Raw genomic sequence first — 57,173 nt, 5'->3', positions numbered from 1 at the left:
GGTGGTCTCCCGCACGGTACCCGACGACCTCATCGAACGCGCCGCCCGCAGCGTCCCGCTGGTCCTGGTCGCGGGCGAGATCCGCGGCGCCACCGATTCGGTGCGGGTCGACAACCGCGGCGGGATGTCCGCCCTGACACGGCACATCCTCACGGTGAAGCCGCCCGGCCCCGTGGTCTATCTCGCCGGCCCGCCCAACTCCCCCGACGCCACGGCCCGCGAACTCGGCTTCCGCGACGCGGTGGCTTCCCATGACGGCCCGTGGCACCGCGTCCTGGCCGACTTCTCCTGGCAGGGCGGGTACGACGCGCTCGGCGAGCAGCTGCGCAGCGGGGCCCCCGGGGCCGTGATCGGGGCCAACGACCAGAGCGCCCTGGGCGCCCTGGCCGCGCTCCAGGAGGCGGGGATCCGGGTGCCCGAGCAGTGCGTGGTCACCGGTTTCGACGGGATCGACGAGGCCCGCTACAGCCGGCCGCGCCTGACCACGGTGCGCCAGCCCATGACCGACCTCGGCATCCGCGCCGTCGAGGCCCTGCTGCGGCGCATCGCCGATCCCGACGCCGAGCCCCTCGACCTGCAGCTGCCCGTCGATGTGCTCCTGCGCGACAGCAGCGGCAGAGCCGCGCCCGCCACCTGAGCCCGGGCAGGCTCCCGCTGCACCGCCCACGCCCGCGACCGCCACGGCCACCGCGCCCTCCCGGCGGCGAACGGCACCGCGAGATCCGTGACCCTGTTGCTTCACGGCATGAATACCAACGCGCTCACGGATCCCGGCGGGGCCCGGGTCCGATGTGTCCGGCGGGCCCCGGGTCCGATGCGCCCAGCCGGCCCGCCGGGGCCGCGTGCAACCCCGCCGCGCCCCCGGGGTTGCACGAGCGGCATGTAAGCGCATACAGTCACACCGTTCCGTACGACGGAGCGCCGATGCCGGTGATGGAGGAGGCGCCCCGGTCCGCACGGACACCGGCAGGCAGGTTCCTCCCGCGACGCGGCGGGCACCGGCCCCTGCACCTCCGCTCCCGGAGGCGTCTCCACTGCTGGAGGCACCTCGGCCCTCGGAGCGGAATCGTTCACAACGACGGCGTGAGGACGTGACGACGTGGCATCTGCACCACACCTGAACCTGGGCCGGCGCACCCTCCTGGCCGGCGGCGCGCTCGGCATCACCGGGCTCGTCGCCTCGGGATGCTCCCTGCAGATCACGAGCCGGCCCGATCCCACCATCGGCGACGACACCATGCTCATCGCCGGGGACAAGGGCACGCCCACGTTCACCGCGAACTTCAACCCGTACCAGTCCAATGCCCGCACGGCGGCGACGATCATCTACGAGCCGCTGATCTGGATCAATCCGCTGGACGGGGAACTGGAGCCATGGCTCGCCGAGAGCTGGGAGCAGCCGGACCCGCAGCAGATCGTGATGACTCTGCGCCAGGGCGTCACCTGGCACGACGGCACCGAGCTGACCAGCGACGACGTGGCCTACACGTTCCGGATGCTCCAGGAGTTCCCGGCCAATGACACCGCGGGCGTGTGGGGCCGGCTCGAGTCGATCGAGACCGACGGGGCCACCATCACCTTCACCCTGCTGGCCCCCGACACCCCCGCCCTGCCCGTGATCGGCAAGACGATCATCGTCCCCCGGCACCTGTGGGAAGGGGTCGAGGACCCCTCGACCTGGCGCAACGAGGAGCCCGTCGGCTCCGGGCCGTTCGCACTGGGCAACTTCACCTCGCTGCAGTACACGCTCGACAGGTACGAGGACTACTGGCAGGCCGAGTCGATCGATATCTCCCACCTCGTCTACCCCGCGGCCAGCGAGCAGCTCGACCTGGTCACCAAGGGTTACGACTGGGCGTACTCGTACATGAGCGATGTCGAGAACACGTGGATGGCGGCGAACGAGCACAACAAGTACTGGTTCCCGCCCGGCGGGATCATCGGCCTGCATCCGAATCACGACGTGGCCCCCTTCGACAGCGCCGACGTCCGTCGCGGTCTCGCCCTGGCGATCGACGGCGAGAAGATCGCCTCGGCCGCCGTCGAGGGATACACCGGCCCGGCCAGCCAGTCCGGGATGCTGCTGCCCAACCAGGAGGACCTGCTGAACCCGGAGCTCCCGGACCGCGGCTTCCTGCAGCAGGACACCGACGCCGCCATCGAGGCGTTCGAAGCGGCCGGGTTCACGTACGACGGCACCACGATGCTCACCCCGGAGGGTGAGCCGTTCACCTTCGCGCTCTCCACCCCGAACGGGTACACCGACTGGCTGCGGGCCGTGCAGGCCGTCCAGAGCCAGCTGGGGGCGATCGGCATCGAGGTCACCATCGACGCGCCGCAGGCGGCCGCCTACGAGGCGAACCTGACCAGCGGCGACTATCAGGTCGCCTGCGGCTCGTCGAACGGCTCCGACGCCTTCCAGGGCTTCACGAACCTGCTCTCGGGCGAGTACTACGCCCCCATCGGCGAGGAGACGCAGAACAACCGCATCCGGTACCAGAACCCCGAGGTCGACGACCTGATCGCGCGATACCGCGCTTCGGTCGCGACCGAGGAGCAGACCGAGATCCTGCACGAGCTGCAACGGATCTTCTACCAGGATCTCCCTGTCATCGCCATGTACTACGGCGGGCTGTGGGGCCTGTACAACGACGGCCGCTTCACCGGCTGGCCCACCGCCGAGGACCCCTACGCACCGCTGCAGACGTACGGGTCCTCACCGCTGATGGTGCTGACCAGAGTGCGCCGCGCCGGCCAGGAAGGCGAGTGATCCCCCGATGAGATACGCCCTGCAACGCCTGGGATGGTTCCTGCTGACCCTGTGGGCCGCCATCACCATCAACTTCCTGCTCCCCCGGATGATGCCCGGCTCCCCCGCCGACGCCGCCATCGCCAAGCTCTCCCAGAACGGGCCCGTCACCGAGGCGACGCGGCGCGCGGTCGAGGCCCAGCTCGGGGTGCCCGACGGCAACATCCTCCAGCAGTACGTCGACTATCTGGGCCAGATCTTCTCCCTGGACTTCGGTGTCTCCTACGCCTTCTACCCCGAGCCCGTCAGCGGTCTGGTCTCCCAGGCATTGCCGTACACGCTGATCCTCGTGGGCCTCGTGACCGTCGCGGCCTTCGTCATCGGCACCCTGATCGGTGTGCTCTCGGCGTGGAAGCGCGGCACCTGGCTGGATGCCCTGCCCACCGTCGGCGGCAGCTTCATCAACACCTTCCCCTACTTCTGGACCGCGCTGCTGCTGCTGTTCCTGCTGGGATACGTGCTGCACCTGTTCCCGACCTTCGGGGCGTACTCCGCCACCACCGTGCCGGGACTCTCCCTCGAGTTCGTGCTCGATGCGATCTACCACGCGGCCCTGCCTGCCTTCACGATGCTGATCACGTCGCTGGGCGCCTGGATCATCGGCATGCGCAACGCCATGATCACCACCCTCGGCGAGGACCACGTGACCTTCGCGGAGGCCAACGGCATCCCCGGGCGCACGGTGGCGCTGAAGTACGCGGCGCGCAACGCGATCCTGCCGAACCTGACCGGCTTCGGCATGGCCCTGGGCGGGGTCGTGGGCGGCTCGATCCTCGTCGAGCAGGTCTTCGGCTACCCGGGGATCGGGTTCCTCCTATTCAACGCGGTGACCGGCCAGGACTACCCGCTGATGCAGGCGATCTTCCTGATGATCACGGTCAGCGTCCTGGTGGCGAACCTGCTCGTGGACATCCTGTACGGCATTCTCGACCCGAGGACGAGGCGATGAACGCACCCACCGACCGCACCCCATCGAATCCCGGGGGCGAGGACGCTCCTGGGACGGCCGGCCCCGTCGGGGCGAGCAGTCCCGCAGGAACCAGCCCCGCCGGCCGTTCCGGACCCGACGGGAGCCCGAGCCCCGTCGGCCGCCCCGGACCAGCCGGCGACCACGGGCCCACCGGCGACCACGGGGCTCCCGGCGACCGCGGATCCGCCGCTGCGGCCGACGCCACCGCGCAGCGCCACCCCGCCCTGGCGGCCCTCGCCGGCGGACTGCGCACCATCTGGGGCAACCGCAAGGCCCGCATCGGCCTGATCATCCTGGGCATCTTCGTGGTGCTGGCCGTGCTGGCGCCGCTGCTGGCCCCCTACGACCCCAAGGACAACACCTTCGAGCGCAACCTCGACGCCTCCGCCCAGCACTGGCTGGGCACCACGGCCGCCGGGGAGGACGTGCTCAGTCAGGTCATCTACGGCGCCCGGATCTCCCTCGTGGTGGGCTTCGGGGCCGGCGGCATCTCCACGGTGATCTCCGTGATCATCGGCCTCACCTGGGGGTACATGCGCGGGATCCTGGCCGACGTCGTCAACTTCATCGTCAACCTGTTCCTCGTCATCCCCGGCCTGCCGCTGATGATCGTCGTCGCCACCTATCTCAGCAACGGCGGCATCTCCGTGATCATCGTGGTCATCGCCGTCACCGGCTGGGCGTGGGGAGCCCGCGTGCTGCGCAGCCAGACACGCACCCTGCGCAGCCGCGACTTCGTAGAATCTGCCCGGTTCTCCGGCGAGCGGGCGCCGCGGATCATCTTCCGGGAGATCCTCCCGAACATGACCTCCATCATCGCCGGCGGCTTCTTCGGCTCCGCCACCGTCGCGATCCTCGCCGAGGCCGGGCTCGAGTACCTCGGGCTGGGCGATTCCACGGTGGTCAGCTGGGGCACGATGATCTATTGGGCCCAGAACTCCAACGCCATGCTGACCGGTCAGTGGGCGCTGCTGTTCGCCCCGGGCCTGTGCATCGCCCTGCTGGCCACCTCCCTAACCCTCATCAACTTCGGCATCGACGGGATCAGCAATCCCCGTCTGCGGGAAGGGAGCACCGGGCGATGAGCACCGCTCCGATCACGACGCAGCACACCACGGCAGAAGTCGAACCCCTGCTCAGCGTCCAGAACCTCTCCGTCGTCTACGAACCGGTGGGGGCACGCCCCACCCATGCGGTCAAGGACGTCTCGTTCGACGTCGGCCGCGGGGAGTTCATCGGCCTGGTGGGGGAATCCGGCTCCGGCAAGTCCACCCTGGGCTTCGCGCTGACGGCACTGGCCAAGCCGCCTGCCCGCATCGAGGGCGGCCGGGTGATGTTCGGCGAGGTCGACATCGCCCACATGAGCCAGGAGGCCCTGCGCACACAGCGCCAGGGCGGCTTCGCGATGGTGCTGCAGGCCGGGATGAACACGTTGAACCCGGTGCGCACCATCCGCAAGCACTTCCACGACATCTTCGCCGCCCACGGACATGTCGCGAGCGGCCGCCGCGACCAGCGGGCCGAGGAGCTCGTGGGCCGGGTGTCCCTGGGCCCGGAGGTGCTGGACCGGTACCCCTTCGAGCTCTCCGGCGGCATGCGCCAGCGCATCACCATCGCGCTCGCCCTCTCGCTGGAGCCGCAGCTGATGGTCTTCGACGAGCCCACGACCGCGCTGGACGTCCTGGTCCAGCACGCGGTGATGGACACCATCCGGGCGCTGCAGGCCGAGGAGGGCTTCACCGCCATCCTCATCAGCCATGACTTGGGGGTGGTGCTCGAGTCAGCGCACCGCGTGCTGGTCATGCACGACGGCCGCATCGTCGAGGACGCCCCCAGCGCCGAGATCCTCCACCGGCCGCAGCACGAGTACACCCAGATGCTGCTGAGCCACTTCGCCGATCCCCGCGCCGAGCACGTCTCGCTGCCCGGGCTCGAGGCGCCCGAGCTGCGCGCCACCTCCCCGCACGGTGAGGCGCCGCCGGCCGGGAATGGCCCGTCGGCCGAGCACCATCCGTCGGCCGAGCACCATCCGCCGGCCGAGCACCCCCCGTCGGCCCCGCCGCCGCATCCCGGATCGACGGCCGACGGGCCGGCACCGGGCGTCGCCGGCTCCGCACGCCGTTCGGGCCCGGCCGTCCCTGACGGCCCCGAGCTCCGCGTCCAGGGCGTGACCAAGCGCTACGCCCCGCCCCGGCGCCGCGCCGCGCCCGTGCTCGCGGTCGACGACGTCAGCTTCACGCTCGCCCCGGGCGGGGCCACGGCGCTGGTCGGGCAGTCCGGCAGCGGGAAGTCGACGCTGGCGAGGATGATCACCGGGGTCGAGAAGCCCACCGAGGGCAGCATCCAGCTGGGACCGGTCGACGTCGGTGCGCTGCGCCGGGGCGGGCTGCGGGATCTGCGGCGCACCGTGCAGATGGTGTTCCAGGATCCGTATTCGGCCCTGAACCCGCTGAACACGGTCGAGTACACCCTCAGCAGGGCGATCGCCAACCTCACCGACGTCCATCGCGACGGCGCCCGCCGGCGCGTGTTCGAGCTGCTGGAGACCGTCGGCCTCACGCCGGTCGAGCAGTACGCCAAGAAGCTCCCCCATCAGCTCTCGGGCGGGCAGCGCCAGCGTGTGGTGATCGCCCGGGCGCTGGCCGCGGACCCGCAGGTGATCATCGCCGACGAGCCCGTCTCGATGCTCGACGTCTCCCTGCGGGCCGGTGTGCTCGCGCTGCTGCGCGACCTGCGCGAGCGCACCGGCATGTCGCTGCTGTACATCACGCACGACCTGCTCAGCGCCCGTCTGATCACCGACGACATCCTCGTGCTGCACGAGGGCCGGGTGGTCGAGCAGGGCCCCACCGCGCAGGTGATGCGGCAGCCGCGCGACGAGTACACGATCCGCCTGCTCGACGCGATCCCCAACCCCGGGCGCGTCCACGGCGCCTGACCGACCCCGACACCCACGACAGGAGACCCATGTCCACGCTCCGCTTCCCCGACGGCTTCCTCTGGGGCGCCGCCACCGCCGCTCACCAGATCGAGGGCAACAACATCAATTCGAACTGGTGGGAGATGGAGCACCGCCCGGACACCCACGTCGTCGAGCCCAGCGGTGACGCGGCCGACAGCTACCACCGGTTCGAGGAGGACATCCGCATCCTCGCCGAGCTGGGGCTGAACTCCTACCGCTTCAGCATCGAATGGGCGCGCATCGAGCCCGAGCGCGGCGTCGTCTCCAAGGCGGAGCTGGCCCACTACCGCCGCATGATCGACACCTGCCTCGAGCACGGCGTCGAGCCGATCGTGACCCTGCTGCACTTCACGGTGCCGCGGTGGTTCGACCGCGACGGGTTCTGGCGGGCCGACGACGCCCCCGAGCTGTTCGCCCACTACACCGAGACGGTGCTGCCGATCCTGGACGACGTGCGCTACGTGTGCACGATCAACGAGCCCAACATCGCCGCGATGCTCGCCGGCGGCGAGAAGGCCGAGAACCTCGTCGCCCACGGCCTCGCCTTCCCCGACCTCCACGTCGCCGACCAGTTGTTGGCCTCCCACCGGGCATCCCGCGAGGTGCTCTCGGGCCGCGGCGACATCCTCTCGGGCTGGACCGTGGCCACCCAGGCCTTCCATGCCACGGGCGAGGAGGGCAGCCAGGAGAAGCTCCAGGAGTACGGCTACCCGCGCGACTTCTGGTACCTCGAGAACTCCGCCGGGGACGACTTCCTGGGCGTGCAGGCCTATACCCGCACCTTCATCGGACCCGACGGCCCGATCCCGGTGGCCGAGGGCGTCGAGACCACGCTGACCGGTTGGGAGTTCTTCCCGCCCGCCTCGGAGCTGGGAATCCGCAGCGCCTGGGAGCTCAGCGGCAACGTGCCGATCATGATCACGGAGAACGGCATCGCCACCGCCGACGACACGCGCCGCCGCGCCTACGTCCAGGGTGCCCTGGAGGGCATCCACCGCACGATCGAGGACGGCATCGACGTGCGCGGCTACCAGTACTGGTCGCTGCTGGACAACTACGAGTGGGCCAGCGGGTTCCGCCCCACCTTCGGTCTGCTCAGCTGGGATCCCGACACCTTCGAACGCGAGATCAAGCCCAGCGCCCGCTGGTACGGCGAGGTCGCGCGCGCCGGCGAGCTGAGCGTCGAGGACTCCTGACCCGACCGTCCCCCGATCCCGATTCCGATCCGGAGAGTCGCCATGACACCCGCAGCAGATCCGCATCCCGCGCCCTCGTCGGCCGCGCCCTCCCGGTCGGCCGCGCCCTCCCCGTCGGCCGCGCCCGCACCCGCCCGCCGTCCCAACATCCTCATGGTCCTCACCGACGACCATGCCGCCCACGCCATCGGTGCCTACGGGTCCGTCGTCAATCGCACCCCGCACCTGGATGAGCTCGCCGAGCGCGGCTGGGTGATGGAGGACTGCTTCTGCACCAACTCCATCTGCACCCCGAGCCGCGCCTCGATCCTCACCGGGACCCACAGCCACGTCAACGGCGTGACCACGCTGTCCACGCCGATGGATTCCTCGCTGCCCACCTTCGTCTCGCGCCTGCACGAGGAGGGGTACCGCACCGGGATCGTCGGCAAGTGGCATCTGGGCGAGGGCCCCGAGCATGCCCCGCGCGCCTTCGACCGCTGGGAGATCCTCCACGACCAGGGCGAGTACTTCGATCCCGTCTTCCGCACCGCCGACGGGGATATCCAGCGCACCGGGTACACGACCGACGTCATCACCGATCTGGCGCTGGAGTGGATCGGGGACTGGGAGGCCGAGGCGCCGAACGAGCCCTGGTGCCTGCTCGTCCACCACAAGGCCCCGCACCGGCCCTGGGAGCCCGACGAGGCCCATCGCGGCCTGTACGCCGACCCGATCCCCCTGCCGTCGACCTTCCACGACGACTACGCCACCCGCGGGGAGGCCGCCCACCGCGCGGCCATGCGCATCGCCGACCACCTCACCCTCGAGGACGTCAAGCAGTACCCGCCCGAGGGGCTCGACCACGAGCAGCTCGCCGTATGGAAGTACCAGCGGTACATGCAGGACTACCTCGAGTGCGTCGCCTCGATCGATGACAACGTCGGCCGGCTCACCGCTGCGCTCGACGAGCGCGGCCTGTTCGACGACACCCTGTACGCGTACGCGTCCGACCAGGGGTTCTTCCTCGGCGACCACGGCTGGTTCGATAAGCGCTTCATGTATGACGAGTCCATCCGGATGCCGCTGATCCTCAGCTATCCGCGGCAGCTGGCCGCCGGCCGGCGCAGCCAGGAGATCGTCACCAACGTGGACTACGCCCGCACCTTCCTCGCCGCCGCCGGCGTGGAGCCGGACCCCGGGATGCAGGGCACCAGCTTCTTCGAGGCGCTGCGCGACGAGCTGCCCCCGCAGGAGGATCCCGCCTTCTACTACCGCTACTGGGAGAACGACGACGGAATCCACGGGGCTCTGGCGCACTACGGGATCCGCACCCGGCGGTACAAGCTGATCCGGTTCTACAACGACGGGCTCGGGCTGCCCGGCACCCGCCGCAACCTGTTCCCGCCGTACTGGGAGCTGTACGACCTGCAGGAGGATCCCGAGGAGCTGCGCAACGTGGCCGAGGACCCGGCGTACTCGACCGTGCGCGCCCAGCTGGAGGAGCGACTGCGGGTGGAGCAGGCCGCGGTCGGCGACGTGCCCTACGAGCCCGAGGTCGACGCCGATGGCAGGCCCGCGCGGCTGGTCTCGCCGCCCCGGCCGCGGGGCTGAGTCGAGAGGCCGGCGAGCAGGCCGGGGCGCCGCCGCTCAGGCGTCCCCGGGCACCTCGCGCTCGATCTCGGCGAGCCAGGCCTTCGCAGTGACGTCCGAGGGCATCCGCCAGTCGCCGCGCGGGGACAGGGAGCCGCCGGCGAGGACCTTCGGCGCGTTGGGCACGGCGGAGCGCTTGAACTGGTTGGCGAAGAAGCGGCGCGTGAACACGGTCAGCCAGTGCTTGATCTCGTCGCGGGAGTAGGCGCGCTTGTCCGCCTCGGCGTATCCGGCGGGCCACTCGCCGGCCTCGGCGTCACCCCACATCTGATGGGCGAGGTAGGCGATCTTCGCCGGCCCATAGCCGCGGCGCAGCAGGTGGTAGAGCGCGAAGTCGTGCAGCGCGTAGGGCCCGATCGAGCCCTCGGTGGTCTGCGCCTCCTCCCCTTCGCGGGTGGGGATCAGCTCCGGGGTGATCTCGGTGTCCAGGACCGCCTGCAGGAGGTCCGCGGTCGACTGGTCGAACAGTCCCTCGGAGATCACCCAGCGGATCAGGTGCTGGATCAGCGTCTTGGGCACGCCGGCGTTGACGCCGTAGTGGGACATCTGGTCGCCCACACCGTAGGTCGCCCAGCCCAGCGCCAGCTCGGAGAGGTCGCCGGTGCCGACGACGATGCCGCCGTGATGGTTGGCCAGGCGGAAGAGATAGTCGTAGCGCATGCCGGCCTGGACGTTCTCGAAGGTGACGTCGTAGACCTCCTCGCCCCGGCCGAAGGGATGGCCCATGTCCTGCAGCATCTGGGTGCAGGCCGGCCGGATGTCGATGGTCTCGAAGCTCGCGCCGATCGCCTTCGAGAGCAGCTCGGCGTTGGAGCGTGTCGTCTCTCCGGTGGCGAAGCCGGGCATCGTGTACGCCAGGATCTCGGAGCGGTCGCGGCCCAGGCGGTCCATGGCCTGCGCGCACACGATCAGCGCGTGCGTGGAATCCAGGCCACCGGAGACCCCGATGACAGGACGCGTGCCGCCGGGCTTGTCCCCGCCGATCGCGCTGAGCCGACGCACCAGCCCCGCGACCTGGATGTTGTAGGCCTCGTAGCAGTCCTGGGCCAGGCGGGCCGGGTCGTCGGGCACGAAGGGGAAACGCCGGTGCGGCCGACGCAGAGGGCCGGTCGCGGGGGACGCAGCGGGCGATGGCGAGCCCGCCCCGTCGGCCGGAGCGCCCCCGAAGAGGTACGTCTCCGGCCCGTAGGTGTAGTGGTCGATGGGCTCGGCGAGGTTGCGGCGGTTGTCGTCGAAGGTGTTCTGGCGCCGGCGCTCGGCGACGATGTGCTCGAGGTCGACGTCGACGACGGTGGCGCGCGGGCCCTGCGGGAACCGCTGGGACTCCCCCAGCAGGTCACCGCACTCGTACACGAACGTCTGCCCGTCCCAGGCCAGATCCGTGGTCGACTCGCCCTCGCCGGCGGCGGCGTAGATGTACGCGGCCTGGCAGCGGTCGGAGGCGGAGCGGGCCAGGAGCTTGCGCTCGTCGGCCCGTCCGATGGTGATGGGGGAGCTGGAGAGGTTCACCAGCACCGTGGCGCCGGCGAGCGCAGCCTCGGCCGACGGCGGGATCGGCACCCACATGTCCTCGCAGATCTCCACGAACAGGTTCAGCCCCGGCACGTCGGGCACCGGGATGATCTGGCCCTGCAAGATCACCGCGTCGTGACCCCCGATCCGCAGCATCCCGCCGGGCACGTCATCGCCCGCCGCGTACCAGCGGCGCTCGTAGAACTCGCGGTAGGTGGGCAGGTACTGCTTGGCGGTGACGCCGAGGATCTCCCCCCGGTGGATGGTGATCGCGGCGTTGAAGACCCGACTGCGGTGGGGCAGCCGCAGCGGGGCGCCGACGACGATGATCGGCAGCAGCTCACGGCTGGCCTCGACCAGGGTGGCGACCGCGGCCTCGACGGCATCGAGCAGCGGCTCCTGCATCACCAGGTCGTCGAGGGAGTAGCCGCTCAGAGAGAGCTCGGGGAACACGGCCAGACCGACCTGCTGGTCGTGCAGATCGCGGAGCACCTCGAGGTGCCGCTCGGCGTTGGTCGCGGGATCGGCGAGCGCGACGGGCAGGGTCACGGCGGCCACACGCACGAAGCCGTGGTCGTAGATCGAGGCGTGCGGGTCGCGACCCTGGTCAGTGATGCCGTGTTCGGTGCTGCCCTGTTCAACGCTGCCCGGAACGCCGTGCCGCTGGTCAATCCCGCCCTGGTCGGCGCCGCTGGAGGCCTCGGTGTCCGTCGCTGAGCTCATGGGGGAAGCCTAATCGAGGGCCGCGCCGGGGATCAGGCCGCGGACCTCGGTGTCAGAGGCGCATCATGGCGAGCGCGCCGACACGGCGGGGCGTGCCAGCACGGCGGGCGCGTGCCAGCACGGCGGGCGCGTGCCAGCACCAGGACGAGCGTGCCGACACGGCTCCCATTCCCCCGGAACGTGTCAGCGCTGCAACGTTCCGGGGGAACGGGCGCGGCGACACCGCGCGTCGAACCGTCGGGGGCGCTCGAGACTGCCCCTCCCCACCGCCGAGGCCAGCTGTAATAAGTTGTCCCGGTGATCGTGGACAACACAGCTTCTCGCGAGGGGGCTCGGTGAACGCTCGTCGGCCCCTGCTGGGGTGGCTGCTGATCGCGCCGAGCCTGATCGGCGTGACCGCCTTCCTGATCCTGCCCGTCGTCCTGGCCTTCGTGGTCTCCCTGTTCCGCTGGGATCTGCTGGGCACCCGGGACTTCGTCGGCCTTCAGAACTACTCGACGCTGCTCAGCAGCGGCGCCCTGGCCAACTCCCTCATCGTCACGGCACTGTTCACGCTGATCTCCGTGCCGGTCTCGATGGCGCTGGGCTTGGCGCTGGCCTCGCAGCTGGTCAGAGCCGTGCCGGGGTCGGCGGTGGTGCGGGTGATCGTGGTGATCCCCTGGGTGTGCGCGCCGCTGGCCCTGGGCGTGGTGTGGAAATGGATCTTCCAGCCCTCCGTCGGTGCCGCGAACCAGATCCTGGGCATGCGCATCGAGTGGCTGACGGACCCGAGCCTGGCCCTGCCCGCGGTGGCGTTCGTGGCGATCTGGCAGAACGTCGGCTACATCTCGCTGTTCTTCCAGGCCGGGCTCTCGCGCATCCCCACCTCGATCTACGAGGCCGCCCGGCTCGACGGCGCCGGTCCTTGGGCCTCGATGTGGCACATGACGATCCCGCTGCTGCGGCCGACGACGTTCTTCCTGGCCGTGACCCAGGTCGTCGCCAGCTTCCAGGTGTTCGACATGGTCTTCGCCCTCACCGGCGGCGGGCCCCAGCACCGCACCGAGGTGATCGCCTCGCTGGTGTACAACGAGGGCTTCGGCGCCTCCCGGCTGGGCCGGGCCAGTGCGGTCGCCGTGATCCTGTTCGTGCTGCTGGTGATCATCACCCTCATCCAGCAGCGCTACTTCGCCCGCCGCATCACCTACGACATGAGCTGAGGGGAGGAGACCATGCACGCACGACGCGCCCTGAGCTACGCGGGCACCTACCTGGTGCTCGCCCTCGCGGCCGCCGTCACCCTCGGCCCGTTCCTGGTCTCGGTGATGACGGCCTTCACCTCCTCCCAGCAGTTCGCCCAGCAGGGGCCGCTGAGCATCCCGGCCCCGCCGACGCTGGAGAACTTCGTGGGCCTGTTCACCTCCTCCGACGGGTTCGTGACCCCCGTGGTGGTCACGGTGCAGATGGTCGCGGTGATCCTGGCCGGGCAGATGGTGTTCTCGGTGCTGGCCGCCTACGCCTTCGCGCTGCTGCGCTTTCCCGGCCGTGACCTGCTGTTCTGGGTGTACGTGGCCACGCTGATGGTGCCGCAGGTGGTCGTGGTGGTGCCGCTGTACCTGATGATGAGCGAGGCCGGGCTGCGCAACACGTTCTGGGCGCTGGTGCTGCCGTTCGTGCTCGGCTCCCCGTACGCGATCTTCCTGCTGCGGGAGAACTTCCGCGGCGTCCCGACCGAGCTGATGGACGCCATGCGCATCGACGGCGCCGGCACCCTGCGCCTGCTGTGGCACCTGGTGGTCCCGCTGAATCGGCCGATCATCGTGACCCTGATCCTCATCACCGTGGTCACCCACTGGAACAACTTCATGTGGCCGATGGTGATCACCTCCGGCCCCGAGTGGCGCACCATCACCGTGGCGACCTCCGCGCTGCAGTCGCAGTACAACAACAACTGGACCCTGGTGATGGCCGGGACGACCCTGGCGATGCTCCCGCTGGTGATCCTCATGGTCGTGTTCCAGAAGCAGATCACCCGCTCGGTCGGCGAGACCACCCTGCGCTGAGGGCCGGCTGGGGTGGCCGGAGTGGTCCGCGGGCGGCGGGCGGGCTGGGGTAGCCGGGTGGCGTTGGCACGAACCTGTAGTAGAGGAGCATCTGCCCTCCGTATACGGGGGTCGCGTGCCGCTGAGCTACATGTTCGTGCCACCCCTCCCCGGACCCGGCATCCTCGCGTCAACCCTCCCCAGACCCCGCGACATACACCGCCACAGATCCGACCGCCCCGCTGTCCCCGCGCGATAATGGGGACTGCTCCGCGCTGTTCCCAGGCCCCGGAAGGACCTTCCCCATGCTGACCCGCCGCACCCTGCTCTCGACCTTCACCGCCGCCGGCCTGCTCGGGACCGCGGCCGCCTGCTCCCCCTCGAGTGACGACGGGGGCAGCGGCGATGGCGGCGGCAATGGCACGCTGACCTTCCGGTTGTGGGACGAGAACGCCGCCGCGGCCTACGAGGAGTCGTTCCAGGCCTTCACCGAGCAGGAGGGCTGGAACGTCGAGATCGACATCGTCCCCTGGGACGACTACTGGACCCGCCTGCCCCTCGACGTGGCCAGCGGCGATGCGGCCGACGTGTACTGGATGAACTCCGCGAACTACATCCAGTACAAGGACTCCGAGGACCTGCTGGATATCAACGAGGTCGTGCCCGACGGGGCCGAGCAGTGGGAGCCGAGCGTCGTGGACCTCTACAGCCGCGACGGCGGGCTCTGGGGCGTCCCGCAGATCTGGGACTCGATCGCGCTGTTCTACAACAAGGGTCTGGTCGAGGCCGCGGGCGTGGACCCCGCGAATCTGAGCTTCGACCCGTCGGCCGAGAGCGATCCCCTGCGCGATGCCGGCAAGGCCCTCACCGTCGACGGCGAGGGGCGCCATCCCGGGGACGAGGGTTTCGACGTCGACTCCCGCGCGCAGTTCGGTTTCAACTCCCAGGCCGACCGGCAGGCGATCATCGGCCCGATGCTGGCCTCCAACGGCGCGCAGTGGCAGAAGGACGACAAGTACACCTTCGCCTCCCCCGAGGGCATCGAGGCCTTCCAGTACATGGCCGACCTCATCAACGTCGACCAGATCGCCCCGAGCGCCGCCGACACCAACGAGAACGGCGACTTCACCCGCGATCTGTTCACTCAGGGCAAGCTCGGCCTGTTCCAGTCCGGCCCCTACAACCTCACCAACATCGCCGACGGGGTCGGTGACTCCTTCGAGTGGGCCCTGGCCGCACCGGTCGCCGGCCCCGCCGGCGCGAAGTCCCTGGTCCACGGCGTGGTCGCGGTGGGCAACGCCAAGGCCGACGACGACCAGCAGGAGGGCATCGCGAAGCTCCTGACCTGGCTGGGAAGCGTCGACGGGCAGATGCCGCTGGCCGAGAAGGGCGTCTCCTTCCCCGGCCACGTCGACGCGCAGGACGCCTTCATCTCGTTCTGGAAGGACAAGGGCGTGGACGTCAGCGTCTTCGTCGAGGCCGCCAAGAACCCGGCCGAGGCCGATACCGGCACCCGTGCCAACGCCGGCCTCGAGGCCGCGATGCCGACGTTCCAGGAGGTCTTCATCGGCCGCCTGACCGCCGAGGAGGGCATCCCCCAGGCCCAGGAGGAGGGCAACGCCGCGATGGCGGAGTAGGGCAACGCCGCGATGGCGGAATGAGGCCCCGATCCGCGATCGTGGCCGGCGGCCCGCCCCCGACTGAGCCGCTCGTCGGCTCACGTCCCTGTTCATAGGCTCTTCACGATCCTTCTACGGGTTGTGTCCACAACGTGCTCTCCACGGAGCTGGTCGGCGCGCCGCTGCATGCGACGCTGTGCTCATGACGGAGAACACGTCCCCGCTGACCGGGGGAACCGCGCCCGGCCCATCCGGCGTTCCGGAGGTGCCCAGCGGCCCGGGCATCGTCGCCGAGCACGTCAGCCGGGCCTTCGGCAGCGTGCAGGCCGTGCACGACCTGTCCTTCACGGCGCCGCGCGGGGCGGTGACGGCGCTCGTCGGCCCCAACGGCTGCGGCAAGTCGACGCTGATGTTGATGCTCGCCTCGCTGCTGTCCCCGGATGCCGGGCGCGTGCTGGTCGACGGCGTCGACCCGTCGGCCGACTCCCCCGCCGTGCGTGAGCGCGTGGGCTGGATGCCCGATCAGTTCGGCGCCTGGGATTCGCTGCGCGTGGGCGAGGTGCTCGAGGTGATGGGGCGGGCGTACTTCCTGCCCACCGAGCGGCTGCGCCGGCGGGTCGACGAGCTGCTGCGGCTGCTGGATCTCGCGTCCCTGGCCAGCCAGCCCGCGCACGTCCTCTCCCGCGGGCAGAAGCAGCGCCTGGGCCTGGCCCGGGCCCTGGTCCACGAACCGAGCGTCCTGATCCTCGACGAACCGGCCTCCGGCCTGGATCCCGCCTCCCGGCGCCGGCTGCTGCGCGTGGTGCGGTCCCTCGCGGCCGACGGTGCGACGGTGCTCGTCTCCAGTCACATCCTCACCGAGCTCGAGGAGATGGCCGACCACGTCGTCTTCATGGACTCCGGTCGCGTGATCGACGCCAGCAGCGTGCGGGACCTGGCCGACCGGCCACGCCCGTGGCGCGTCTGTTCCCTCGACCAGCGCGCCCTGGAGCACGCACTGCGCCGGCTCGGCGTGCGCCACGGCGAGATCGTCGGCCCCGACCGCAGCTCCTCGGGGCACGCCGAGGTGATCGTCCAGCTGCCCGACGACGCGACGGCCGCGCGCCTGCTGGCCGATCTCACCGGTGCCCGTGCGCAGGTGCTGTCCTTCGGGCCGGCCACCGGGCGCCTCGAGGCCGCCTACCTCGCCTCGGACGCCGCCCAGCGCGAAGGAGCCCTGTGATGACCCGACCGCTCAACGGCACGCTGTCGCTGCGCCCGCGCGGCCTGTGGCTGGTGACCTCGCTCGAGCTGCGTCAGCGGATCCGCTCCGTGCGCTGGTACGTCGCGCTCGGCGTGTGGACTCTGGCGCTCATCGGCATCGGCGTGCTCGCCCTGGCGCCGACGATGTACTCCTCGCAGTGGAGTTCCATCGAACCGATCGCCGCGGTCGTCTTCAGCCTGCAGATCATGCTGGTGATGTTCGCGATGCTGCTGGTGGTCCCCGCACTGTCAGCCGGTTCCATCAACGGCGACCGCACCGCCGGGACCCTTGCGACGCTGCAGGCCAGCCTGCTGAGCCCGCTGGAGATCGTCCTGGGCAAGCTGCTGGCGGGCTGGCTGACGGGCCTGGCGTTCCTGGTCCTGGCGCTGCCGTCGGTGGTGCCGATGGCGCTGCTGGGCGGGGTGGGCCCGCTGTACATGCTGCGCCTCGTGATCGTGATCGCGGGGCTGACGCTGTGCGTGACCGCGCTGGGGCTGGGACTCTCGGCGCTGACGAACCGGCAGCTGGGCTCGGTCGTGCTCGCCTACGTGATCGTGTTCGGCGTGACCGCCGTGCTGCCGATCGCGTGGGGCGTCTCCGCCATCTTCCTGGTCCAGGAGCGGGAGGTCACGACGTACCACATGGACTACCAGTACAGCGCCGGCGAGAGCACCGGCGAACCGGTCTGCGTCCGCGAGCAGGACACCCAGGACATCGTCCGACTCGACCTCACCCAGCCGCTGATGTGGGGCAACCCGGTGGTGCTGCTGGCGGAGGCATCGCCCAGGGTGAATCCGGACGAGGCCTGGAGATCCGATGAGGACGTCGACGCCCTGCAGCTGATCAAGACAGGGATGCGGACCTCGGCGACCCCGACCCACCCGGCGAACCACAATCACTGTGACCCCTCCGCCGAGGGCTACCCCACCGATCTGGGCGAGCCGCCGAACCGTCCGCTGTGGCCCATGGGCGCGGCCCTGTGGCTGCTCGTCGCGGCCGCGGCACTGGCGGTGTCCACCTGGCGTCTGGCGATACCGATCACGCGCCTCGGCATGGGCACCCGCATCGCCTGAGCCCGGCCCGCGCGGCTGCCCGCGGGGCCCGCGGTCCTCCCGCCGGCTCCGGCCTCGCTCCTCAGCCCTCGCGCAGGCTCAGCCCTCGCGCACCTCAGTCCGCGCGCACCTCAGCCCTCGCGCAGGCTCAGTCCTCGCGCAGGCCGGGGACCGAATCGGGGATCCGGTGCGCTCCCGGTCCGTGGGCCGGCCGGTTGCCGCGGCCGGAGCCGTCGGCCCCCGGGCCGCTCCCGTCGACGCCGGAGCCGGCCCCACCGCTGGTCAGCGGGGAGCCCTCCGCGCCGAAGTCGGGCAGCAAGCCACGGGCGAGATCGGCCTCGCGCACGGCAGTGTCCTTCGCGCCGGGCTGGCTGTCGTCGACCCACAGTCGTTCCCCGGCCGCGTCCAGGTCGAAGATGGCCAGGCTGTTCTGGCCGCCCTGCTCCTGCAGGCGCTTGCGCATCGCGGCCCGCACGGCCGGATCCTGGGCGTGCTGGGTGCGCGTGCCGATCTCGGGCGCGACCAGGGCGTAGGGGGTCTCGCGCCGGGTGTAGTTCCCGGCAGGGCCGTACAGCACATCGCGCAGCCCGCCTCGCATCGCGGCGGCCGCACCGAGACCCAGCAGCGGCACCAGGATCAGGGCGTCGCACACGATCCACACCCAGGCGGTGGGGGTGGCCGCACCGGGCAGCAGCATCAGCCCGGCCGCGAACAGCGCCACTCCGGCCAGCCCCGCGGCAGCGCTGATGCAGCCGGTCAGGGACACCGCCCGCGCCTCCCACGGGTTCACGCGGGCCCGATGAGCCCAGGAGGCGTAGGTGCGCTGGTCGATGACCAGGCCGCGCTGGTTCTCGCTGAGCCGGGCGGCGAGGCCGGGGGCGAGAGCGACGCCGAGGAGGACCAGCCCGAGCGCAGGGACGGCGGCGGCGAGCATCTGCCAGCCCAGCGGCGAGGACACCTGGGACAGATCCGACTGCGTCATCCCGCTGATCGTGCTCACCAGGTCGGTGATCCCGAAGATCACCCAGCTCAGCGCGACCACTGCGGGGCCCAACCAGGTCACGCATGCCCGGGCGATCAGAGCCAGAGCTGTCAGCGCGCCGCGCGGTCGCAGCCCGGCGGAGGCGGCGCGGGTGCCGGGGTTCGGCGGGAGGTGGCGGCGGTCCTGGGCCAGCACCCGCTTCGCCGCGGCCCGGCGGCGCTCGAGGTCCCGCTCGAGGCGGGCGGTGGTCTCCACCGAGGAGGCCGGGTCGATGTCCAGTACTTTCGGGGCGCTGACCAGCGGACGCACGCAGATCCAGGCCAGCATGATCGCTCCGGCGGCGAGCGCGAGCGACATCAGCTGGCCGGGTCCGAGGCCCGACCACGGCTGCGGCAGGCCGAGGATGACCGTGAGCGGCAGCGCCGCGACCACCAGTATCGGCGGGGCCAGCAGCACCGCCGTGATCCGGGTGGCCACGTCGCGCTGGAAGCCGCTCTCGCTGAGGTGGCGCCGGGGATCCATCCCGGCGATGGCCAGCGGCGCCAGGGGCACGGTCGCCAGGCTCAGGGCGGCACCCACCAGCGGCAGCACGAGGAACGCCGTCCACAGGCCGCCCGCGGAGAAGCCGAGCTCACTCACGGTCGAGCGCAGAAGCACCGGTTCGGCGAGACCGACCAGCAGGCTGAGCAGCCAGTACGCCGGTGAGGCGCCGCCGACGTACAAGAACACCAGCACCAGCCACAGCCCCAGGACGACCAGGCCGGGAGCCCAGAAGATCCGCAGCAGACGGCGGGCCAGGGCACCCTTGGACTCGGCGATGATCTCCCCGGGCGCGACCAGGTCCGTGCTCTCATCCGGAAGCTCGCGCGGAGGCGGCAGGTCCACCAGGGGCGGCAGAGGGCGGTCGTGCGGGGACGTCATCGGCGCTCCTGGTGGGCTCTCACACGGCTCGTCGGCCCAGGAAGGCGCGCCCGAGGGTCATCTCGTCGGCGTAGTCGAGGTCCCCGCCGACGGGGAGGCCGGAGGCCAGGCGCGAGACGGAGAGCTCCAGGGGCGAGAGCAGACGCGAGAGGTATGTGGCGGTGGCCTCGCCCTCGATGTTCGGATCCAGCGCGAGGATGACCTCCTTCGTCTCCCCCGAGCCCAGCCGGCTCATCAGCTGGGTGATGCGCAGGTCGTCGGGGCCGACGCCGCCGATGGGGTCGATGGCGCCGCCGAGGACGTGATAGCGGCCCTTGAACTCGCGGATGCGTTCGATGGCGACGATGTCCTTGGACTCCTCGACCACGCAGATCACCTCGTCGGTGCGGCGCGGGTCGGCGCAGACGCGGCACTTCTCCTCGGCCGAGACGTTCCCGCAGATCTCGCAGAAGCGGACGGTGTCCTTGACCGTCACCAGCACGTCGGCGAGGCGGCGCACGGAGGCGTCGTCGGCGTCCAGCAGATGGAACGCGATCCGCTGCGCCGACTTGGGGCCGATGCCCGGCAGCTTGCCGAGCTCGTCGATGAGGTCCTGAACGATGCCTTCGTACACGCCCTCAACTCTAGTTCGTGCGGCTGACGGGCCGGCCCACGACGGTCGCCGCCCGCCTCCGGCCGTGCCTCTCCTCACGCGAGCCGTCCTCACCGCGAGATGTTTGTCCATCGCTGGGACATACATCGGTAGCCTGGCGACCGGACCGACCCCCGACGAGGAGAACCATGGCCCAGCTGCCCGACGCCCTGCTCGACGCCGTCCACGCACGAGTCCTGGACGGTCTCGGCGACGTCGCCCCGGCCACGGAGATCGCCCGCCGGGTGGTCACCTATCTGCGCAACACCGCCGAGACCACCGTGCACCGCGAGGACGACGGGACCACCTTCGTCATCACCGGTGACATCCCCGCGATGTGGCTGCGGGATTCCGCCGCTCAGCTCACCCCCCTGCTGCGCCTGGTCGTGGCCGGGGTCGGCTCCGCGCAGGACCGTGCCGTGCTGGTGGAGCTGCTGAACGGGCTGCTGCGCCGGCACTGGCAGTACCTCGTCATCGATCCCTACGCCAACGCCTTCAACCGCACCCCGTCTGCCTCGCACTGGGACGAGGACGAGACGGACCGCGACAACCCCTGGGCGTGGGAGCGCAAGTTCGAGCTGGATTCTCTTTCGTACGGGCCGGACCTGGCCTGGCGGGTCTGGAAGGCCACCGGGGACACCTCCTGGGCCGACGGGAACTTCGTGCCCGCCGCCCGCGCGATCCTGACGACGGTGCGCACCGAGCAGAACCATGAGGAGCGCTCCGAGTACTTCTTCCGCCGGCCCGGCGCTCCGGCCCAGGACACCCTCGCCCGCGAGGGGCGCGGCTCCCTCACCGAGCCCAACGGCCTGGTGTGGGCAGGGTTCCGTCCCAGCGATGACGCCTGCGAGCTGGGCTACAACATCCCCGGCAACCATTTCCTCGCGCTCGCTCTGGAGAGGCTCGCCGAGCTGCTCGAGCATGTCGCCGGCGAGGCCGAGGATGCCGCGGAGGCACGCCGGCTCGCCGCCGAGATCCGGGAGGCGCTGGCGGCGCACGGCCTGGTCGAGGGGCCGGACGGCGAGAAGATCTGGGCGCACGAGATCGACGGCCGCGGCAACCACGTGTTCCTCGATGATGCGAACGTGCCCAGCCTGCTGGCCCTGCCGTACCTCGACTGCGTGGCGATGGACGACCCCACCTACCTCGCCACCCGCGCCGCGGTGCTCTCACGGACGAACCCGTACTACTTCGCGGGCCTGTTCCTGGAGGGCGTCGGGTCGCCGCACACCCCCAAGGACCACGTGTGGCCGATCGGCAAGGCCGTCGAAGGCCTCACCTGCGGTGATGACGGCGAGCGCCTGCGGATCCTCGAGCAGCTGATCCGCACCGACGGGGGCACGGGGATGATGCACGAGGGTGTTCACGTCGATGATCCGACGGTCTTCACTCGCGAGTGGTTCTCGTGGTCGAACTCGATGTTCTGCGAGCTGGCGCTGGATCTGGCGGGGGTTCGCCGCACGGCGGAGTGACCCGGGGCGACCGGGCGGAGTCGCGGCGCTGGGCATCGTGACGGGCGCGTTGTACCGTCGTGGCCACCCGCCGCAGATCCAGCGGGCGTCGCCAGCGAGAACAGGACATGCACGATGCCGTCGTTGCCGCATCCCTACGACTCCAGCGAGCCGGTCTCCGAGTGCAAGGTGACCCAGGCACCGGAGGTCCCCACCGCGGTCGTCTCTCAGCGTGATTTCCCGATGTACGAGATGTCGACCCTCATGGACGGCACGTTCTCGCACCTGGTCCCGGCGCTGGAGGAGGCAGGAGTGCACCCGATCGGGCCGGCCTTCGCGCTGCACCACCGGGCGCCGGTCTCCACGGCGGACGTCGAGGTCGGTTTCCCGGTGGACAAGCCGCTGCCGGCACCCATCACGCTGCCCAGCGGGTACGAGGTCATTGCCTCGGTGCTGCCGGCCGGTCGCGTGGCCTGGGTCAGTCACGTCGGTGGATACGGCGGCCTGGCGGAGAGCTGGGGCGCGTTCACCGAGGAGGTCGGCGACCGCCGGGAGCAGATGACCTACCCGTTCTGGGAGTTCTACGTGAGCCCGCCCTCGCCCGGGGTGGACCCGGCGACGCTGCGCACCGATCTGTTCAGTCTGCTGGAGCCGCGCGAGGGCTGACGGGCGGCCCGGTGGCTCCCGCCGGCCGGATCAGTACCGGTCGGTCTCGTCGATGACCTCGATGATCTTGCCGCCGAGGACCGTTTCGATGACCTCACGGCCATTGCGCGTGGCCACCACGGCGTCCTCGTCGTCGCGGGACGCGCCGCCGGTGGGGTCGACGGGGGCCGAAGCGCCCTCAGCGGGCTCCGCGGTGCCGCTGCGTGTGCGCAGACCGGCCGTGCGAGAGGCCAGCGCAGCTTCGCGGGCCAGGGCGGCTCCGGTGCGGGCGGGGGCGGGAGCCTGGGCCTCCGGCGCTGCGGGCGACTCCGACGGCGCGGAACGATCCGGCGCCGAGACCGGGCTGGGCGCCGAGCTGACCGTCGCCGCGGCACCCCATGACGCGGCTGCCCGCGCAGATGCCGACTCGGCCGGCGGCTCCGAGGGCGTCACAGATGGCGCCGGCGACTGCGAGTCCGTCGCAGACGGCGCCGGCGACTCGACGGGCCCCGCAGACGGGATCGCCCTCTCGACGGGGACTGCCCCGGCCGGCTCCTCGTCACCGGGCGAGGGAACTGCCGGGTCGTCGGCGGCAGGCGCCACCGGCTCCTCGTGTGCTCCGGCGTCGGAAGGCAGTGCGTCCGACCACGGGCGCGTGTCACGGGTGGCGGGGCGGGAATGGACCACTCGGTCTTCGGCGATCGCCCGCCGCAGGGCGTTCTGTCCATAGGTGCGGGGCTGGCCCGGAGGCAGGGTGTCGCGGCCTTCGTCCTCCACGACGGGGATCTCGGTCGCCGGCTCGTCGCGGACGCCCGTCTCCGGCTCGGCACGGATGCCTGCTCCGGGCTCGGCGCGAGGGCCTGGCTCGGGCTGGGCGCTGCTGCCCGTTGCCGGCTCACCGGGAACGTCGGCTGCCGGTGCCGGTGCGAGAGCGTCGGACCAGCGGGTGGAGGGCCCCGGCGCCTCGGGAGCAGGTGCGGACGGATCCCGCTGCGGGGGCGCGCTCTGCTGCGGAGCGGCATGGGCGCGGTGCGGTGCGACGTCCTGAGGCGGAAGATCCTCGGGATCGGGCGGATACGGGTCGTCGGGCTCGGGAGGGAAGTCCTCGGGGCGCTCCGCAGTGATCGTGCCGCCCTCGCGACGGGCATGCGGGGCCGCGGGTGAGGACTGGCTGCGCGCGGGCGCCGTCCCTGCGCCGGAGCGATCAGCGGCCCGGGGTGCGGAGGAGGGCGGGCCTCCGCCCTGCGCGCTGCCCTGCGGCGCCATGGCGGGCTCGGCCTCGCCCCAGGACGGGACCGGACGTTCCTGGCCCGGTGCACCGGGAGCCGCCGACGCCTCGGGGCGGCCCCGGTCCCATCGGTTCCCGGCGGCAGCCGGGACGGACCGGGCGATGCCGGTCTCCGGGCCACCGTCGGCGTCGGGACCGGACCCGCCTCCGCCTCCGTCATCGGGACCGCCATCGTCCGGGCCGCCGTCACCGGGACCTCCGGGCCCCGGGTCCTCGGCCACGATCGCGTCGACCGTGACCTCGACGCGCATGATGCGCCTGACGGCGTCGGCGACGTTCTGCGCGACGGTCCCTCGACGGAACGCCGCGACCAGGCCCTCGGTGCGGAACCCGACCAGCAGCGTCGAGCCGTTCATCGAATTGACGTGCGCGTTCTGGGCGACCAGCACCCAGCTGGGGCGCCGGATCTGGGCGAGCTCGTCGAGGATGGCCGACCAGTGCTCGCGCACCGTGGCCGCGTCCACGATGCCCTGGGCCCGCCCGTCGACGCCGGAAGAGTTCGCCGCTGCCTCCGCCGTGGAGGCCGCGGCCGGTGGAGCGGCCTGCTGCGCGGCAGCCCGAGGTTCCACGGGCGTCTGCGACGGGCGCGAGGGCTGGGCGTCCCAGCCATCCTGTGCCGGGCGCGACGGCTGGGCGTCCCCACCGCCCTGGGCAGGGCGCGAGGGCCCGGAGTCGCGGTCACTCTGGGCCGGCCGGGAGGGCGTGCTGTCCCATCCGTCCGGCGCCGATCGGCCGTCAGGTCGTGCGGCGGCCTGGCCCTCGCGGGCTGCAGGAGCGTTCTGCCGCTCCCCGGGTCCGGGCGCCGGCTGCCGTCCGGGAACGGCGGAATCGGGCCGCTCCCCCGCCGCCTGCGAGGAGGCGGCCTGGGAGGGAGCGTTGCCGCTGCGCGCCTGCCGGGCCGCTTCGACCTTCTCCTGGGCGATCCGGCGAGCCTCTTCGCGGCCACCGGATGCCGCCGGCGCCGGCTGCGAGCCCTGAGCGGCCGACGTCGGACCGGCGGACGGGCCTGCGGCGGCCTGGCCTCCCTGCCCGGGCGGGGCCGAGGCCGGGCGGCCCTCTGCCGGTGCTTGCCCATCGGCTCGAGCGGGGGCAGCGGCCCGCTCGTCGCGCAGCACCAGCCGCGCGGCGAGCAGTTCGAGGTGCAGCCGCGGTGAGGTCGCCCCGCTCATGGTCGAGAGCGTCTCGTGGACGAGGTCACCGCAGACGGACAGGTCCGCGGGCGCGAACATCCCCGCCTGGGTGCGCATGCGCTCGAGCTCGTCCGCCGGGACCTGCGGCAGCAGATCTGCGCCGCGATCCGGCACGGCGGCCAGGACGATCAGGTCCCGCATCCGCTCGAGCACGTCCTCCACGAAACGGCGGGGCTCGTGCCCGGTGGCCAGGACATGCTCGACCGCCTCGTACAGGGAGGCGGCGTCACGCTGGGCGACCGCGGTGATGGCGGTATCCAGCAGCGCGGTGTCGGTGAAGCCCAGCAGCGCGATCGCGGTGGGGAAGTCGAGCCCGTCCTCACCGGCGCCGGCCATCAGCTGGTCCAGCACCGAGAGCGAGTCACGCGCCGAGCCTCCTCCGGCGCGCACCACCAGCGGCATCACGCCCTCGCCGACTTGCACGCCCTCGGCCGCGCAGACCTCATCGAGGTACGGAGCCAGCACCTGCGGCGGGATCAGGCGGAACGGGTAGTGGTGGGTGCGCGAGCGGATGGTGCCGATGACCTTGTCCGGCTCGGTGGTCGCGAAGACGAACTTCACGTGCTCCGGAGGCTCCTCGACGAGCTTGAGCAGCGCGTTGAAGCCCGCGGAGGTGACCATGTGCGCCTCATCGATGATGAACACCTTGTAGCGATCGCGCACCGGCGCGAAGGACGCTCGCTCGCGCAGCTCGCGGGCGTCGTCCACGCCACCGTGGCTGGCGGCGTCGATCTCGACCACGTCGAGACTGCCGGAGCCGCCGCGGGCCAGGTCACGGCAGGAATCGCACTGCCCGCACGGCGTATCCGTCGGCCCCTCGGCGCAGTTCAGGCAGCGGGCGAGGATGCGCGCCGAGGTGGTCTTGCCGCAGCCTCGCGGACCCGAGAACAGATAGGCGTGACCGATGCGGCCCGCGCGCAGCGCACGCCGCAAGGGCGTGGTGACGTGGTCCTGGCCGATCACCTCGGCGAAGGACTCCGGGCGGTAACGACGGTACAGAGCGGTGGCCACCCCCACAGGCTAATGGAGACGACCGACGACCCCGCCTGTCGTGCACATGTTGGGGACAGCACTCCCCTGGGGAGGAACCGCGGCCGTGACGGGCGTGCGACCATCCGTCCACGGCCGGGCGGGCAGAGAGCGCGGCGCACCGGTCGATGGAAAGATGTCGAGCATGTTCGCCCTCACCCCGTCCGAGGAGGACGTACGCCCCCGGCCGACCTCCGCCATGCAGATCGTGCTGGGGCTGGCGCTGGCCATTCTGTGCCCCGTCGCCACCCTGCTGGCCGCCTACTACGCCCCGTACCAGAGCCCGCTGGGCTACGTCGCGGCGGCCGTGGTCGAGCTGCCGTTGCTGATCTACGTGCTCGTCGACGGGGCAGGATGGATCCGCGCCACTCGCCGCTCGCGTCCGGTGGACGCCGTCCCCGCCGCCTGCGCCCTGGTCGCCTCGGGGATCTCCCTGTTCCTCGTGCTGACGCTCGCCGCGGCTCACGGGATCCGCGACAGTGCCCTGCCCCGCCTTCGCCTGGGCATCCCGCTGCCGCCGGACCTGCCGTACCTCATCGCCCTCGGCCTGGTCACGGTCACGGTGCTCATCGCGGTGCTCTCGCTCCTCCTGCTGGTCCTCAACGCTCGTGACCGGCGCAGCGCCGTCCAGGAGGAGCCCGACCGCTCCGCCGATGCGATGGACCGCGCAGTCGAGGGCGAAGACGGCACCACTGCCGACGAGCACGCCGAGGACGAGGGCGCGTCCGCTGCCGTGCCGACAGGTCCCCGGGTGGTCACGCGCGCATCCGACGGCATGCTGCGCAGGCTGGTCTCCCCCGGAACCGGGATCCTCCTGCTCCTCGGCGCACTCGCCTCGCTGAGCGCCACAGTGCTGATCACGCTGAGCGGCATCGACGACGACCGGGCCGGCCAGGTGGCGTGGATCGTGCCGCTGTCCGCCGTGCCCGCTCCACTGTGGGCGGTGATCGAGTCGCTGTGGCGACGGGACGAGAAGCTCGGCATCACCCTGGCGGCTCTGTACCGCGCGCTCACGCTGCCCTTCGTGACGGTCGGCGTGGTCCTGTTTCCGAGCGTCCTGGTCGGGCTGCTGCCGCCGGTGTGGCGGGGGTTCGCCTCCCGGCCGCTGGGGGCGATCGACTGGGCCGGCTTCGTCACGCGGGACGTGCCGCTGCCGGGATGGGTCGGGATGGCGGCGCTGATGGCCCTGCTCTTCGGAATGCTGGGCGCGCTGGCGCTGACGGTGTTCGTCATCCTGCCGCTCACCGCCGCCTTCCTGCCTCACATCGCGATCGGTGACAACGCCCTGAGCACGAAGCCGGAGGATCACCGGCGCAACGTCCGAGCCATCCGCGCGCTGGCCGCTCTGATCCCACTGGTCTTCGTCTTCGCGGTGCTGATGACGAATGCGGAGGCCGGAAGCGTCCGCTGGTGGGCAGCAATGGCGACCGTCGTCGTCATGGTCGCGCTGGCCGTGTACATCCGGCGCACCCAGCGCGTCGATCACGCCCGCCGGCGCAGCCCGGCGTGGGGGTCCGCCGCACCGGATCCGGACTCCGGCACTGATTCCGACTCCAGCTCTGGTTTCGATTCCAGCTCCGATTCCGGTTCCGGTTCCGGTTCCGGCTTCGACTACACCTCCGACTCCGAGAAGTAGTACGGCGGTCCAGGCGCTCAGCTCCCCCGCCCGTCGCCGTCGTCCGAATCGTCCGACGTCGAAGCCTCGCTCGACCTGGCCGACGTGCGCGCCGCACCAGGGTCCTCGGAGGCCGTCGCCCGGCTCGAGCCTCCCGAGGTGCGCGCCTCGTGCAGCCGCTTCGCGCGCGCCCGCAGGCGCTGGCGGGTGATGACGAAGACGACGAGCACCACGATGACCGGAACGGCGATGTCGGCCACCCAGTCCGGGATGTCAACGGGCAGATCCAGGTCCGGTATCCATCCCAACAGCCGCTCGCGCAGCCAGGCCAGGCCGTCGCGGACGGGCCGGAGGAGGTTCGAGAGAAATTCCTGCACCGGGCCCAGGATCCTGTCCCGAAGCTCCACCAGTGGCCGCAGCAGATCGGCGATCCACTCCCTGATCGGCGCGATGAAGGCGGCGATCGCGTCGGTCACGGGCTGGATGCGGGCAAGGATCCATTCGATCGCCGGTCGGAGGAACCCGCTGAACAGCGCCCCGATCCCGAGCAGCGGCAGCAGGAACCCGGCGGCCTTGGCCAGTGCCGCGAGCAGGGCGTAGCGCGTGGGATGGGCGGTGCGCCGACGATCGCGGGCGGCCGACGGGCTGCCCTCCTCGGGCGCGAGCGGGATCCGCTGGAGACCGCTGCGGACGTCGACCTCCCCGGCGCCGCCCAGGCCGGCAGTGCGCACGGCGATCACCTCGGCGTCGGCGAGCTCACCGTCCTTGCCCGGGCGGCGCACCGTGGCGTAGGTGACGGTGAAGTTCTCCTCCAGTCGGAACGCCAGGCCGTCATCCTGCGGATCCCCTTCGGAGGCGGCCTTCTGCTCGGCCTTGGGGTCGTGCTCGACGCCGTCGATGGTGACCGTGAAGGAGGTGCCGAGGAAGCAGTGCCGCACGCGGACCAGGTAGTCATGACCGTCGGCCCGGCCGCTGTAGTCGACGTCGGCCGCGAACCGCGTCGGTTCCTGCGCGGCCGGAGCCTCGGCTTCCGGACGGCTCGCGGTATCGGCGAGGCCCTCGGGCTCGGAACGGGCGGCAGGTTCGGCGAGACTCTCGGGTTCGGATCGGGCCGCGGACTCGGGGTGGCGACCGCTGCGGGGCTCGGGCATGGCTCCACGGTGCCAACCCGCCGCGGCCGGCACATCGTCCGCGCGGCGACGTTTCAGGCCGCTCCCATCAGCCGACCGGCGGAGGCCGCTCGAGGCATAAGCAGTCCTTGTGTGATGCCGTAGGCAAAGTATTGATCCGAACCCCTCACGCGCGTAGCGTCTTCGGCTGTGAATACTTCAACCTCCTCCCCCGCCAGCGAGGCGCCCCCCACGCGCTCTCGCAATCCGCTGCGCGCGATCACGCGGATCCCCTTCGGCTGGCAGGTCCTCATCGGCCTCGTCCTCGGCGTGGTCCTCGGGCTGGTCGCCGCGCAGATCGGTCCCGTGCCCGGCGCGGGCGAAGACGGCGGTGACGGCCCGAACTGGCTGACCACGACCCTCGAGACCATCGGCTCGATCTTCGTGACGCTGCTGAAGGCCCTGGTCCCGCCGCTGATCTTCCTCGCGATCGTCACCTCCATCGCGAACCTGCGCAACGTCACCAACGCCGCCCGATTGGCGTGGAAGACGCTGCTGTGGTTCGCGATCACCTCCATGATCGCCGTGCTGATCGGCATCGGCCTGGGCGCCCTGACCACGCCCGGTGCGAACTCCGGCGTCTCCGCGGACGCCGCCGAGGCCTCCTCCACCCAGGGCACCTGGCTCGACTTCCTCACCGGCCTGGTCCCGGCCAACTTCCTGGGCATCGAGGGCAGCGTGGGCGACGACGGCTCGGTCTCGCTCGGCTTCAACGCCCTGCAGATCCTGGTCATCTCCATCGCCGTCGGCATCGCGGTGCTCTCCGTGGGCGAGAAGGCCGAGCCGTTCCTGCGGTTCACCGGCTCCGCGCTGGAGATCGTGCAGAAGATGCTGTGGTGGGTCATCCGCCTCGCCCCGATCGGCACCGTGGGCCTGCTCGGCAACGCGGTGGCCAGCTACGGCTGGGAGGCCATCGGCCAGCTCGGCGTGTTCACGGCCGACATCTACATCGGCCTGCTGCTGGTGCTGCTGGTCGTCTACCCGGTGCTGCTGAAGGTCAACGGCCTCAGCGTCGCCTCGTTCTTCCGCGGCGTGTGGCCGGCGACCTCGCTCGGCTTCGTCTCCCGCAGCTCGCTGGGCACCATGCCGATGACCCAGACCGTCACCGAGCGCATGGGCGTGCCGCGCCACTACGCCTCCTTCGCGGTCCCGCTGGGCTCGACCACCAAGATGGACGGCTGCGCCGCGATCTACCCGGCCCTGGCCGCGATCTTCGTGGCGAACTTCTACGGCGTCTCCCTCGGCGTCACGGATTACCTGCTGATCGTGCTGGTCTCCGTGCTGGGCTCGGCGGCCACCGCGGGCATGACCGGCGCGACCGTCATGCTCACGCTGACGCTGTCCACGCTGGGCCTGCCGCTGGAGGGCGTGGGCCTGCTGCTCGCCGTCGACCCGATCCTCGACATGGGCCGCACCGCGTTGAACGTGACCGGCCAGTCACTGGTGCCGGTGATCGTCTCCCGCCGCGAGCGGATCCTGGACCACGAGACCTACGACGCCGCGCGCCGCACCTCGTTCCAGGCCATCCAGGCTGAGCAGGCCGAGGAAGCACGAGCGGCCGCGGCCGCCCACGCCGAGGCCACCGAGCCGGGCGCCCCGGCCGATGACGCGATCATCGACCCCGATGCCCGGGAGAAGCAGGCCACCTCGGTCTGACCCCTGGCGGAGGCACCGCTGAGCGGGGCTCCGGAGTGCAGAGTGCGGCGCATGTGCGCCCTCGGCATTCCGGGGCCCCGCTTCTGCGTCCATGGACGCCTGGTGGCCATCACGTCCGACCTCTGACACCCAGGTGGCGCAGTACGGATCACCGGTCCGGCTGGTCTGATCCGTCGGCACCGACCCGGCGGGCCGGACCGGCGGCGCGCAGCACCATCCAGGCCACCGCGAGCCACAGCGCCCACGAGGCCACGTCCAGCAGCCACCCGAGGCCCGGGCCGAGGGGTCCCAGCACGTTCTGCTCGATCCCGACACGGAGGCTGTTGAGCAGCCCGTGGCCGATGACGGCCGCCCAGACGGTCCCGGAGATCTCTCGCAGCGCCGACAGCAGCGGCGCAACGGCGACGATCGTGCCCAGATAGGCGATCGCCTCCCGCGGAGAGAACCCGAAGGCGACCACGATCGGCAGATGCCACACGGCCCACATCACCCCGACGCTCAGCGACATCGCCCAGAAGCCGAGCGGCGCGAGCTCTCGGTGCAGCCAGCCTCGCCAGCCGGCCTCCTCGCCGATCGCGAACGCGGCCTGCATGACGAAGACGGCCGGGACCGCTGCCACGAGGCCGGCCAGCGGCGGGCCGTCGGCCATCGGCGGAGCCCCCGCACCGAACCCGATCAGCACACGGGCCAGCGGGACCACGGTGAAGGCCGCGACGGCAGCGAGGGCGGCGATGCCCAGCGCCCTCCAGGAGGGCACGGCCAGCGCGAGCGAGCGCCACCATCTCTCTCCGCGGCGGCGGACCAGGAGGGCGGCGATCAGCGGGAAGAGCTGGGCCAATGGCACGATGACGCCGACGGCGGCCTCCGGCAGCACTCCGCTGGCGAACGGGATCGAGAGGGCGACGGTAGCGGCAGTGGCCACGGCCATGAACAGGGCGACGCGTCCGTAGACGGGACGAGCATCGGAGGCGGACGCGGAGAGCGCCGGGGGCACGGCGGAATTCGAGGACATCGTGCGCTCCTGAGGGACGGTGCGCGGCGCCGGGTGCGATTCCGCGTCGGGCTCCACCGTAGGAATCCGGCACCGGCGCCGGATACGGGGCTCCCCGCCGCATCGGGTGGAGGACATCCCCCACGACGAGAGCAGCTGTGCCCTGGGGAACCACCGGCTCAACGGCTGGTCGGTGCAGTCACCATGTCGGCCGCAGGCAGTCTGCTGATCGGGTCCGCTCCGTCGGCCGCCATCGGCGCAGCACATCGGCCGCGCGCACCCGCCGGCCGGAGGGCATGAAGGACCCCTCGCGCACCTGCCAGAGCCCGCCTGCCCTTGCTGCCGTCAAGCCCTGGGGGAGTTCAGCGAGGTGACACCGCACGAGGGGTCGCTTACAAGTGTAACGGCTCCTCCCGGGCGACTTCGAACCGGTGTGCGCCATGCCGCTTCCCTGACAGTTTGATCACGACCCGGCAACGCGGAGCTGAATACGGGCTCGACGCCGAGACGGTCGGGTAGGTTTCCTCCAGCGCGCGGCCGTGTCCCCGGTCACGCACCTCCGGTGTCGACGTCGCCACCGCTTCCTCAATGCCTCAGGAGGGCTGACATGACTTTCGCCGACGTGGTCGGGATGCTGAACGGGGTGGTCTGGGCTCTGCCCTTGGTCATCCTGTTGCTGCTGGCCGGCCTCTACTTCACCCTGCGCACCGTGTTCCTGCAGATCCGGTGCATCCCGGATATGGTCTCGCAGCTGAAGAAGGGCGAGTCCTCTCCCGACGGCACGTCCTCCTTCCAGTCCCTCATGATGTCCCTGGCCGGCCGCGTGGGCATGGGCAACATCGGCGGCGTCGCCACGGCGATCGCCCTCGGCGGCCCCGGCGCCGTGTTCTGGATGTGGGTGATCGCGCTGCTCGGCGCCGCGACCTCCTTCATCGAGTGCACCCTGGGCCAGATCTACAAGGAGAAGGACCTCGACACCGGCGAGTACCGAGGTGGCCCGGCCTATTACATCGAGAAGGCGTACAAGCACACCGCCGCCGCTCCGGTCTTCAAGGTCTACGCGGCCGTGTTCGCGGCGCTCACCATCATCGCCATGTGCTTCTTCCTGCCGGGCGTGCAGGGCAACGGCGTCTCCTCGGCCGTCTTCGAGGCCTGGGACATCCCGCATTGGATGACCGCCGTGGGCCTGATCATCCTGCTGGCCTTCATCATCATCGGCGGCGTCAAGCGCATCGCGCACTTCGCGATGATCGTGGTGCCGATCATGGCTCTCCTGTACATCATCCTGGCGCTGGTCGTGTTCTTCGTGAACTTCGACCAGATCGGCCACGTCTTCGGCACCATCTTCTCCAGCGCCTTCGGCATGAACGCGGCCTTCGGCGCGATCGTGGGCAAGGCCATCGAGATGGGCGTCAAGCGAGGCCTGTACTCCAACGAGGCCGGCCAGGGCACGGGCCCGCACGCGGCGGCAGCCGCCGAGGTCTCCCACCCCGCCAAGCAGGGCTTCGCGCAGTCCTTCGCGGTCTACGTCGACACCCTGTTCGTGTGCACCGCCACCGCGTTCCTGATCATCTCGACGAACATGTACCAGGTGTTCGCGCTCGACGAGGAGACGGTGCTGTACCAGGGCGCCATCCCCGAGGGCACCGACTACGGCCCCGAGTACGCGCAGAACGGTTTCGAGACCGTCTTCCAGGGCCTCGGGCCGACGTTCGTGGCGATCGCCCTGTTCTTCTTCGCCTTCACCACGATCGTGGCCTACTACTACATGGCCGAGGTCAACCTGACCTACCTCAACCGCTTCATCCCCAGCCGCACCGTGCGCCGCGTGCTGATCCGTTGCCTGCAGGCGCTGATCCTGGTCTCGGTGGTCTACGGCTCGGTCGCCACCACCGGTGACGCCTGGGCGCTCGGGGACGTCGGCGTGGGCCTGATGGCATGGCTGAACGTCGTCGCGATCCTCATCATGCAGGGACCGGCGCTGAAGGCCCTGAAGGACTACCAGCAGCAGAAGAAGCAGGGGCTGGATCCCCAGTTCGACCCGCGCAACGTCGGCATCCGCAACGCCGAGTTCTGGGAGCTGCGGGCCGACGGGCTGATCACACCCGGCGCGACCGGCGAGGAGATCGCGGGCCGCACCAAGGGCCCGGAGACCCGCCCGCTCTGAGAGCCCACACTGCGGTGAACCGACGCCTCTGAACCGGCGCGGCACGAGCTCCACACAGAGACGACGGCTCGGCCCCACATCGGGGCCGAGCCGTCGTCGTCTTCCGGGCGATGAGCCCAGGTGAGGTATCTCAGGCGAGGCGCTGCGCCGGGGAGACCGTCTTGGCGGGGTCCATCTCGGGGATGTCGCCGAGGACCTCGTCGATGCGGGCCTTGACGTCCGCATCGAGGGTGACGCCGGCGGCCTTGACGTTCTCGGTGACCTGCTCGGGCCGCGAGGCGCCGATGATGGCACCGGCGACGTTGTCGTTGGAGAGCACCCAGGCCACGGCGAGCTGCGCCGGGGTCAGGCCCTGCTCCTCGGCGATCGGCAGCAGGCCCTGGACCGCCTCGAGCACCGGGTCGTTCAGGAAGCGCTTGATCATGTCCGCGCCGCCCTTCTCGTCCCGCGCCCGCGAACCCTCCGGCGGCTCCGCGCCCGGCTTGTACTTACCGGTCAGGATGCCCTGCGCGATCGGGGACCACACGATCTGGGAGACGCCGAGCTCGCGCGAGGTGGGCACCACGCGCTCCTCGATCACGCGCCACAGCATCGAGTACTGCGGCTGGTTCGAGATCAGCTGGATGCCGAGCTCGCGGGCCAGCTGGTGGCCGGCGCGGATCTGATCCGCGTTCCACTCGGAGACGCCGATGTAGAGGGCCTTGCCGGAGTGGACCACGTCGGCGAAGGCCTGCATGGTCTCCTCCAGCGGCGTCGCGTAGTCGTAGCGATGAGCCTGGTAGAGGTCGACGTAATCCGTCTGCAGCCGTTGCAGCGACCCGTCGATGGACTCGAGGATGTGCTTGCGCGACAGGCCGGTGTCGTTGTGCCCCTTGGGGCCGGTGGGGAAGTAGACCTTGGTGAAGATCTCCAGCGACTCGCGCCGCTCCCCCTTGAGTGCCTCGCCGAGCACGACCTCCGCCGCGGTGTTGGCGTAGGTGTCGGCGGTGTCGAAGGTGCTGATGCCGGCGTCGAGGGCGGCCTGCACGCACGCGCGGGCGCGGTCGTCCTCGACCTGGGAGGCGTGGGTCAGCCAGTTGCCGTAGATGATTTCGCTGATCTTGAGGCCGCTGCGGCCGAGATGACGATGTTCCATACCTCCCAGCCTACGTCGCAGCGGCCGATCAGGCAGGGGTGTTCACCCGGGCTCCTGCTCGCCCCGGATCGCGACCTGGCGCTGGGCGAGCAGGCGCAGAGTGGCCAGCATCGGCTCGGTCATGACGGTGCCGACGATGACTCGGCGCACCGCGTCGTCCGCCCCGGTCGGCACGGACGCCACATCGATCCGGGCGACATGCTCGACGGCGTCGGCGTAGTCGTCGAGCATGGCCGCGTCCACCTCGATCCCTGCCGCGCCGCACGCCTCCCAGGCCCGCTCGAGCCGTTCCAGGAGCGGATCGACCGGGTCAGCGGACCAGCCGCGGCGCGAGGCCCACCGCCGCGCGCGCCCGTCAAGCCCGGCGGGATCAGCGCGGCCCTCTGCTCGCTCGTGATCCTGATCGGTCGCGGCCGCCCGTCCTCGCTCCGCTTCCGCGTGGGCGGCTCCGCTGCCCACGAGAGCGTTGTGCGCGGTGGCCAGGACGTGGTGGCGCTGCGGATCCGGCGCGTCGATCGCGACGACGACCCGGCGCACGGCCGCGATGCCCAGCCCACCCGCGTCGGTCAGGGCCCGCACCAGGCGGATCCGCTCGACGTGGGACTCGTCGTACTCGGCGGTGGTGCGGGAGGTCTGACGGCCCGGGGCCAGCAAGCCCTCTCGCAGGTAGTACTTGATGGTGCCGACGGGCACGCCGGTCCGTTCCGCGAGGGCGGAGATCCTCATCGTGTCACCTTCTGTCGTGCTTCCTCGGGCCCAGACACGGAAACCCCTTGACGTGGGGACGGGTCCGGCCCACTCTTAGAAAGTAGCACTTTCTAATCTCGCGAGGAGCGCGCCATGGCCCGTCAGCCGGACTCTGTCACACCTACCCGCCCGCCGAACCTCACCCATGCCCCGATCGGCGGGGTCGTGGTGTTCAACATCGGCATGACCATTCACAAGCCGTGGCGACCGGACCTCTGGCTGCCGGTCGCCGCGGAGATGCCCCGGATGCTCGCCGAGCTCCAGCGCAACCGCGCCGCCTCCGAGCGGGGCGAGGCCGAGGACCTGGGGTTCCTCAGCGCCGAGAACCTGCTGGGACCGAAGGGGCCGTGGGTGGTGCAGTACTGGAAGAGCGTCGAGCACCTCTACCAGTACGCGCGGATGACCTCCCGCGCCCACATGCCGGCGTGGGAGCGGTTCAACGCGGCGGCTCGGAAGAATCCCGGAGCCGTCGGGATCTGGCACGAGGCCTTCGAGGTTCCCGCCTCGGGAATCGAGACCTTCTACGGCAACGGCGCCGAGGTGGGCCTGGCCAAGGCCGCCGGCTCGGCGCCGCTGGCCTCGCGCGGGCGCACCGCCCGCGAGCGGCTGGGCCGGGCGTGAGCCACCTTCCGGGCAGACTTCCTGGGCACGCCGCCTCGGGCACGCAGCCTCGGGTGCCGAGGACCTGCCGGGCGAGCAGGCGGCTGACGCACGGATCCCCGAGCAGGAGCGTCTCCTCGCGCCATGCGCAGCCGGCTCAGCGGGTCATGCGCCGCCGGAGCGTCGCCACCCCGCTGCCCGCCAGGTCCTCGAGGTAGGCCGGGCGACCGGCCATGACCATGACGAGAGCGAGCAGTGGACCGCGCACCGCCGGCAGTTCGGGCGGATTGTGCGCGAAGGACGCATCGGTCGCCCGGAGATGGAGCCCTCTCACCTGCGACCGGCTCCTGACCGTGTAGTCGCGGGAGGCGAAGAACGTCGCGACCGCCAGCACCGAATCCTGCTCCGGTGTCCGCTCCAGTCCCAGCGGCCGACGGATATCTTGGGCATGCACGATGACCTCGCCGAGCCAGGGGACGGTCCGTCGGGTCGCCGGGCGCATCGCCTCCCCGTGGCGGGACCCGATCGCGGCGAACCGGCTCAGCGTCTCCTCCGGAGTCGGTCCGGCGAAGCGGCTGATCCGACGACGGTTGTAGACCTCGGGGCGCAGACCGGCCCGCAGCATGTGCGCGGCCCAGGAGGTCCATCCCCCGGTCAGCACAGCCCCGAGATGGGCGACCACGTCGTGGACCGTCCACCCCGCGCACAACGACCCCTGCGCCCACTGCTCCCGCGACAGCGCCTGCAGGTCCTCGGTGAGGGCTGCATGTTCGCGCGCGAGCACGTCGTCGCGTCGGCGGTCCACGGAGCCGGTTCCTCTCATGCCCCGATGAACTGCGGGGCGAGCAGACGGCTGACACCCGGGATGCTGAGGGTGCGCCGCGCGACCTGCTGGACGCGCAGCTGCAGGCCGTTGGCCGGGATGAACGAGGCGGCGCTGCGACGCCCGGCGCGCTGGGCCCGTTCGACGACCGGACGCCACCGCCGCTCATAGTCGCGCAGGCCCACCTCGACGTGCGGCCCTGCCGCGCGCAGGGAGCGGGCGAGCGCCTCCGCGCCGGCGACGGCGAGCGATGTCCCCTGGCCCGCGAGCAGCGAGACCGCATGGGCGGCATCCCCGGCCAGGACCACCCGGCCGCGGCTCCACGTCGGGGCGGCCGATTGGGCGACCAGGTCGTCGTAGAACGACGCTGGTGCTTGCTCCAGCGCCGTATCCACCAGCGGGTGGAGCCCGGAGAACTCCGCGCGCAGACGCGAGGGATCCGGTTCCGGTCGCTCCGTGAGGCGTCGGTCGACGCGCTGGGCGCACAGGACGCCGATCCGGCCCGCGCCTGCGGCGTACATCCCGCCGATCCGCTGGAAGGTGTCGGTCATCAGGGCATGGTTCCCGAGTTCGTCGGCGAGCTCCGGGGCCTCGAGGAGGTAGCTGGCCGCCCGGTACCCCATCGGCACGATCTCGCCGTGGCCGGGGGCGACATGCTCACGGAACGGGGAGCGCACGCCGTCGCAGGCGACGACGAGGTCGGATTCGAGGGTGGCTCCGTCGGCGGTCTCCACCACGGCGCGGGCCGGATCCATGGCGCCGCTGAGGGCCGCGTCGCGGACTGCGACGGCGCGCTGCCCGTAGCGGACGTCCACGGAGGCCGGGAGCTGCGCGAGCAGGCCCAGCTCCACCTCCGGCCGCAGGATTGAGAAGTAGCGGCCGTCGGCCGCCTCGACCAGGGGGCCGACGTCGATGGTCCCGCTCGGGGTGCCGTCGGGCCGGGCGAAGCGCACCCCGTCGAAGACGTTCCCGCGGGAACGCAGTTCCTCGAGGATGCCCATCCGCTCGGCGGCGAGGAAACCAGGACCGAAGAAGTCGATCATGTACCCGCCGCCGCGCGGCCCCGGGGAGGCCTCCAGCACGGTGACGTCGTGGTCCGGGGCGAGCTCGTGGGCGAGGGCGAGGCCGCTGACCCCGCCGCCGATGATCGTGACCTCCATGGTCTCGAACCTACTCCGCCGGTCGCTGCCGGCGAAGCGGTTCCGCCGACACGGGCTCATTGCCCACGCAGGCAGGCATCTCCGCCTCGGGGCGCTGAGCGCTGAACGGTACCGGGAGATGCCAGTGTATCGAGGGAGACCGTCCTGGCAGCCTCTGGAACCGCCGAGCACGTCAGGCGTATGCGCGCTCCAGCCAGCCCTTCCAGGCCTGCTGGGCGGCCTCCCGATCCACGTCCTCGGTGTAGAGGTAGTGACCGACGGCGACGGGAAGTCCCATCGCCGCTCTGCCGTGGAAGCGGTAGAGGCCGTCGGCGGCGCGCAGGCCGATGAAATCCTCGCCCGGGCGGGCGTAGTCCACTTCGCCCTCGAGCCGCGGAAGGCCCTCCGGGGTCAGCGTCAACTGCTGACCGACCTCGACGGGTCCGTCCACACCGAGAGCCCGCTCGAGCTGCGTCCATGCCTCGGGACTCGAGGAGGAGGCGGGCCCTTCGGCGACGACGAAGGTCGCGGGACGGTCAGCGAAGTGCTTGAGGTACTCGGCGAGGGTGTGGAAGTACATGTCCCACCCCTGCGCGGTCATCTCGCCGTAGTCGAACTCGGCGTCCCAGTCGTCCCCGAGGTAGCCGCTGTGGACGAACCGCAGGGTGGTGGTGCTGCCGTCGCGGGCCTCGACGATGTACTCGAAGGCGTGGAATGCGCCGTTCTCCGCCTCGGGGGTGCGCAGGGCGAAGCGCTCCGGCTCCTGGATCTCCACGTCCGTCCCGTCCTGGGAGACGTACGGATCGGGGGACCAGGCGGCCTGTCCCTCGGGGGTGGCGATCGCTCGCCAGACCTGCTCCGGGGTCGCCTCCAGGACGACCTCCTTGCGGACCTCGAACTCCTTGGACATGGCTGTTCTCCTCATCGGTGGGTGGTGACAGGTGCGTCAGTGGTGAGCGGTGCGTCAGTGGGTGAGCGGGGCACTACGGTCGGCAGGCACGGCGGGGTGCGTCGCCACGACGAGGCGGTAGAGCTTCCCCTCTCCCCCACCCTCCGCGGGCTTTTCGCGGTGGTACTTGGCGACGAGGTCGGTGATCGTGGTCGTCAGCTCCTCGGTGAAGGCGGCACGATCCGCGGCCGAGGCGAAGCGGATCTCCCCGTCCATCGCGTAGGTCGCCACCGGCCTGTTCGCCCTCTGCGCCCCCGTCAGCAGCGTGCCCACATCCCGCACGAGACGGGACGAGAGTGCCAGCAGCCAGCGGGCCGAGAGCCGGTCCGGCGAGCGTGCCGGATCCGGCTGCATGCCCCCCAGCGCACCGGGGGAGATCACGTACGAGGCGGCCGATGCCTGGAGCAACCGTTCGGTGAAGTTGCCTCGCCGGCGCTCCTCGACGAGCTCGACCAGGCCGTGCTGCTCGAGCACGCGCAGGTGATAGTTGACCTTCTGCCGCGGCATACCGAGCTGGGCGGCGAGCGTCGAGGCGGAGCCGGGCTCGCTCAGCGCCGCCAGCATCCGCCCCCGCATCGGGTCCAGCGAGGCCTCCGCCGCGGCGGCATCGTCGATCGTCTCCACATCATGCATGACCCTAGACTCCGCCCGACAAATTAATTTGTCAAGGCTTGTCGTCCCGCCGCGCTCCGAAAGGTTCCCCCTGGATGGAACCTTTCGGAGCGTGCCGCCCGAGCCGGCCGACAAGCCGCCTGAGACGAACCGCCGATGCGTGCTCCCGCGGTCAGCCGGCCGGGCTGGCGTCGGGGTCCACGGCAGAGATCTCACCGGTCACGCCGGTCGAGACCTCCAGCAGCGACTCCTCCTCATCCGGATCCACGCCGGCGGCGAACTGCGACCAGTAGAGGCGGTGGTAGGCGCCCTCGGCCTCGAGCAGCTGCTCGTGGGAGCCCTGCTCGACGATGTCGCCGTGCTCCATCACCAGGATCACGTCGGCGTCGCGGATGGTGGAGAGGCGGTGGGCGATCACGAAGCTGGTGCGGTCGGTGCGCAGCGCCGCCATCGCCTCCTGGACGAGGACCTCGGTGCGGGTGTCGACCGAGGAGGTGGCCTCGTCGAGGATCAGCAGCGCGGGGTCGGCGAGGAAGGCGCGGGCGATGGTGATCAGCTGGCGCTCCCCGGCGGAGATGTTCGCGCCCTCGTCCTCGATCGCCGTCTCGTAGCCGTCGGGCAGGGTGCGCACGAAGCGGTCCACGAAGGTGGCGGTCGCCGCGGCGATCACCTCGTCTTCGGTGGCGTCGAGCCGGCCGTAGCGGATGTTGTCCATGATGGTCCCGCCGAACAGCACCGCGTCCTGCAGCACCATGCCGATCTGGCTGCGCACGGCCCCGCGGTCCAGGGCGCGGATGTCCACCCCGTCCAGCCGGATCTGGCCGGCGTCGATCTCGTAGAACCGCATGATCAGGTTGACCAGGGTGGTCTTGCCGGCGCCGGTGGGGCCGACGATGGCGACGGTCTGGCCGGGCTCGGCGGTCAGCGAGAGGTCGGTGATCAGCGGGGCGTCCGGGGTGTAGGAGAAGGCGACGCGGTCGAACTCGACGTGGCCGCGGGTGGGGGCGGCCAGCTCGGCGCGCTCGATGCGCTGGCTGGCGGGTTCGCCGTCGAGCCCGGTGACGATGGCGGTGATCTCCCCGTCGGCCTCCTGCTCCTCGGCGTCCAGCAGCTCGAAGATCCGCTCGGCGGAGGCGACACCGGAGATCAGCATGTTGGCCATGCCGGCCACCTCGCCCAGCGGCGCGTTGAACTCGCGCGAGTACTGGATGAAAGCGGTGACCTGGCCCAGCGACATCTGGCCGGCGGCGATCCGCAGCCCGCCCACCACGGCGATGCCCACGTAGCCGAGGTAGGTCACCCACTGCATGATCGGCATGATCATCCCGGAGTAGAACTGCGCCTTGAACGACGCCTCCCACAGTTCCTCGTTGCGGGTGTCGAACTGCTCGCGCATGCTGTCCTGCCGGTCGAAGACGGTGACCAGGTCGTGCCCGGTGAAGGATTCCTCGACGTGGCCGTTCAGCCGTCCGGTGTGGCGCCACTGCGCGGTGAACAGCTTCTGGGACTTCGAGCCGATGAAGCCGATGACCACCCCGGAGATCGGCAGGGCCACCAGGGCGATCAGCGCCAGCTGCCAGGACAGCCAGAACATCATCGCGGTGATGCCGATGATGGTCAGCACGGCGTACACGAGTGAGGCGAAGGCCTGCTGCAGGGCCTGCTGGACGTTGTCGACGTCGTTCGTGGTGCGCGAGAGCAGGTCGCCGCGCTGGCGGGTGTCGAAGTAGCTCAGCGGCAGCCGGTTGACCTTGGCCTCGATCCGCTGGCGCAGCCGATAGACGATCCGCATGACGATGTCGTTCAGCAGCCGGCCCTGCAGCCAGTCGAACACCGAGGCGATGACGTACATGCCGATCACGATCAGCAGCAGCCGGCCCAGCTGCGAGAAGTCCACTCCCCCGTCGCCGAAGGCGCCGTCGGCGATGACGTCCATCGCGTTGCCGAGGATGGTGGGCGCCCACACGCTGAGGCCGGTGGAGACGAGCCCGAAGACCAGCACCACGGTCAGGGCCAGCTTGTGATCGCTGAACGTGCCGACCAGACGCAGGGTCGAGGGCCAGAAGGCCTTGGCCTTGCGGGGCGCGGACTCGCCCCATTCGCTGCTGACGGAGTCCTGGAGCTCCAGGATCTCGTCCTCAGTCAGCTCCGAGCCGACGGCGGCGGTGCTCGAGGCGACGGCGCCGGGGGCGGTCTCGGGGGCCGACGGGGAGCTGGACACCGGCGGCTCGCTGTTCGCGGTCCGATTCTCCTCGACCTGGCCCTCATCCTCCGGCCGGTCCTGGTTCTCGGGGCTCATGCCGGCTCCTCCGCGGTGATCTGGGAGTCGACGATCTCCCGGTAGGTCTGCGAGCTCTCCAGCAGCTCGTCATGGGTGCCGCGGCCGACGATCCGGCCCTGCTCGAGCACGAGGATCTGGTCGGCGCCGGTGATGGTGGAGATGCGCTGGGCGACGATGATCGTGGTCGCGCCCCGGGTGCGCTCGGCCAGCCCTTCGCGCACCTTGGCGTCGGTGGTGACGTCGAGGGCGGAGAAGGAATCGTCGAAGACGTACACCCGCGGCTGGGCGACCAGGGTGCGGGCGATGCACAGCCGCTGACGCTGGCCGCCGGAGACGTTGGTACCGCCCTGGGAGACGGCGGAGTCCAGTCCGGTGCGGGCCTGCTCGCCCTCCCCCGTCGTCCGGGCGGCGACGAAGTCGGTGGCCTGCGCGGTCACCAGGGCGTGCCAGAGCTCGGCGTCGGTGGCATCAGGGTCGCCGAAGCGCAGGTTGTGGCCGATGGTCCCGGAGAACAGGTACGGCTTCTGGGGGACGAGGCCGACGGTCCGGGAGATGGTCGCGCGCGAGAGCTCCGTGACCGGGACGCCGTCGAGCAGCACCTGACCGGTGGTGGCGTCGTGCAGCCGGGGGATCAGGTTGACCAGCGTGGTCTTGCCGGAGCCGGTGGAACCGATGATCGCCGTGGTGCGACCGGCCTCGGCGGTGAAGCTGACGCCGTCGACGACGGGAGCGTCTGCCCCTGGGTAGGAGAAGGTGACGTCGCGGAACTCGACGGTGGCGCCGCCACCGCGGGCCGGCAGCTCGACCGGGTCGGCGGGCTCGGCCAGGGTGGGGACGGTGTCGAGGACCTCGGCGATGCGGCGCCCGCTGATGATCGCGCGCGGGAACATCATGAACATGAAGGTGCCCATCATGACCGCCATGAGGATCTGCAGCAGGTACTGCATGAACGCGGTCAGCGAGCCGACGTCGACCAGGCCGTCGGCGACCCGGTGACCGCCGAACCAGAGCACGGCGGCGGTGGCCAGGTGCAGCACCACGGTGATGGCGGGGCCCATGATCACGAACAGCCGGCCGATCCGCACCGAGGTGTCGGTCAGGGTGGCGTTGGCGTCGGTGAAGCGCTGGGTCTCGTGGTCCTCGCGGACGAAGGCGCGTACGACGCGGATGCCCATGATCTGCTCACGCATCACGCCGTTGATCGAGTCGATGTTGGCCTGCATGCGCTGGAACAGCGGCATGAGCTCCTTGATCAGCAGGCCCACGATCACCATCAGCACTGGCACCGCCACCCAGACCAGCCAGGACAGCCCCGGGTCCTCCTGGATCGCCATGATGATGCCGCCGATCGACATGATCGGCACCATGACCATGAAGTTCAGGGTCATCAGCACCAGCATCTGGACCTGCTGGACATCGTTCGTGCCGCGGGTGATGAGGGTGGGCGCCCCGAAGCGGCCCATCTCCTCGGTGGAGAAGCGGTCGACCCGGGTGTAGATCGAGCGGCGGATGTCGCGGCCCATGCCCATGGCGACGCGGGCACCGAACCAGACCGACGCGATCGCGGTGACCAGCTGGATCATCGCCACGCCGAGCATGACGCCGCCGACGCGCCAGATGTAGTCGGTGTCCCCCGTCGCCACGCCCTGATCGATGATGTCGGCGTTGAGGCTGGGCAGGTACAGCGTGGCCAGGATCGTGGCCAGCTGCAGGATCACCACGGCGATCACGTGGGGCACGTAGGGACGGAGGTGGCGCCTGATCAGCGTCCAGAGCATGGAAGACCTTCGAAGTTCGTCGGGCATCATCGCGGCGGCATCACCGGATGACCGTATCGGCGGGTGCGGACAGATCGTGACCGGCCGGAACGTCGACCGGCCGCGGAAGACTCGTGACCGTGGGGAGGCCTCTCCCTGCCCGGTCGAGCGGGTCCTGACCGGATGAGCCGGAGGAGAAGACAGCGGCCCGACTCATCCTGCCCCATCGACCCTGGGATCGACATGGGGTTTTCCCCATGATCCGAGGATTGCGCCGCACATTCCCCAGCTGCAGTCGGCGATCGCCGGGAGGCGGCCCCCGCGTGGACCGGACCGTGGACCAGACTGGGGCCATGGAGACCTCGCTCGACCCTCGCCGCCGTGCCGCATCCAGGTGGTGGCACGGAACCGTCGCAGCAGTCGTCCTCGTCGCGCTCCTCATCCAGTTCGCGCTGGTCCTCACCGGCGGTCAGGACGCGAACTCGGGCGACAGCGGCGAGCAGGCGGGCCTGGCGGTGCGGCTGGGGCGCTTCCTCAGCTACTTCACCGTCGAGAGCAACATCGTGGTCGTGGTCGTCTCCGCGCTGCTGGCGATCGATCCGCTGCGGCGCGGCGCGTGGTGGGAGATCGCCCGGCTCTACTCGTTGCTGGCGATCACCATCACCGGCGTGGTCTTCGCTCTGGTGCTCGCTCCGCAGCTGGAGTTGGAGGGGTGGTCGAGCGTGGCGTCGTTCGGCCTGCACACGGTCTCGCCAGTCCTGACCGTGGTGGGCTGGCTGGTCTTCGGCCCTCGTCGCCGGTTCCGCTGGTCGACGGTCGCGGGCGCGTTCGCGGTGGCCGCGGTGTGGCTGCTCTACATCTTCGGCCAGGGCAGCATCACGCACTGGTACCCGTACCCGTTCCTGGACGCGGCCCATCTCGGCATCATTCCGGCCGTGGTCAACGCGCTGCTCGTGGTGGCGGTGGCGGCGCTGCTGGCCGTGGTGATCCGCGCCGTCGACAGGGCCGTGCCGGCGATGCTCCGGGAGAACGGGCCGAATGCGGCGGACTCAGGCACAGCAGCCTCCAGCGGCACCCTGAACAGCCGTGGCTGACCTGGGTGCGTGAGGGAATCGCCGCGGGGGCTCTCTCGGCGCGAGCCCTCCAACCGCGCGGGCCCGCCGACCGCCGCCTCCGCCGAGCGTGCGGCACCCGCTGCTCAGCGAGCCGCGCCCCGCAGCTCCTCCAGCAGATCCTGCACGCGGGCGTCGATGTCGTCGCGCACCAGGCGCATGCGCTCGATGCCGTCGATGCCGCGCTCGGAGGGTTCGTCGGTGCGCCAGGTGGTGATGGTGCCGCGCATCCCGGGCACCGGTTCGACCACGGCCTCGGCCCCGAGCACGATGACGCGATCGACGCGGGCCAGGAGCTCGGGATCGATCGGCGTGGGATTGCCTGCCGACATATCGGCCCCGGCTTCGGCGATGACCTCTGCCGAGAGGGCGTTGATGCCGCTGCCGGGCTTCGTGCCGGCGGAGTGGACCTCGACCTCGCCGTCGGCGCGGGCACCCATGAGGGCGGCGGCCATCTGCGACTTGCCGCCGTTCTTGACGCAGACGAACAGGACGGAGGGCGTCGCCCCGGCGGGCGTCGACCCCGAGGTGGCGGCCGTCGAGCTCGCTTCCGTGGGCGTCGGGTCGGAACTGTGCTGGCTCATGCGGAGACCTCTCGAGCGGTGCGGGCGGGGACGGTGGGGTCGTCGGGGAACAGGTGCCTGCCCGCCCACAGCGAGGCGTAGACGAGGGCGACCAGCACCGGGACCTCGATCAGCGGACCCACGACGCCGGCCAGGGCCTGCCCGGAGCTGACGCCGAAGGTGCCGATGGCGACGGCGATGGCGAGCTCGAAGTTGTTGCCGGAGGCCGTGAACGCGACGGTGGTCGAGCGGGCGTAGTCCATGCCGACGGCGCGGCTGAGCAGCAGGGACCCTGCGAACATCACGACGAAGTAGGCCAGCAGCGGCAGCGCGATGCGCGCGACGTCCAGCGGGGCGGAGAGGATCGCGTCGCCCTGCAGCGTGAACAGCAGCACGATCGTGAACAGGAGGCCGTACAGCGCGAACGGGCCGATGCGCGGCAGGAAGCGGTTCTCGTACCAGTGGCGTCCCTTGGCGCGCTCACCGAGCACGCGGGTGAGGAAGCCCGCGAGAAGGGGGATCCCGAGGAACACGAGCACGCTGAGCACGATCGCCCCGACGGAGAACTCGGCCGACGTGGTGGCCAGGCCCAGCCAGGAGGGCAGCACCTGGAGGTAGAACCATCCCAGCGCCCCGAAGGCGATCACCTGGAAGATGGAGTTGACCGCGACCAGCACCGCCGCGGCCTCCCGGTCCCCGCAGGCGAGGTCGTTCCAGATCAGCACCATGGCGATGCAACGGGCGAGGCCGACGATGATCAAGCCGGTGCGGTACTCGGGCAGGTCGGCCAGGAAGATCCAGGCCAGCGCGAACATCAGCGCCGGCCCGAGCAGCCAGTTCAGCACCAGCGAGGTGACCATCAGCCTGCGGTCCGCGCCGATGCGCCGGGTCTGGTCGTAGCGGACCTTGGCGAGGACGGGGTACATCATCACCAGCAGGCCGATGGCGATGGGCAGGGAGACACCGGCGATGCTCACGGATTCCAGCGCCGGGCCGATGCCGGGGACCAGGCGCCCCAGGGCCAGGCCGCCCACCATCGCCAGCAGGATCCACGCCGGCAGCCACCGGTCGAGAAACGACATCTCCCGGGCCACACCGGACGGTGCGGCGGGGGCGGTGGTCGTCGTCATGGGCGGCCTACCTGTTCCTATAGACGGTCATCGATGAGTAGAGTAGCCTTCACATAGATGACCGTCAATGTCAGACGGTGCACGCCGACCCCCACGCCCCCGTCTCGAGTCAGGTGAAACCATGAGTTCCACGACCGCACGCGATCCGGTCGACCTCTCGTGGCCGCAGTCGGCCGCCTCGGCCGATGATGAGTGCCGCTCGCCGGCGGGCGCGGACGACTGCTGCTCACTGGCCACCGGCCCGATCGAGGCCGACGACGCCGAGCGGCTCTCGGCACGCCTGAAGGCGCTCTCGGATCCCACGCGCCTGCAGCTGCTCTCGCACGTCGCCGCGGGCGGCTGCCAGAGCGTCTGTGTCTGTGACCTCGGCGAGGGCCTGGGCATCTCGCAGCCCACCGTCAGCCACCACATGAAGAAGCTCGTCGAAGCCGGTCTGCTGACCCGGGAGCAGAGGGGCCGCTGGGCTCACTACGCCGTCGTGCCGTCGGCCTTCGCCGAGCTGCGCGCCTTCCTCGACCTCTCCTGACCCGCGCCCCGCACTCCGCCACGATCCCCTTCAGCCACGTCTGCGTCACCAGGAGCATCCATGAGCGATCGTCCCAGTGTCCTGTTCGTCTGCGTTCACAACGCCGGCCGCTCCCAGATGGCCGCCGGCTGGCTGCGCCACCTCGCGGGAGAGAAGGTCGAGGTCCGCTCCGCCGGGTCCGAGCCCGCGGACTCGATCAATCCCGCCGCCGTCCAGGCGATGGCCGAGGAGGGCATAGACATCTCCGCGGGCCGGCCCACGATCCTCACCCCGGACACGGTCCAGCAGTCCGACGTCGTGATCACCATGGGCTGCGGCGACGCGTGCCCCATCTTCCCCGGCAAGCGCTACGAGGATTGGGAGCTGCCCGATCCCGCCGGCCAGGGCCTCGAGGCCGTGCGCCCGATCCGCGACGATATCCGGGCCCGCGTCGAGCAGCTCATCGCGAGCCTCGAGGTCTGACGTCCCTGGCCGGGCCGCGTCCATCCTCCCACCAGCTGTCGCAGTATCCACCCGCCCAGAGAGCGAGACAGCGCCATGAACACCTCCGCCGAATCCGCCGCCGCCACCCCTGCGCCCCGGTCACTGACCGACCCCGGCCACGTGCTGCACACCATCACCGAGCAGCTCTCGGACCGCTTCACCGGGGTCTTCGCCCCGGAGACGGTGGAGCGCTACGTCTTCGAGTCCTACGCGACGCTGGCCCGCACCGCGAAGATCTCCTCCCACCTGCCGGTGCTCACCGAGCATTTCGCCCGCGACCGTCTGACGGCACTGGCCCAGTCCAAGGGGGCGGCAGCCCATGAGGTGCCCGAGGTGCTGCTGGTGTGCGTCCAGAACGCCGGGCGCTCGCAGATGGCTGCCGCGCTCCTGGCTCATCACGCCCAGGGCAGGGTCCATGTGCGATCGGCCGGCTCCCTCCCCGCCTCCGGTATCCACCCGCAGACGATCGCGGCGATGGCCGAGATCGGCATCGACCTCGAGGGAGCGTTCCCCAAGCCGCTGACCGACGACGTGGTCCGCGCCGCCGACGTGGTGATCACGATGGGCTGCGGCGACGCCTGCCCGATCTACCCCGGCAAGCGCTACGAGGACTGGGAGCTGGACGATCCGGCCGAGGGCGACCTCGAGGACGCCCGGCGGGTGCGCGAGGAGATCGACGTCCGGGTCCAGCGCCTGCTCGAGGAACTCGTGGGACCGAACGCCAGCTGAAGGGCCGACGGCGGCGGCCGGCCGGCGTCGCACCAGCCGGCGGGCATCGCGTCAGCCAGCAGGCGTCGTGACCGGGCCGTGGCTCCAGCGGCCGTCCTCGCGGCGGTAGCCGACCCGGGTGTGGTTGCGGTCGTGCCGCGACTGGGTGAACTCGACCAGGTGCGGCTGCAGCGCGTAGACCTGCCACTCGGGATTCGGGCGCCCGTCGGAGGTCGGCCGGGTGAGCCAGTCGGCCTGGGAGACGTCCTCCCCGAGGGCGACCACGTCACCGATGATCTGCACCTGTCGGCCGGACTCGCGCCAGAAGAACGTCATCGCGGCCCGCGGGTTCTGCTCCAGCTGCCGAGCTTTGCGGGAGGTGTTCCTGGTCGAGACGTGGTATCCGTTCTCGTCGACGTCCTTGAGGATCAGCGTGCGGCCGACGGGAGTGCCGTCGGCCAGGACGGTCTGGAACGTCATCGCGTGCGGCTGGCGGGCACCGCTGGCGATCGCGTCGTCCAGCCACGACAGGAAGAGTTCGTCCGGATCCTCCGGGACGTTCTCGGGATGCAGGACGGGCATGTCCTCAGGGAATGCGGGCAGGGCGCGGAGACGGTCGGCGAGTTCGCTCATACCGCCATCGTGGCACGGGACGGGGCGAAGTCCTCGGACTCTGACAGCTCTCGCGTGGACACACACAGCCCCTCGCCCGCCGTCCACAACACTGTCCCTCCACTGGTCGAGGGACGCGCGAGAGGCGGCCGGGAGAACCCGTCACGCCGTGATCCGCGAGGCCCTCGAGACCTCCCTCCGCAGCGCCTGATCGACCAGCTCCACGCCGCGGCGGATGCCCGATCGTCACTGCCCCAGGAAGATCCCGTTGCCGGGCCCCAGCGGCAGGTCGAAGAAGAAGAACGCCGCCAGCAGGATCGTCCACACCAGCCAGAACGGCACCACGAACGGCAGCATCCGGGACATCAGCGTGCCCAGGCCGGCCTCGGGCTCGTACTTCCGCAGCATGCCCAGCAGCACGATCATGTACGGGTTCATGGGGGTGATGACCTGGGTGGCGGAGTCACCGACGCGGAACGCGGCCTGAGTGAACGCGGGCTCGTAGCCGATCAGCGAGAACATCGGCACGAACACGGCGGCCATGATCGCCCACATGCCCGAACCGGAGATGATGAACAGGTTCAGGCAGCTGGCCAGCACGATGAAGCCGAGGATGGCCGCGAAGCCCGTCAGCCCCGTCGCCTCCAGACCGTTCGCCCCGGTCACGGCGATCCACGTGCCGATGCCGGACCAGTTGAACAGGGCGATGAAGTTGCCGAGGATGAAGGCGAGGACGACGAAGGGCAGCATCTCCTTGAGCGCATCGGACATCATCCGCACCGCATCCCGGCTGCTGCGCAGGACGCCGGTGACCACGCCATAGGCGATGCCCAGCACCATGAAGTAGCTGACCACGATGAACACGATCGAATCCAGCAGCGGGGACTTGGGCAGGAAGCCGCCGTCCTCGTTGCGCCACGGCGAGCCGGGCAGCAGGAATGCCAGCAGGAAGAGCGCAGTCAGCACCACGGCGCTGAGAACGGCGATCAGCAGGCCCCGGTTCTCCACGGAGGTGAGGGCGGCACGCATCTGCTGGGCGTCGTCGGCCGGCTCCTCCCCGTCCACCGCCGTCTCGTCGACGGGCACACCCTGGCGGGACAGTCGGGGCTCGATGATCCGATCGATGATGAATCCGGCGACGAAGCCCAGGATCAGCGAGGAGACGATGTTGAAGAACCAGTTCGAGATCGGGTTGACCGGCGTGAACTCGTAACCGGGCAGAGCACCCATCACCGAGGTGGTGATCCCGGCGAACAGCGCGTCGAGACTGGTGGGAAAGATGTTCGTGGAGTACCCGGCGCCGGCGGCCGCGAAACCGCCCAGCAGGCCGGCGACGGGGTGGCGACCGGCGGCCTTGAACACGAGCGCTGCCAGGGGCGGGACCACCACGAAGGCGGAGTCGGCCATGATCGAGGAGACCACGCCGACGAACCCGACCACGTAGGGCAGCATCCACGCCGGTGAGGAGCCGAAGGTCTTGCGGATCGCGGCGCCCAGCAGCCCGGAGTGCTGGGCGATGCCGATCGCCAGCAGGATCGGCAGCACCGTCACCAGGGGCGGGAAGCCGATGTAGTTCTCGCCCAGGGTGGTGGTCAGCCAGGTCAGGCCCTCCCCGGTGAACAGCCCCTTGATGGCCGTCGGCTCGTCGGCGCCGGGCACCTCGACGACCACGTCGGCCATCGCCATGGCCGTGGAGACCACGCCCGTGATCAGGAACAGGATCACGAACAGCATGAACGGTTCGGGCAGTTTGTTGCCCGCTCGTTCGACGCCGTTGAGGATCCGGTCGGTCAGCCCGGCCTTGGCCGGGGTGTTCGGTGCAGTGCTCACGGGGACTCCAGTCGGATCGGGGTGGCGAGGAGGCGCGGGGGTCGGTCAGTCGAAGTAGGAGGGGACATCGATGGCGCCGCCGGCTTCCTCGAACTCGGTGGCGACGGCCCGGGCCAGCTGCGGGTCGTGGAGGGCGTCGAGCACGGTGGCGGCCAGGCCGTAGGCCCCGTCGGCCGCGGCGGAGCGGGCCTGGTCAGAGACCGCCCAGGTCGCGAACTCGCGCGTGTGCAGCGCGACCTGGGAGGGAGCCACCTTGATGACGGGGTGGATGCCGGGGATGCGGTAGCTGACATTGCCGAAATCGGTGGAGGCGGCCAGGATCGGCGAGACCACGCCGAAGGGAAGCGGGTCGCGGCCGCGGCGGCGCTGCGCCTGCACCCAGCGACCCGTGAGGGCCTCGTTGGTGCGCACCGGCAGCGACGGCGGATGCTGATCCCAGCCGACGGTGACGCCGACGCCCGCCATCAGCGCCGCGCCGCGAGCGGCATCCTCGACGCGCCGCGAGAGATCCTTGAGCGTCTCGGGCCGCTGGGAGCGCACGTACATGTCGAGCTTGGCGTAGTCGGGGATGACGCTCGCGCGGTCCCCGCCCTCGCGGATCACGGCGTGGATGCGGTCCGACGGCGGGGTCTGCTGTCGCAGCAGCCCGATGCCCTGGTACAGCAGGTTCGCGGCGTCCAGCGCGTTGCGCCCCATGAACGGCTGGGCCGAGGCGTGGGCGGTGTGCCCGTGGTACTCGACGGTCAGGGTCCGGCGGCCCAGCCAGATCTGGTCGGCCAGGTCGTACCCGTACGGGTGGGCCATCACCGCGGCGTCCAGCCCCTCGAAGGCACCCTCGCGCGCCATGAACTCCTTGCCGGTGTGGCCCTCCTCGGCTGGCGTACCGAGGAACACCACCCTGCCGGGCACGGCCGACGGATCCGCGGCAGCGAGCTCGGCCAGGGCGAGGAAGGCGCCCAGGCCCATCACGGCGATGACGTTGTGGCCGCAGCCGTGGCCGACGCCGGGCAGCGCGTCGTACTCGGAGAGGATCGCCAGCGTGGGGGCATCCTCGGCGTCGCCGCCCTGCCCCACGATCTCTGCGCGGATCGCAGTGTCCAGCCCGTGCACGCCCACCTGCGCTTCGACACCGTGGGCTGCCAGCACGTCGGCGATGGCCCGGGCCGAACGATGCTCCTCGAAGGCGACCTCGGGATGCTCGCCGAGATCCAGCATCAGAGCGGCCATCTCCCCGGCATCACGCTGGACGAGCTCCTCGAGCCGGTCGTGCAGGGCGGGCGCGGCGCCCTCGAAGGCGGAGCCGGGGTGGGACGCGGTGCGCATAGCAAGCTCCCGCTCCTCGTCCAGCTGCTGGAGATAGGCGGTGGAGACCTCGGAATGCTGAGCGCCGGGGCGCGCGGACGGCTGAGGAGACATGGATCGAGGATAAGCATCCGCACCCGCGACCACGTAGCGTGATCACCGCTTCCCCCGGAGGTCACGGCTGCATGTCCATCCCCCGCGTGCGGTGTCGCAGGCTCCGTCGGCCGCGTATCATCCCAGCACGATGCGCGGCCGCCACCCCTGCTGGCCGCGCCCTGTCAGCCAGCGCTCGGCCGCCGCGATCCGGCGGGCCGTCGATGGCTCGGTGACCCCCTGGGCACATCCTTGTCCTTCCCCACCCTTCTTCCGCCGCTCCTCGGCGCACACTTCGGAGGCGAACTGTGAGTGCATCGACCCCCTCCCCCGGCACGACGGGCCGGAGAGCAGACCGCGGCGCCTTCGCCGGGCGCGTCGCCTTCATCTTCGCCGCGATCGGCTCGGCCGTCGGGCTCGGCAACATCTGGCGATTCCCGGCCGTGGCCTATGAGAACGGCGGCGGCGCCTTCATCCTTCCGTACCTGGTCGCGCTGCTGACGGCGGGCATCCCGCTGCTGTTCCTCGACTACGCGATCGGGCACCGCTGGCGCGGCTCCGCCCCGGCAGCGTGGCGTCGCTTCACCCGCTGGACCGAGTTCATCGGCTGGTGGCAGGTGCTGATCGCGACGATCATCGCGGTCTACTACGCCCTGATCATCGCCTGGGCCACGAACTACACGGTCTTCTCGGTCGACCAGCGCTGGGGCGACGACCCGGCCGGCTTCTTCGGCGAGTACACCCAGGCCCTCGGCGGTCCCGACGTGGTCATCAGCTTCGACATCGTCCCGGCCGTCATGATCTCCATGGTCCTGGTCTGGCTGGCGGTGATCGCGGTGATGTGCCTCGGCGTCCACGGCGGCATCGGCCGCAGCGCGATCGTGTTCATCCCGCTGCTCATCGCCATGTTCCTGATCCTCGTGGTGCGCGCCCTGTTCCTGCCGGGCGCCGTCGACGGCCTGGACGCCTTCTTCCGTCCCAACTGGGCGGCGCTGCTGGATCCCGGCGTGTGGGTCGCCGCCTACGGGCAGATCTTCTTCTCGCTCTCGGTGGCCTTCGGCATCATGCTCACCTACGCCTCCTACCTCAAGAAGAAGACCGACCTCACCGGTTCCGGCCTGGTCGTGGGCCTGGCGAACTCGAGCTTCGAGATCCTCTGCGGCATCGGCGTGTTCTCCGCACTGGGCTTCATGGCTCAGGCCCAGGGCGTGCCGATCGGCGAAGTGGTCACCGACGGCGTGGGGCTGGCCTTCATCGCCTTCCCCGCGATCATCACCGAGGCTCCCGCCGGCGCCGTGATCGGCGTGCTGTTCTTCGGGTCCCTGGTGCTGGCCGGGTTCACCTCGCTGATCTCGATCGTCGAGGTCGTCATCGCCGCGATCCAGGACAAGTTCGGCCTGGCCCGCATCCCCGCCACCCTCGGGGTGTGCCTGCCGCTGGCGATCGTCTCGGTGGCGCTGTTCTCGACCACGATGGGTCTGCCGCTGCTGGACGTGCTGGACAAGTGGGTCAACGAGTACGGCATCGTCGCAGCCGCCCTGGTCTCCACGATCGTGGTGACCTACATCGTGCGCGGCCTGCCCACGCTGCGCGACCACCTCAACCACCAGGGCACCTTCCCCGTCGGCCGCATCTGGATGATCGCGCTGGCCGTCATCGCCCCCATCGTGCTGGGCATCTCCCTGATCTCCAGCACCCTCACCCTGCTGACCGCCGAGGGCACCTACGAGGACTACCCGGGCTGGTTCGTGCTCGTGTTCGGCTGGCTGATGGCGATCGCGCTGGTCGTCATCGCGATCGGGCTCTCCCTGCTGCCGTGGCCGGCCGGATCGAACCTCCACAAGGCCGACTCCGAGGGTGACGAGATCGCCCCCGAGGCGCTCGCCGGCCAGGGCCTCGGCGGAGACGTCGCGACCCCGCACGAGCTGCGGTCCACGCCGGCGCGGTGAGGATCGGGCCTCGCGGCGGGGACACCCTCGCCGCGGGCCCGCCTCCCGGCCGGCGACGCCCCCGCCCCGCGACAGCTCGACCAGCAGCAGAGTCATCCCAGCATCCCGACCGATCGGAGAATCCCGTGTCCGTCTCAGCCATCATCATGATGATCGTCGCGATCGTGACCGTGTGGGGCGGCCTCGCCGCCGCCATCGCCAACCTCGCGCGCCACCCCGAGCAGAAGGACTGACCGCGCGAGCGTCACCCCGTGCACCCCCACCGGCGTCCCTGCGTTGAGCACCGGGTCCGGCGTCCCTGGGTTGAGCACCCCCTCCAGCGGGCCGGAATGAGCTTCCGATAACGGCCTCTCGGAGAGGGTGCCCGGCCGGCAGCGTCCGCGCCCCGGCCTCAGTCGCGCACGGCGGCGCTCGCCTCGATCTCGACCAGCTGACCGGGGTAGCCCAGCACCGTCGCGCCCATCAGGGTGCTCGGTGCGGGATGCTCGCGGAAGGCGTCGCGGACCACGTCCCAGGCGGTCACCAGATCGGCCTGCTCGCTCGAGGCCACCAGCACCCGCGTCCCGACCACGTTCTCCAGGCTGGCGCCGGCCTCGGCGAGGGCGACGATCATATTCTCCACGCACTTCGCGGCCTGAGCGGCATGGTCGCCCGGGGCGACGACGTCCCCGGCCCTGTCCAGCGGGCAGGCCCCGGCGAGCACCACCAGCCTCGCGGGTGGTTCCACCGTCGCCGAGCAGGAGTACTGGACGGTGTCGGTGAGGATCGCCGAGCTGTTCAGGGTGACGGCGTGGGACATGGGGACAGCCTTTCGAGACGCGCTGAGCGGTCGACGGGGAGTCTGTCACCGATGGATCGGGAACTGCGCCCCGGTCCAGTACGCGAGGACCACAGCGACCGCCGAGCCGGCCAGCACCACGATGTCCCACGAGGTGACCCTGAGGTACGCCAGGCGCAGCGTCCGCCCGGCGCGGTGATGTGCACCGTAGGTGAAGCCCCGGGTCTCCAGGGCCTCGACCGTCGTGCGCACGTTCTTCGCGGTGTTGAGCATGATCGGGTAGAAGGCCGTCACCGCGAGCGTGCTCCACCGCAGGATCACCCGCCACCCCAGCACCCCTCTGCGCTCGACGGGGGCGTGACGCAGCAGCTGACCGTCGAAGACGGTCACGTACTCGTCCACCAGGATCGGCAGCATCCGGTACCCGTAGCTGACTCCGAAGGCCAGCAGCTCCGGCGCGCGCAGTGCCAGCAGCGCGTCGGAGAGCTGCTCCGGCTCCAGTGACACGAAGGCCGCCATCGAGGCCATCGAGACCGCGCCCAGTTTGAGGTTGAGCTCTCCCAGGGCGACGAGTGTCCCGAGATCACCGCCGAACACGAATGCGGCGGCGAACAGGCCGACGGCGTTGCCGATCAGTCCGACCAGGAACAGCCCCAGGACCAGGGGGCCCACCCGAGCGAGCACGACGGCGACCGCGACCATCACGAACAGGATCATCAGCACGGTGAGGTTGTGCGTGAACCACGGCGCCAACGCGGCCAGCAGGTACCAGGCCAGCACCATGCGCGGATCCATTCGGGCGAACATTCCCCCGCGTGTCGAGTACGCGGTGCGCAGCAGCTCCAGGCGCACCCATTCCACGCTCAGGACGTCTCGGGTCTTGCGGGCCATCAGCGCTCATCGAGGGTGGTGCCCGCGGCACCGGCCGGGGCGGGGACCGCGCCGGCCGCCGGCTGCGGGACGAGGGACGATGCCGTACCGGTTCCGAGCCGGGAACGCAGCGCGGCCGCGGTCAGCGGCAACGGCTCCAGGCCCAGTTCCCGGGCGATGCGGACGGCCTGCGGCGGCACCAAGCGGGCCCGGGCGGTGATCTCCAGCGCGGAGAACAGCTCGCGCGGGGTGAGGTCGGCCAGGACCCGGCCCTGGTCCAGCACGAGCACTCGACTGGCCCAGCTCGCGACGAGTTCCATGTCGTGCGTGGCCACCACGGCGCAGCGGACCGACTCCGACAGAGAGGCGAGCATGCCGGTGACGTCGTCCCGGGATCGGATATCCAGGCTCGAGGTCGGTTCGTCCAGCAGCAGCAGCTGCGGGCGCATCGCGAGGCCGATGCCGATCGTGGCCCGGCGCTGCTGGCCGCCGGAGAGGGTTCGCCCGTCGCGGCCTGCGAACGGGGCCAGCCCGACACGGTCGATGACCTCCTCGACCATGGCGTGCGCGCCGGGAACCTGGCGCCCCTCGGGGAACAGCGCGATATCGGCCCGCACGCTGTCCTTGAGGAACATTCGCTGCGGCTGCTGGTACAGGTAGGAGACGTGGTCGGCGAGCTGTGCGGCCGAGCGGCTGCGGGTATCGACGCCGTCGACGGTGACCGTGCCCTGGCGCGGGACGATCAGACCGGTCAGCAGTTTCATCAGGGTGGTCTTGCCGGCGCCGTTGGTGCCGACCAGCGCGATCCGTTCCCCGGCGGACAGGGTCAGGTCGATGCCCTGCAGCACCGGGGTCAGCGCGCCGCTGACGCTGCGGTAGCCGTGCTCCACGGCCCGCAGCGAGGCGACGACCTCCGCGGGCGCTCCCGCGGAGCCGGCCATGTGCTCTGGGCCGGGCGCCTGCTCGAGCTCTGCTCCGGTCCGATCCGGACGCACGTGCGGTCGCAGGACGCGGGCGGCCGAGGGGACATCCAGCGCCACGGGCCGGGCACCGACCGCCGCGGAGACAGCGACGGCATCCGGCGCGGGGATGCCGTGGGCCTCGAGGTCACCGTGGCGGTCCATCGCCTCCTGGACCGGCAGATGCCACACCGGGGCACCGTCGGCCATCAGCACCACGGAGCGGGCGAACTCGGCGATGAACTCCGCGTGGTGCTCGATGGTCACCACCGTGATCCCGTGCTGCTCGTTGAGCTCACGCAGACGCAGATAGATCTCCCGGGCCCGCGCCGGGTCGAGCTCGGCGACGGGCTCATCGACCACCACCACTTCGGGGCGCATCGCCAGCACCGCAGCGAGCGCGACCAGATGGGACTGCCCGCCGGAGAGCTGCCAGACGAAGCGATCGCGAAGGTGGGAGATGCCGAGCTGCTCGAGGACCTCCTCGGTGCGCTCACGGTGATCGGCGCGTCCGAAGTTCAGAGGGCCGAAGGAGACCTCGTCGCGCACCGTCGGCCGCACCAGCTGGTTCTGGAAGTCCTGGTAGACGTAGCCGACCCGGCTGGACAGCTCGGCGACGGATGATTTCCAGGTGTCCTGGCCGTCCACGTGCACCGAGCCGGCGAAGTCCCCGTTCCAGTAGTGCGGGACCAGGCCGTTGAAGGTCTTGCACAGAGTGGTCTTGGCGGATCCGTTGCCCCC

The 57,173-nt window shown here is 70.8% G+C and carries 46 protein-coding genes and 1 other RNA gene (2 of these 47 cut by a window edge); 24 read left to right on the top strand and 23 right to left on the bottom strand.

Annotated elements, in window-relative coordinates; genetic code table 11:
- From ACFQRJ_RS08530 to ACFQRJ_RS08500, 7 genes are all read left to right on the top strand, one after another.
- Positions 1–637, top strand: the 3' portion of a protein-coding gene (locus tag ACFQRJ_RS08530; protein WP_377018577.1) for a LacI family DNA-binding transcriptional regulator. It extends 455 nt beyond the left edge of the window; the window shows 637 of its 1,092 coding nt (coding positions 456–1,092); its start codon lies beyond the left edge, outside the window; it ends in the stop codon at positions 635–637.
- Positions 638–1,099: 462 nt separating this feature from the next.
- A complete protein-coding gene (locus ACFQRJ_RS08525) occupies positions 1,100–2,770 on the top strand; it encodes an ABC transporter substrate-binding protein (protein WP_377018576.1) in 1,671 nt (556 codons plus the stop codon).
- A 7-nt stretch (positions 2,771–2,777) separates the two neighbouring features.
- On the top strand, positions 2,778–3,758 hold the full coding sequence (locus tag ACFQRJ_RS08520) for an ABC transporter permease (RefSeq protein WP_377018575.1): 981 nt from the start codon (positions 2,778–2,780) through the stop codon (positions 3,756–3,758).
- Entirely contained in the window at positions 3,755–4,864 is a 1,110-nt protein-coding gene (locus ACFQRJ_RS08515) for an ABC transporter permease subunit (RefSeq protein WP_377018574.1), read from the top strand. Before ACFQRJ_RS08520 ends, ACFQRJ_RS08515 begins: the two co-directional genes overlap by 4 nt.
- Entirely contained in the window at positions 4,861–6,717 is a 1,857-nt protein-coding gene (locus ACFQRJ_RS08510) for an ABC transporter ATP-binding protein (RefSeq protein ID WP_377018573.1), read from the top strand. The genes ACFQRJ_RS08515 and ACFQRJ_RS08510 overlap by 4 nt, the downstream gene beginning before the upstream one ends.
- A 29-nt stretch (positions 6,718–6,746) precedes the next feature.
- Positions 6,747–7,937 carry a glycoside hydrolase family 1 protein gene (locus ACFQRJ_RS08505; RefSeq protein WP_377018571.1) on the top strand — a complete coding sequence of 397 codons (1,191 nt, stop codon included), beginning with the start codon at positions 6,747–6,749 and terminating at the stop codon, positions 7,935–7,937.
- 42 nt (positions 7,938–7,979) lie between these two features.
- On the top strand, positions 7,980–9,530 hold the full coding sequence (locus ACFQRJ_RS08500) for a sulfatase (RefSeq protein ID WP_377018570.1): 1,551 nt from the start codon (positions 7,980–7,982) through the stop codon (positions 9,528–9,530).
- 36 nt (positions 9,531–9,566) lie between these two features.
- Here ACFQRJ_RS08500 and ACFQRJ_RS08495 read toward each other — a convergent pair whose 3' ends face one another.
- Entirely contained in the window at positions 9,567–11,804 is a 2,238-nt protein-coding gene (locus tag ACFQRJ_RS08495) for an NAD(+) synthase (RefSeq protein ID WP_377018569.1), read from the bottom strand.
- Positions 11,805–12,139: 335 nt separating this feature from the next.
- Here ACFQRJ_RS08495 and ACFQRJ_RS08490 point away from each other — a divergent pair, with 335 nt between their 5' ends.
- The 5 genes from ACFQRJ_RS08490 (at position 12,140) to ACFQRJ_RS08470 (ending at position 17,760) form a co-directional block, all read left to right on the top strand.
- Entirely contained in the window at positions 12,140–13,003 is an 864-nt protein-coding gene (locus tag ACFQRJ_RS08490; RefSeq protein ID WP_377018568.1) for a carbohydrate ABC transporter permease, read from the top strand.
- A 12-nt stretch (positions 13,004–13,015) separates the two neighbouring features.
- Positions 13,016–13,846: a carbohydrate ABC transporter permease gene (locus ACFQRJ_RS08485; RefSeq protein ID WP_377018567.1), complete on the top strand. Its 831-nt coding sequence runs from the start codon at positions 13,016–13,018 to the stop codon at positions 13,844–13,846.
- A 284-nt stretch (positions 13,847–14,130) separates the two neighbouring features.
- Positions 14,131–15,462, top strand: coding sequence for an extracellular solute-binding protein (locus ACFQRJ_RS08480; protein WP_377018566.1), 1,332 nt, complete (start codon positions 14,131–14,133; stop codon positions 15,460–15,462).
- A gap of 184 nt (positions 15,463–15,646) precedes the next feature.
- Positions 15,647–16,666 (top strand): ABC transporter ATP-binding protein, encoded by a 1,020-nt coding sequence (locus ACFQRJ_RS08475; RefSeq protein WP_377018565.1) that lies wholly within the window; start codon positions 15,647–15,649, stop codon positions 16,664–16,666.
- Positions 16,666–17,760 (top strand): ABC transporter permease, encoded by a 1,095-nt coding sequence (locus tag ACFQRJ_RS08470; RefSeq protein WP_377018564.1) that lies wholly within the window; start codon positions 16,666–16,668, stop codon positions 17,758–17,760. The genes ACFQRJ_RS08475 and ACFQRJ_RS08470 overlap by 1 nt, the downstream gene beginning before the upstream one ends.
- Before the next feature lie 127 nt (positions 17,761–17,887).
- Here the strand turns inward: ACFQRJ_RS08470 and ACFQRJ_RS08465 are convergent, their stop codons facing one another.
- On the bottom strand, positions 17,888–19,642 hold the full coding sequence (locus ACFQRJ_RS08465; RefSeq protein WP_377018563.1) for a hypothetical protein: 1,755 nt from the start codon (positions 19,640–19,642) through the stop codon (positions 17,888–17,890).
- Positions 19,643–19,661: 19 nt separating this feature from the next.
- Positions 19,662–20,255 carry a recombination mediator RecR gene (gene recR, locus ACFQRJ_RS08460; protein WP_377018562.1) on the bottom strand — a complete coding sequence of 198 codons (594 nt, stop codon included), beginning with the start codon at positions 20,253–20,255 and terminating at the stop codon, positions 19,662–19,664.
- Between the two features lie 167 nt (positions 20,256–20,422).
- Between recR and ACFQRJ_RS08455 the strand changes: the two genes are divergently transcribed.
- Both ACFQRJ_RS08455 and ACFQRJ_RS08450 read left to right on the top strand, forming a co-directional pair.
- On the top strand, positions 20,423–21,745 hold the full coding sequence (locus ACFQRJ_RS08455; protein WP_377018561.1) for a glycoside hydrolase family 125 protein: 1,323 nt from the start codon (positions 20,423–20,425) through the stop codon (positions 21,743–21,745).
- A 114-nt stretch (positions 21,746–21,859) separates the two neighbouring features.
- A complete protein-coding gene (locus ACFQRJ_RS08450; RefSeq protein ID WP_377018560.1) occupies positions 21,860–22,390 on the top strand; it encodes a transcriptional regulator in 531 nt (176 codons plus the stop codon).
- A gap of 30 nt (positions 22,391–22,420) precedes the next feature.
- Here the strand turns inward: ACFQRJ_RS08450 and ACFQRJ_RS08445 are convergent, their stop codons facing one another.
- Positions 22,421–25,858 carry a DNA polymerase III subunit gamma and tau gene (locus ACFQRJ_RS08445; protein ID WP_377018559.1) on the bottom strand — a complete coding sequence of 1,146 codons (3,438 nt, stop codon included), beginning with the start codon at positions 25,856–25,858 and terminating at the stop codon, positions 22,421–22,423.
- Positions 25,859–26,012: 154 nt separating this feature from the next.
- Between ACFQRJ_RS08445 and ACFQRJ_RS08440 the strand changes: the two genes are divergently transcribed.
- The gene (locus tag ACFQRJ_RS08440; RefSeq protein WP_377018558.1) at positions 26,013–27,512 is read left to right on the top strand and encodes a hypothetical protein; all 1,500 of its coding nucleotides are present in this window, start codon (positions 26,013–26,015) and stop codon (positions 27,510–27,512) included.
- 17 nt (positions 27,513–27,529) lie between these two features.
- On the opposite strand, the gene ACFQRJ_RS08435 is transcribed toward ACFQRJ_RS08440, so the two are convergent.
- Complete coding sequence (locus ACFQRJ_RS08435; protein WP_377018557.1) at positions 27,530–28,642, bottom strand: hypothetical protein; 1,113 nt, start codon at positions 28,640–28,642, stop codon at positions 27,530–27,532.
- 168 nt (positions 28,643–28,810) lie between these two features.
- Here ACFQRJ_RS08435 and ACFQRJ_RS08430 point away from each other — a divergent pair, with 168 nt between their 5' ends.
- Positions 28,811–30,316 (top strand): dicarboxylate/amino acid:cation symporter, encoded by a 1,506-nt coding sequence (locus tag ACFQRJ_RS08430; protein ID WP_377018556.1) that lies wholly within the window; start codon positions 28,811–28,813, stop codon positions 30,314–30,316.
- Positions 30,317–30,464: 148 nt separating this feature from the next.
- On the opposite strand, the gene ACFQRJ_RS08425 is transcribed toward ACFQRJ_RS08430, so the two are convergent.
- Together ACFQRJ_RS08425 and ffs are read right to left on the bottom strand one after the other, a co-directional pair.
- Entirely contained in the window at positions 30,465–31,328 is an 864-nt protein-coding gene (locus ACFQRJ_RS08425; RefSeq protein WP_377018555.1) for a type II CAAX prenyl endopeptidase Rce1 family protein, read from the bottom strand.
- A 275-nt stretch (positions 31,329–31,603) separates the two neighbouring features.
- Positions 31,604–31,700: signal recognition particle sRNA small type (gene ffs / locus ACFQRJ_RS08420), an RNA gene on the bottom strand.
- 214 nt (positions 31,701–31,914) lie between these two features.
- On the opposite strand from ffs, the gene ACFQRJ_RS08415 reads away from it, so the two are divergent.
- Positions 31,915–33,474, top strand: a complete 1,560-nt coding sequence (locus tag ACFQRJ_RS08415; protein ID WP_377018554.1) for an alanine/glycine:cation symporter family protein — start codon at positions 31,915–31,917, stop codon at positions 33,472–33,474.
- Between the two features lie 130 nt (positions 33,475–33,604).
- Here the strand turns inward: ACFQRJ_RS08415 and ACFQRJ_RS08410 are convergent, their stop codons facing one another.
- Both ACFQRJ_RS08410 and ACFQRJ_RS08405 read right to left on the bottom strand, forming a co-directional pair.
- On the bottom strand, positions 33,605–34,609 hold the full coding sequence (locus tag ACFQRJ_RS08410; protein WP_377018553.1) for an aldo/keto reductase family protein: 1,005 nt from the start codon (positions 34,607–34,609) through the stop codon (positions 33,605–33,607).
- 42 nt (positions 34,610–34,651) lie between these two features.
- Complete coding sequence (locus ACFQRJ_RS08405) at positions 34,652–35,335, bottom strand: MerR family transcriptional regulator (protein ID WP_377018551.1); 684 nt, start codon at positions 35,333–35,335, stop codon at positions 34,652–34,654.
- 114 nt (positions 35,336–35,449) lie between these two features.
- Between ACFQRJ_RS08405 and ACFQRJ_RS08400 the strand changes: the two genes are divergently transcribed.
- On the top strand, positions 35,450–35,977 hold the full coding sequence (locus ACFQRJ_RS08400; RefSeq protein ID WP_377018550.1) for a DUF4188 domain-containing protein: 528 nt from the start codon (positions 35,450–35,452) through the stop codon (positions 35,975–35,977).
- Between the two features lie 136 nt (positions 35,978–36,113).
- On the opposite strand, the gene ACFQRJ_RS08395 is transcribed toward ACFQRJ_RS08400, so the two are convergent.
- The 6 genes from ACFQRJ_RS08395 to ACFQRJ_RS08370 form a co-directional block, all read right to left on the bottom strand.
- Positions 36,114–36,761: a maleylpyruvate isomerase family mycothiol-dependent enzyme gene (locus ACFQRJ_RS08395; protein WP_377018549.1), complete on the bottom strand. Its 648-nt coding sequence runs from the start codon at positions 36,759–36,761 to the stop codon at positions 36,114–36,116.
- Between the two features lie 14 nt (positions 36,762–36,775).
- Entirely contained in the window at positions 36,776–37,939 is a 1,164-nt protein-coding gene (locus tag ACFQRJ_RS08390; RefSeq protein ID WP_377018548.1) for an FAD-dependent monooxygenase, read from the bottom strand.
- Between the two features lie 172 nt (positions 37,940–38,111).
- Positions 38,112–38,828, bottom strand: a complete 717-nt coding sequence (locus ACFQRJ_RS08385; RefSeq protein WP_377018547.1) for an SRPBCC domain-containing protein — start codon at positions 38,826–38,828, stop codon at positions 38,112–38,114.
- A gap of 54 nt (positions 38,829–38,882) precedes the next feature.
- Positions 38,883–39,500, bottom strand: coding sequence for an ArsR/SmtB family transcription factor (locus ACFQRJ_RS08380; RefSeq protein WP_377018546.1), 618 nt, complete (start codon positions 39,498–39,500; stop codon positions 38,883–38,885).
- A 151-nt stretch (positions 39,501–39,651) separates the two neighbouring features.
- Positions 39,652–41,778: an ABC transporter ATP-binding protein gene (locus ACFQRJ_RS08375; protein ID WP_377018545.1), complete on the bottom strand. Its 2,127-nt coding sequence runs from the start codon at positions 41,776–41,778 to the stop codon at positions 39,652–39,654.
- A complete protein-coding gene (locus tag ACFQRJ_RS08370; protein ID WP_377018544.1) occupies positions 41,775–43,538 on the bottom strand; it encodes an ABC transporter ATP-binding protein in 1,764 nt (587 codons plus the stop codon). The genes ACFQRJ_RS08375 and ACFQRJ_RS08370 overlap by 4 nt, the downstream gene beginning before the upstream one ends.
- A 332-nt stretch (positions 43,539–43,870) precedes the next feature.
- Here ACFQRJ_RS08370 and ACFQRJ_RS08365 point away from each other — a divergent pair, with 332 nt between their 5' ends.
- On the top strand, positions 43,871–44,611 hold the full coding sequence (locus ACFQRJ_RS08365; RefSeq protein ID WP_377018543.1) for a Pr6Pr family membrane protein: 741 nt from the start codon (positions 43,871–43,873) through the stop codon (positions 44,609–44,611).
- A gap of 104 nt (positions 44,612–44,715) precedes the next feature.
- Here the strand turns inward: ACFQRJ_RS08365 and ACFQRJ_RS08360 are convergent, their stop codons facing one another.
- Positions 44,716–45,213 (bottom strand): low molecular weight phosphatase family protein, encoded by a 498-nt coding sequence (locus tag ACFQRJ_RS08360; RefSeq protein ID WP_377018542.1) that lies wholly within the window; start codon positions 45,211–45,213, stop codon positions 44,716–44,718.
- Positions 45,210–46,322, bottom strand: a complete 1,113-nt coding sequence (gene arsB / locus ACFQRJ_RS08355; RefSeq protein ID WP_377018540.1) for an ACR3 family arsenite efflux transporter — start codon at positions 46,320–46,322, stop codon at positions 45,210–45,212. The genes ACFQRJ_RS08360 and arsB overlap by 4 nt, the downstream gene beginning before the upstream one ends.
- A 121-nt stretch (positions 46,323–46,443) precedes the next feature.
- Between arsB and ACFQRJ_RS08350 the strand changes: the two genes are divergently transcribed.
- The 3 genes from ACFQRJ_RS08350 (at position 46,444) to ACFQRJ_RS08340 (ending at position 48,060) form a co-directional block, all read left to right on the top strand.
- On the top strand, positions 46,444–46,848 hold the full coding sequence (locus ACFQRJ_RS08350) for an ArsR/SmtB family transcription factor (RefSeq protein WP_377018538.1): 405 nt from the start codon (positions 46,444–46,446) through the stop codon (positions 46,846–46,848).
- A gap of 60 nt (positions 46,849–46,908) precedes the next feature.
- Positions 46,909–47,310, top strand: coding sequence for an arsenate reductase ArsC (locus ACFQRJ_RS08345; RefSeq protein WP_377018537.1), 402 nt, complete (start codon positions 46,909–46,911; stop codon positions 47,308–47,310).
- Between the two features lie 75 nt (positions 47,311–47,385).
- Positions 47,386–48,060 carry an arsenate reductase ArsC gene (locus ACFQRJ_RS08340; RefSeq protein WP_377018536.1) on the top strand — a complete coding sequence of 225 codons (675 nt, stop codon included), beginning with the start codon at positions 47,386–47,388 and terminating at the stop codon, positions 48,058–48,060.
- Positions 48,061–48,111: 51 nt separating this feature from the next.
- On the opposite strand, the gene ACFQRJ_RS08335 is transcribed toward ACFQRJ_RS08340, so the two are convergent.
- From ACFQRJ_RS08335 to ACFQRJ_RS08325, 3 genes are all read right to left on the bottom strand, one after another.
- Positions 48,112–48,672: a pyridoxal 5'-phosphate synthase gene (locus ACFQRJ_RS08335; RefSeq protein WP_377018535.1), complete on the bottom strand. Its 561-nt coding sequence runs from the start codon at positions 48,670–48,672 to the stop codon at positions 48,112–48,114.
- Positions 48,673–48,897: 225 nt separating this feature from the next.
- Positions 48,898–50,481 (bottom strand): AbgT family transporter, encoded by a 1,584-nt coding sequence (locus ACFQRJ_RS08330; protein WP_377018534.1) that lies wholly within the window; start codon positions 50,479–50,481, stop codon positions 48,898–48,900.
- A gap of 45 nt (positions 50,482–50,526) precedes the next feature.
- Positions 50,527–51,897, bottom strand: a complete 1,371-nt coding sequence (locus ACFQRJ_RS08325; protein WP_377018533.1) for a M20 family metallopeptidase — start codon at positions 51,895–51,897, stop codon at positions 50,527–50,529.
- Between the two features lie 287 nt (positions 51,898–52,184).
- Between ACFQRJ_RS08325 and ACFQRJ_RS08320 the strand changes: the two genes are divergently transcribed.
- Both ACFQRJ_RS08320 and ACFQRJ_RS08315 read left to right on the top strand, forming a co-directional pair.
- Complete coding sequence (locus ACFQRJ_RS08320; RefSeq protein ID WP_377018532.1) at positions 52,185–53,825, top strand: sodium-dependent transporter; 1,641 nt, start codon at positions 52,185–52,187, stop codon at positions 53,823–53,825.
- Between the two features lie 125 nt (positions 53,826–53,950).
- Positions 53,951–54,058: a methionine/alanine import family NSS transporter small subunit gene (locus ACFQRJ_RS08315; protein ID WP_377018531.1), complete on the top strand. Its 108-nt coding sequence runs from the start codon at positions 53,951–53,953 to the stop codon at positions 54,056–54,058.
- 158 nt (positions 54,059–54,216) lie between these two features.
- Here the strand turns inward: ACFQRJ_RS08315 and ACFQRJ_RS08310 are convergent, their stop codons facing one another.
- The 3 genes in view from ACFQRJ_RS08310 to ACFQRJ_RS08300 are tightly spaced (at most 45 nt apart) and all read right to left on the bottom strand, a layout consistent with a single transcriptional unit that may run on beyond the window.
- Entirely contained in the window at positions 54,217–54,624 is a 408-nt protein-coding gene (locus ACFQRJ_RS08310) for a Rid family hydrolase (RefSeq protein WP_377018530.1), read from the bottom strand.
- Positions 54,625–54,669: 45 nt separating this feature from the next.
- Positions 54,670–55,494 carry an energy-coupling factor transporter transmembrane component T family protein gene (locus tag ACFQRJ_RS08305; protein WP_377018529.1) on the bottom strand — a complete coding sequence of 275 codons (825 nt, stop codon included), beginning with the start codon at positions 55,492–55,494 and terminating at the stop codon, positions 54,670–54,672.
- On the bottom strand, positions 55,494–57,173 hold the 3' portion of the coding sequence (locus ACFQRJ_RS08300; protein ID WP_377018527.1) for an ABC transporter ATP-binding protein. 141 nt of this gene lie beyond the right edge of the window; only the last 1,680 of its 1,821 coding nucleotides appear in the window; its start codon lies beyond the right edge, outside the window; its stop codon occupies positions 55,494–55,496. Before ACFQRJ_RS08300 ends, ACFQRJ_RS08305 begins: the two co-directional genes overlap by 1 nt.

The organism is Brachybacterium sp. GCM10030252, assembly GCF_042666535.1.
Taxonomy (GTDB): Bacteria; Actinomycetota; Actinomycetes; order Actinomycetales; family Dermabacteraceae; genus Brachybacterium.
Note: the sequence above shows the minus strand (reverse complement) of the source record. Positions and strands in the feature narration are given on the sequence as shown.

What these genes read in the sequence shown, in the direction of transcription:
- ACFQRJ_RS08385 (WP_377018547.1), bottom strand. Translation starts at nt 38,828, where the DNA reads ATGTCCAAGGAGTTCGAGGTCCGCAAGGAGGTCGTCCTGGAGGCGACC.
- ACFQRJ_RS08505 (WP_377018571.1), top strand. Translation starts at nt 6,747, where the DNA reads ATGTCCACGCTCCGCTTCCCCGACGGCTTCCTCTGGGGCGCCGCCACC.
- ACFQRJ_RS08375 (WP_377018545.1), bottom strand. Translation starts at nt 41,778, where the DNA reads ATGAGCCCCGAGAACCAGGACCGGCCGGAGGATGAGGGCCAGGTCGAG.
- ACFQRJ_RS08350 (WP_377018538.1), top strand. Translation starts at nt 46,444, where the DNA reads ATGAGTTCCACGACCGCACGCGATCCGGTCGACCTCTCGTGGCCGCAG.
- ACFQRJ_RS08495 (WP_377018569.1), bottom strand. Translation starts at nt 11,804, where the DNA reads ATGAGCTCAGCGACGGACACCGAGGCCTCCAGCGGCGCCGACCAGGGC.
- ACFQRJ_RS08380 (WP_377018546.1), bottom strand. Translation starts at nt 39,500, where the DNA reads ATGCATGATGTGGAGACGATCGACGATGCCGCCGCGGCGGAGGCCTCG.
- ACFQRJ_RS08520 (WP_377018575.1), top strand. Translation starts at nt 2,778, where the DNA reads ATGAGATACGCCCTGCAACGCCTGGGATGGTTCCTGCTGACCCTGTGG.
- ACFQRJ_RS08400 (WP_377018550.1), top strand. Translation starts at nt 35,450, where the DNA reads ATGGCCCGTCAGCCGGACTCTGTCACACCTACCCGCCCGCCGAACCTC.
- ACFQRJ_RS08435 (WP_377018557.1), bottom strand. Translation starts at nt 28,642, where the DNA reads ATGCCCGAGCCCCGCAGCGGTCGCCACCCCGAGTCCGCGGCCCGATCC.
- ACFQRJ_RS08340 (WP_377018536.1), top strand. Translation starts at nt 47,386, where the DNA reads ATGAACACCTCCGCCGAATCCGCCGCCGCCACCCCTGCGCCCCGGTCA.
- ACFQRJ_RS08345 (WP_377018537.1), top strand. Translation starts at nt 46,909, where the DNA reads ATGAGCGATCGTCCCAGTGTCCTGTTCGTCTGCGTTCACAACGCCGGC.
- ACFQRJ_RS08455 (WP_377018561.1), top strand. Translation starts at nt 20,423, where the DNA reads ATGGCCCAGCTGCCCGACGCCCTGCTCGACGCCGTCCACGCACGAGTC.
- ACFQRJ_RS08510 (WP_377018573.1), top strand. Translation starts at nt 4,861, where the DNA reads ATGAGCACCGCTCCGATCACGACGCAGCACACCACGGCAGAAGTCGAA.
- ACFQRJ_RS08465 (WP_377018563.1), bottom strand. Translation starts at nt 19,642, where the DNA reads ATGACGTCCCCGCACGACCGCCCTCTGCCGCCCCTGGTGGACCTGCCG.
- ACFQRJ_RS08310 (WP_377018530.1), bottom strand. Translation starts at nt 54,624, where the DNA reads ATGTCCCACGCCGTCACCCTGAACAGCTCGGCGATCCTCACCGACACC.
- ACFQRJ_RS08360 (WP_377018542.1), bottom strand. Translation starts at nt 45,213, where the DNA reads ATGAGCCAGCACAGTTCCGACCCGACGCCCACGGAAGCGAGCTCGACG.
- ACFQRJ_RS08365 (WP_377018543.1), top strand. Translation starts at nt 43,871, where the DNA reads ATGGAGACCTCGCTCGACCCTCGCCGCCGTGCCGCATCCAGGTGGTGG.
- ACFQRJ_RS08450 (WP_377018560.1), top strand. Translation starts at nt 21,860, where the DNA reads ATGCCGTCGTTGCCGCATCCCTACGACTCCAGCGAGCCGGTCTCCGAG.
- ACFQRJ_RS08415 (WP_377018554.1), top strand. Translation starts at nt 31,915, where the DNA reads ATGACTTTCGCCGACGTGGTCGGGATGCTGAACGGGGTGGTCTGGGCT.
- ACFQRJ_RS08405 (WP_377018551.1), bottom strand. Translation starts at nt 35,335, where the DNA reads ATGAGGATCTCCGCCCTCGCGGAACGGACCGGCGTGCCCGTCGGCACC.
- ACFQRJ_RS08410 (WP_377018553.1), bottom strand. Translation starts at nt 34,609, where the DNA reads ATGGAACATCGTCATCTCGGCCGCAGCGGCCTCAAGATCAGCGAAATC.
- ACFQRJ_RS08370 (WP_377018544.1), bottom strand. Translation starts at nt 43,538, where the DNA reads ATGCTCTGGACGCTGATCAGGCGCCACCTCCGTCCCTACGTGCCCCAC.
- ACFQRJ_RS08305 (WP_377018529.1), bottom strand. Translation starts at nt 55,494, where the DNA reads ATGGCCCGCAAGACCCGAGACGTCCTGAGCGTGGAATGGGTGCGCCTG.
- ACFQRJ_RS08475 (WP_377018565.1), top strand. Translation starts at nt 15,647, where the DNA reads ATGACGGAGAACACGTCCCCGCTGACCGGGGGAACCGCGCCCGGCCCA.
- ACFQRJ_RS08480 (WP_377018566.1), top strand. Translation starts at nt 14,131, where the DNA reads ATGCTGACCCGCCGCACCCTGCTCTCGACCTTCACCGCCGCCGGCCTG.
- arsB (WP_377018540.1), bottom strand. Translation starts at nt 46,322, where the DNA reads ATGACGACGACCACCGCCCCCGCCGCACCGTCCGGTGTGGCCCGGGAG.
- ACFQRJ_RS08390 (WP_377018548.1), bottom strand. Translation starts at nt 37,939, where the DNA reads ATGGAGGTCACGATCATCGGCGGCGGGGTCAGCGGCCTCGCCCTCGCC.
- ACFQRJ_RS08470 (WP_377018564.1), top strand. Translation starts at nt 16,666, where the DNA reads ATGACCCGACCGCTCAACGGCACGCTGTCGCTGCGCCCGCGCGGCCTG.
- ACFQRJ_RS08425 (WP_377018555.1), bottom strand. Translation starts at nt 31,328, where the DNA reads ATGTCCTCGAATTCCGCCGTGCCCCCGGCGCTCTCCGCGTCCGCCTCC.
- ACFQRJ_RS08500 (WP_377018570.1), top strand. Translation starts at nt 7,980, where the DNA reads ATGACACCCGCAGCAGATCCGCATCCCGCGCCCTCGTCGGCCGCGCCC.
- ACFQRJ_RS08515 (WP_377018574.1), top strand. Translation starts at nt 3,755, where the DNA reads ATGAACGCACCCACCGACCGCACCCCATCGAATCCCGGGGGCGAGGAC.
- ACFQRJ_RS08325 (WP_377018533.1), bottom strand. Translation starts at nt 51,897, where the DNA reads ATGTCTCCTCAGCCGTCCGCGCGCCCCGGCGCTCAGCATTCCGAGGTC.
- ACFQRJ_RS08335 (WP_377018535.1), bottom strand. Translation starts at nt 48,672, where the DNA reads ATGAGCGAACTCGCCGACCGTCTCCGCGCCCTGCCCGCATTCCCTGAG.
- ACFQRJ_RS08440 (WP_377018558.1), top strand. Translation starts at nt 26,013, where the DNA reads ATGTCGAGCATGTTCGCCCTCACCCCGTCCGAGGAGGACGTACGCCCC.
- ACFQRJ_RS08485 (WP_377018567.1), top strand. Translation starts at nt 13,016, where the DNA reads ATGCACGCACGACGCGCCCTGAGCTACGCGGGCACCTACCTGGTGCTC.